Below are 54925 nucleotides of genomic sequence, written 5' to 3'. Positions count from 1 at the left end.
ATGCCCTCGAAGGCCGGCACCTCCTGCAGGAAGCGGCGCGTCTCCTCCGGCGTGCAGAAGCCCATGACCGGCTCGACGCCGGCGCGGTTGTACCAGGAGCGGTCGAAGAAGACGATCTCGCCCGCCGCCGGCAGCTCGGCGGCGTAGCGCTGGAAATACCATTGCCCGGCCTCGGCCTCGGTCGGCTTGCCGAGCGCGACGATCCGGGCCTGGCGCGGGTTGAGATGCTGGGTGAAGCGGTTGATCGTGCCGCCCTTGCCGGCGCCGTCGCGGCCCTCGAACAGCACGACGATGCGCTCGCCCCGCTTGCGGGCCCAGCTCAGCAGCTTCAGCAGTTCGATCTGCAGCGGCTCGAGCTCGCGCTCATAGGCCTTGCGCTTGTATTTCCGGCTGTAGGGGAAGCCGCCGCTGGCGAAGGCGGTCTCGTCGACGGCCTTGGGCAGTGCGGGCGCCTCGATATCGAAGCCGACATCGCCATGGTCGACCGGGCTGGCGCCCGGCTTCGCGCCGGCCTTGCTCTCCGCTTTGCCGTGGGGCTTGCCGTGGGATTTGCTGTCCCCCTTGCCATCCGCCTTGCCGGAGTGCTCCGCTTCCCTGGCCTTCTTCGTCATGAAACCGTGCTCCTGTTCGCGCAGGCAAAGCCTAGGACGCCGCCGCGCCGAAGGGAATTGCGCCCCGGGGCGGCGGCGGCCTATGACATCGCGCCAGCCTGACCATGGTTCCCCAGCACATGACCGAGACCGCAGACGCCCGGGCTGCCATCACCGCCACGCTGATCGAGGCGATCGGCGCGCCCGTCATCCTGATCGACGCGCAGGGCACCATCCGGGCGCTGAGCCCGGCGGCGCGCTCGCTGATCTCCGGCCTCGACACCGGCAAGCAGCTGGCGCTGGTCATGCGCGATCCCGACCTGATCGACGCGATCGACGACGTGGCGCAGCGCGGCGGGCGGCATGTCGTCGAGCTGGTCGAGCGCGTGCCGGTGGAGCGCACCTTCCGCATCCACATCGTGGCGCTGGAGGGCGATGGGCGCCGCCATGCCGCGATGCTGACCTTCGAAGACCTCAGCGAGCAGCGCATGACCGAGCGCATGCGCGTCGACTTCGTCGCCAATGCCAGCCACGAACTGCGCACGCCGCTCGCCTCGGTGCTCGGCTTCATCGAGACGCTGCAGGGCCCGGCCCGCAACGACGAGGCGGCGCGTGGGCGCTTCCTCGGCATCATGCGCGAGCAGGGGCTGCGCATGGCGCGGCTGGTCGACGACCTGCTCTCGCTGTCGCGGATCGAGCTGCGTGCCCATGTCACGCCGCAGACGCCGGTCGACCTCGCCGCCATCGCCCGCGAGATCGTCGACTCGCTGATGCTGCTGGCGCGCGGGCGCGAGGTCACCATCGCGCTCGACCTGCCGGCCCAGCCGCTGCGGGTGGCGGGCGATCGCGACGAGCTGCTGCGGCTGATGGAGAACCTGATCGAGAACGCGATCAAATACGGCCGGCGCGGCGGCCGGGTCGAGGTCACGCTCGCCAGCGCCGGCGGCGAGGCCAGCGTCGCGGTGCGCGACGACGGGCAGGGCATCGCGCCGGAGCACCTGCCGCGGCTGACCGAGCGCTTCTACCGCATCGACACCGCCCAGAGTCGCGAGACCGGCGGCACCGGGCTCGGCCTCGCCATCGTCAAGCACATCGTGCTGCGCCATCGCGGCCGGCTCACCATCGAGAGCGTGGTCGGGCAGGGCGCCACCTTCCGGGCCGTGCTGCCGGCCCTGCCGCAGACGCCGGGCTGAGCCGCGCCGCCGCTTCATGACGTGCTGTCATGCGGATGTCATACAGGCCGTGTTTGAGCAGGGCCGCCGCTCTCGCGTTCCGAAAGAGGACACCCCATGCGCAGACTTCTCATCGCCGCCGCCGCCGTGATCGGCCTGGCCGGTGCGTCCCAGGCCGCCGACATCACCGGCGCCGGCGCGACCTTCCCCTTCCCCATCTACGCCAAATGGGCCGAAGCCTATAAGAAGGAGACCAATATCGGTCTCAACTACCAGTCGATCGGCTCGGGCGGCGGCATCCGCCAGATCCGCGCCAAGACCGTCGCCTTCGGCGCCACCGACGCCCCGCTCAAGGGCGAGGACCTCGAGAAGGGCGGCTTCGTCCAGTTCCCGACCGTCATGGGCGGCGTCGTCCCGGCCGTGAACATCCCCGGCGTCGCGCCCGGCAAGCTGAAGCTCACCGGCCCGATCCTGGCCGAGATCTATCTCGGCACCATCAAGAAGTGGAACGACCCGAAGATCGCCAAGATCAACGAGGGTCTCGCCCTTCCCGACGCCAACATCTCGCCGGTCTACCGCTCGGACGGGTCGGGCACGACCTTCGTGTTCACCAACTACCTCTCGGCCGTCTCCGAGGAGTTCAAGGGCAAGCTCGGCAACAACACCTCGGTGCAGTGGCCGGTCGGCATCGGCGGCAAGGGCAATGAGGGCGTCGCCGCCTCGGTCAAGCAGGTCGCCAACTCGATCGGCTATGTCGAATACGCCTATGCCAAGCAGAACGGCCTGTCGCACGCCCTGATCCAGAACGCCGAGGGCAACTTCCCGCAGCCGGACGAGGCCTCGTTCCAGGCCGCCGCCGCCAATGCCGACTGGAAGGCCGCCCCGGGCTTCGGCATCTCGCTGACCAACCAGAAGGGTGCGCAGGCCTGGCCGATCACCGCCGCGACCTTCCTGCTGGTCTACGCCAAGCCGGACAAGCCGGAAGAGACCGCCGCCGCGCTGAAGTTCGTCGACTGGGCCTTCCAGAATGGCGACAAGATGGCCTCCGAGCTCGACTATGTCGCGCTGCCGGCCAATGTGAAGGCGCTGGTCCGCGACGCCTGGAAGGGCGTCACCGACAAGGACGGCAAGCCCGTCCTCTGAGATAATGACGCTGCGCGGGGCGGGCCGGACGGCCTGCCCCGCCGCACAACAGGACGGCCGCCCCCATTCCCGAGCAGCCTGTCGCGCACGGCGCGGGCGGGCTGCTCCGGAATGCGGGCCACGGGAACGCCCCGGCGGCCCCGCACCGACGACAACCGGAGCCCACGCGGATGACCGCAGCAACCGACCTGGCGAGCGTGCCCCCGGCGCGCCGCATCAGGAAGACCCCCAAGGCGACCTTCGACGTCGTCTTCCGCAACGCCAGCCTGGTCTCGGCGCTGCTGGTGCTGGCGCTGCTCGCCGGCATCATGGCCTCGATGGTGATCGGCGGCTGGCCGGCCTTCCGCGAATTCGGCCCGGGCTTCCTGACCTCCTCGTCCTGGGACACGATGAACGACCAGTACGGCGCCTGGCCGGCGATCGCGGGCACGTTGGTCACCGCGCTCATCGCTCTGGTCGTCGGCGTGCCGCTCTCGCTCGGCATCGCGGTGTTCCTGACCCAGCTCGCCCCGGCCTGGTTCAAGCGCCCGGTCTCGACCGCCGTCGAGCTGCTCGCCGCCGTGCCCTCGATCATCTACGGCATGTGGGGCCTGTTCGTCTTCGTGCCGCTCTTCGCCGCCTATGTGCAGGTGCCGCTCTCCAACATCGTCGAGGGCATGCCGATCGTCGGCACCATCCTGTATTCGCGCTCGCCCTCCGGGCTGGGCATCCTGACCGCCGGGCTGATCCTGGCGTTCATGATCATCCCCTTCATCGCCTCGATCACCCGCGACATGCTCGACCAGATCCCCTCGGTGCTGCGCGAGAGCGCCTATGGCATCGGGGCGACGACCTGGGAGGTGGTGCGCCATGTGCTGCTGCCGCAGGCCGGCGTCTCGATCATCGGCGCGGTGATGCTCGGCCTCGGCCGCGCGCTCGGCGAGACCATGGCGGTGACCTTCGTGGTCGGCAACGCCAACCGGCTCTCGGCCTCGATCATGGATCCGGGCTCGACCATCGCCTCGCGCATCGCCAACGAGTTCAACGAGGCGCTTGGCCTGCAGCTCAATGCGCTGATCGCGCTCGGCTGCATCCTGTTCTTCGTGACCTTCCTCGTCCTCGTCGCCGCGCGCATCCTCGTCTCGCGCGTCAAGAGCTACTGAGCCGGAGCGCCGTCCGATGTCGCAAGCCACTCCCGCCCCGCAGAGCCAGGCGCTGGCGCCCTGGGGCCGCGTGCGCCCGGCGCGCCGCCGCGCCGACCGCCTGATGAAGCTCGTCGCCACCGGCTTCACCCTGATGGCGATCTCGGTGCTGTTCTGGATCCTCGGCATGCTGATCGTGAAGGGCGTCGCCGGGCTCTCGCTCGACACCTTCACCAAGGTCACGCCCGGCCCCGGCACGGCAGGCGGCGGCCTCGCCAACGCGATCGTCGGCTCGCTGGTGCTGACGCTGATCGGCATCGCCATCGCTACCCCGATCGGCGTGCTCGCCGGCACCTATCTCGCCGAATACGGCAAGGGCTCGAAGCTCGCCGAGCTGATCCGCTTCATCAACGACATCCTGCTCTCGGCGCCGTCGATCCTGATCGGCCTGTTCGTCTATGTCGTGATGGTCGAGCCGATGGGCAGCTATTCCGGCTGGGCCGGCGGCATCGCGCTCGGCATCATCGCGATCCCGGTGATCGTGCGCACCACCGAGGACATGCTGCGGCTGGTGCCGGGCGGCCTGCGCGAGGCCGGCGCGGCGCTCGGCGCCCCGCCTTCGGTGGTGATCACCGCGATCACCTGGCAGGCGGCCAAGGCCGGCATGGTCACCGGCATCCTGCTGGCGCTCGCCCGCGTCGCCGGCGAGACCGCGCCGCTGATCTTCACCGCGCTCAACAACAATTTCTGGTTCTCGCCGAGCCTGATCGGCGGCGTCTCCAACCTGCCGGTGACGATCTATCAGTTCGCCTCGGCGCCTTACGAGAACTGGCAGCAGCTCGCCTGGGCCGGCTCGCTGATCATCACCTTCTCCATCCTGTTCCTGTCGCTCGCCGCCCGCCGTCTCGTGCGAGGCGCGAAATGACGCTCGCCACGCCCGTCCGAAAGGATAAGTCGATGCTCTCGACCATTGAAACCAGCCCGCAGGTCCTGGACGCCGCCGCGCCCGTGCGCATCGCGGTCCGCAACCTCGATTTCTACTACGGCGAGCACAAGGCGCTGAAGAACATCAACCTGGACTTCCGCGACCGCCACGTCACGGCGCTGATCGGCCCGTCGGGCTGCGGCAAGTCCACGCTGCTGCGCATCTTCAACCGCATCTACTCGCTCTATCCCGAGCAGCGCGCCACCGGCGAGATCATGCTCGACGGCCGCAACGTCATCAGCGGCGATGTCGACGTGAACGAACTGCGCTCGCGCGTCGGCATGGTCTTCCAGAAGCCGACGCCCTTCCCGATGTCGATCTACGACAACGTCGCCTTCGGCATCCGCCTCTACGAGAAGCCGCCGAAATCGGAGCTGGACGACCGCGTCGAGGGCGCGCTGCGCCGGGCCGCGCTGTGGGACGAGGTCAAGGACAAGCTCAAGGCCTCCGGCATGGGCCTCTCCGGCGGCCAGCAGCAGCGCCTGTGCATCGCCCGCACCATCGCCCAGAGGCCCGAGGTCATCCTGTTCGACGAGCCGACCTCGGCGCTCGACCCGATCTCGACCGGCAAGATCGAGGACCTGCTCGAGCAGCTGAAGAGCGATTTCACCATCGTGATCGTCACCCACAACATGCAGCAGGCGGCGCGCATCTCGCAGTACACCGCCTTCATGTATCTCGGCGAGGTGATCGAGTTCGACGCGACCAACACCATCTTCATGAACCCGAGCAAGAAGCAGACGCAGGACTACGTCACCGGCCGCTTCGGCTGAGATCGACACCGCCTTCGACGCTCGCGCCGCCACGACAGGATACGCGCCCCATGTCCGAACACATCGTCCGCTCCTACGACGCCGATCTCGAGGCGCTGCGTCGCAGCCTCGCCGAGATGGGCGGCATGTCCGAGCGCATGCTCGGCGACTCCACCGTCGCTCTGGTGCGCCGCGACACCGCGCTCGCCCAGAAGATCATCAGCGCGGACCAGCGCCTGGACAATCTCCAGCGCGACGTCGAGGAGAAGGCGGTGCTGACCATCGCCCGGCGCCAGCCCCTCGCCAACGACCTGCGCGAGCTGATCTCGGCGATCCGCATCGCCGCCGATATCGAGCGCGTCGGCGATCTCGCCAAGAACATCGCCAAGCGCGCCGTCGCGATCTCCGGCCAGTTCTCGCCGCCGACGCGGGCCGTGGTCGGGCTGGAGCATATGAGCCGCCTGGTCCAGGCCCAGCTCAAGGACGTGCTCGACGCCTATGCCGCCGGCAACGACCGCAAGGCGATGGAGGTCTGGCGCCGCGACGACGAGATCGACGCGCTCTACACCTCGCTGTTCCGCGAGCTCCTGACCTATATGATGGAGGATCCGCGCAACATCACCTTCTGCACGCATCTGCTGTTCTGCGCCAAGAACGTCGAGCGCATCGGCGACCACACCACCAACATCGCCGAGACCATCCACTACCTCGTCACCGGCCAGTCGATCGACGAGACCCGGCCGAAGCTCGACACCACCGACATCCCCGTCGAGCTGCCGGCTTCCGCCGCTTCCGGCGACGCCTGAAAGGGCCCGACATGGCCGCGCGCATCCTGATCGTCGAGGACGAGGAGCCGCTGACCCTGCTCCTGCGCTACAATCTCGAGGCCGAGGGCTTCGAGGTCGACAGCGTGGCGCGCGGCGACGACGCCGAGCTGCATCTGCGCGACAGCACGCCCGATCTCGTGCTGCTCGACTGGATGCTGCCCGGCCTCTCCGGCATCGAGCTCTGCCGGCGTCTCAGGGCCCGGCGCGACACCGAGCGCGTGCCGATCATCATGCTGACCGCCCGCGGCGAGGAGACCGAGCGCGTGCGCGGCCTCGCCACCGGCGCCGACGACTATGTGGTCAAGCCGTTCTCGCTGCCGGAGCTGATCGCGCGGGTGCAGGCGCTGCTGCGCCGGGCCAAGCCCGGCCATGTCGCCGGGCTGCTCACCGCCGGCGACCTCGAGCTCGACCGCACCACGCGGCGTGTGCGCCGGGCCGGCACCGAGCTGCATCTCGGCCCGACCGAGTTCCGTCTGCTCGAATTCCTGATGCAGGCGCCGGGCCGGGTCTATTCCCGGGCGCAGCTGCTCGACGCCGTCTGGGGCCGCGACGTCTATATCGACGAGCGCACCGTCGACGTGCATGTCGGGCGCCTGCGCAAGGCGATCACGCCCGGCAACGCCAAGGACCCGCTGCGCACGGTGCGCGGCGCCGGCTACGCCTTCGACGAGACCTTCGCCCGCGGAGGCTGAAGCGGGCAGGGCGTGACGCGGGCGATCCACCGTCGCTCCGGGGCCCCATGGCCAGTGTCGGTGGAAGATGCAGCGCGACCGCTGCCGCCCGAGCCGGTAGCCGCGCGGTCATGGGTTCCGGGCTCTTCGCTGCGCGAAGCCCCGGAATGACGGCGTGGAGCCGGAGCGCACCCAGCCCGTGCCGGGTTCGGCTTTTGGTCTGCACCAGACGCCGCAATGACGGCGTCGGTTATGCCGAAAGCGGGTCAGCGCGGGGCGGCGACGATTACGCTGGCGCCCGCCAGACACAGCGCCGCGCCGATCAGGTCGAAGCGGTCGGGCGCCACCTTCTCGACCAGCGCCATCCAGCCGAGCGAGGCGAGGATATAGACCCCGCCATAGGCGGCGAAGGTTCGCCCCGCCGCGGGGCTGTCGACCAGCGCCAGCAGCCAGGCGAAGCCGGCCAGCGCCAGCAGCCCCGGCACGAGCCACCAGACCGAGCGGTCGAGCTTCAGCCAGGCCCAGAAGGCGAAGCAGCCGGCGATCTCCGCCAGCGCCGCGCCCGCATAGATCGCGATGGTCGCCATCCTGCCCCTTCCCGCCCGGGATCGTGTTGGTCCGAGGCACTGCTACTCGAAGACCTGTCGTTCCAAGGCTTGCGGCCGGAAACCTGGCTCCCGGCACGATGGCGGGCATGAAAAAGCCGGCCACGGGGCCGGCTTCCTCGGATCGTTTCGCGGTCGCCTTGTCGCCCTCAGGCGCGGACGGCCTTGCGGTCGCGGCGGCGGTCGGCCGCCGGCTGGTAGGCGATGCGGGCATGGTAGCTGCAATAGGGCAGGCCGGTCGACGAGCGGGCGCCGCAGAAGCGGAACTCCGGCGTCGTCGGATCGCCCATCGGCCAGCGGCACATGTATTCGCGCAGATCCATGATGCTGACGCGCTCGGAGAACGGCACCACCACCTCCTCGGCCGGGGCCGGGGTGGCCGCCACCTGCGGCTCGGCCTCGGGTTCGGCCTCGAACTGTGGGGCGAGCGCGGTGTTGCCGCGGGTCAGGCCGGGGCCCGGCGCCGGCGGCGTCATCGGATGCGAGGGGGCGCGCGTCGCGGTCTTGCGCGGACGCGGCGTCGCCGAGCCCGGGGACTTGGCGCGTCCCGACAGGCCGAGGCGATGCACCTTGCCGATGACGGCGTTGCGGGTGACGCTGCCGAGCTCGCCGGCGATCTGGCTGGCGCTCAGCCCGTCGTTCCAGAGCTTCTTGAGCAGCTCGACGCGCTCTTCGGTCCAGGCTCCGGCTTCTGACATCGTTTTCACCTGTCTTCGTCATGCCGCGCCAAAGTCCGCGCGACATCGGGAAAGATCTTGGCGGAATCCGATACCGGCAGCGTCCGCTGTGTAAGCGGAAACCGTGACGCCCGGACCTGACGATACTGGAGACGCCGCACGAGATGTCGTATCCGACGAGACGGACCATACAAGATGCCCTGACTCGGCGACAAGAGTCGGCGAATCGCAAATCGTCTTTTCCCCAGCGAAAGCCTCCCGATTGCGCCGCGGTGAGTCCGATCGGCAACGCTGCCGCTACGGCGGCCGATTGACAGCGCGGAGGCGCTTTTGCATAGTCCGGGCAGAGAGCGGCCGCCCCATCGGGCGGCGCTTATGTTTTTGAGCGATCCGGACTTTTCATCGATGCGGTTCACGGCGCGACGAGACAGCGGGAACGGCCGGCGACGCTAGGCGTCGTCAGCGGGTCGCATGATGCCGGTGCACTGCCGCCGCTCGCCCGCACCGCCGTTCCCGGCCCAGCGTTCCGCACCCCCAGTCTCGTTCCGCCGCAAGGACTTCGCTCCATGAGCACCGCTTCCGACACCGCTTCCGTGCTGTTGCCGACCTATGCCCGCGCGCCGATCGCCTTCGAGCGCGGCGAGGGCGCCTGGGCGATCACGCCCGACGGCCGGCGCTTTCTCGATTTTGGCGCCGGCATCGCCGTCAACGCGCTCGGCCATGCCCATCCGCATCTGGTCGCGGCGCTGACCGAGCAGGCCCAGCGCATCTGGCACACCTCCAACCTCTACACGATGCCCGACGGCGAGAAGCTGGCGCGGCGGCTGTGCGAGGCGACCTTCGCCGATCGCGTCTTCTTCACCAATTCGGGCGCCGAGGCGAACGAGTGCGCCATCAAGATGGCGCGCAAGTACCACGCCGCGAAGGGCCATCCCGAGCGCTACCGCATCATCACCTTCGAGGGCGCCTTCCATGGGCGCACGCTGGCGACCATCGCCGCCGGCGGCCAGCAGAAATACATCGACGGCTTCGGCCCGAAGGTCGACGGCTTCGACCAGGTGCCCTTCGACGACGAGGCGGCGCTCGCCGCCGCGATCGGCCCGGAGACCGCCGCGCTGATGATCGAGCCGATCCAGGGCGAGGGCGGGCTGCGCTCGGTGCCGGCCCGCTTCCTCAAGCATCTGCGCGCGCTCTGCGACGAGCATGGCCTGATGCTGATCTTCGACGAGATCCAGACCGGCGTCGGCCGCACCGGCAAGTTCTTCGCCCATGAGATCGCCGGCGTGACGCCCGACATCATGGCGATCGCCAAGGGCATCGGCGGCGGCTTCCCGATGGGCGCCTGCCTCGCCACCGCCGAGGCGGCCGCCGGCATGACGCTCGGCACCCACGGCACCACCTTCGGCGGCAACCCGCTCGCCATGGCGGTCGGCAACGCCGTGCTCGACGTCATCCTGGCGCCGGGCTTCCTCGACGGCGTGGCGCAGACGGCGCTGCGGCTGCGGCAGTCGCTCGCCCGGCTCAAGGACGAGCACCCGCAGGTGATCGAGGAGATCCGCGGCGAGGGGCTGATGCTCGGCCTCAAGCTCAAGACGCCCAACACCGAATTCGTCGCCCAGGCCCGCGAGGCGGGGCTGCTGGTGGTCGGCGCCGGCGACAATGTCGTGCGCCTGCTGCCGCCGCTGGTAATCGGCGAGGCGGAGGTGGCCGAGGCCGTCTCCCGGCTCGACGCCGCCGCCAAGGCCGTGGAGGCCGGCCTCGCCCGGTCGGCGGCGGAATGAAGATGGAACCCCGGATGCGCCATTTCCTCGACCTGTCCGACTTCTCGGGCGACCAGCTGCGCGCCATCCTGCGCGCCGGCGGCGAGATCAAGTCCCGCCGCCGCACCGAGGCGGCCGCGAGCGACCGCGTGCTGGCCGGCAAGGTCGTCGCCATGATCTTCGAGCAGCCCTCGCTGCGGACCCGCGTCTCCTTCGACGTCGGCATCCGCGAGCTCGGCGGCTCGCCGATGATGGTGACCGGCCGCGAGATCGAGCTGGGCGAGCGCGAGACCATCGCCGACACCGCCAAGGTGCTGTCGCGCTATGTCGACGCCATCATGATCCGCATGCTCGACCACGACGCCGTGGTCGAGATGGCCCGCCACGCCACCGTGCCGGTGATCAACGGGCTGACCAAGCGCCAGCATCCCTGCCAGGTCATGGCCGACGTGATGACGCTCGAGGAGCGCGTCGGCCCGATCGCCGGCAAGCGCGTCGCCTGGACCGGCGACAGCAACAATGTGCTGACCTCCTGGATCCACGCCGCCGGCCGGCTCGACTTCGACCTGGCGGTGGCGACCCCGAAGGAGCTCGCCCCGCCGGACGCGCTGGTCGCCTGGGCCCGCGCGCAGGGCGCGCGCGTGCAGCTGACCGAGCGGGCCGAGGAAGCGGTCGAGGGCGCCGATTGCGTCATCACCGATTGCTGGGTCTCGATGGGCGACGAGGAAGGGGCGCGCCACAACCTGCTGCGGCCCTACCAGGTCGACGAGCGCCTGATGGCCCGCGCCGGCCGCGACGCGATCTTCATGCACTGCCTGCCGGCGACGCGCGGCGAGGAGGTCACCGACGCCGTGATGGACGGGCCGCAATCGGCGGTGTTCGACGAGGCCGAGAACCGGCTGCATGCCCAGAAGGGCATCCTGGCCTGGTGCTTCGGCGCGGTGCCGGCCTAATGGACGACATCTCGGCCGCGACCACGCGGGCACCCGACGACAGGGTCCTGCCCTATACGGTGCCGGCGCTCGACATCCGCGGGCGGGTGGTGCGCCTCGGCGCCTCGCTCGACGACATCCTCGGCCGGCATCACTACCCGGAGCCGGTGGCGCGCGTGCTCGCCGAGGCGGCGGCGCTGACCGTGATGCTCGGCTCGACGCTGAAGGGCGAGGGCCGCTTCCAGCTCCAGACCAAGAGCGACGGCGCCATCCCGATGCTGGTCGTCGACTTCAACGCGCCCGACAGCTACCGCGCCATGGCGCGCTACGACGCCGAGCGCCTGGCGCAGGCGATGGAGGCCGGCACGCTCTCGACCGGCGAGCTGCTCGGCAGCGGCCATCTGGCGATGACGGTCGACCAGGGCTCCGAGACGACGCGCTATCAGGGCATCGTCGCGCTGGAGGGCCAGAGCCTGGAGGAGGCCGGGCACCAGTATTTCCGCCAGTCGGAGCAGATCCCGACGCGCATCCGCCTCGGCGTCGGCAGCGTGCTGTCCGGCGGCGGGCTGGCCTGGCGCGCCGGCGGGCTGATCGCGCAGTTCATGCCGACCTCGCCGGACCGGCTGCGTGCCGCCGACCTCTCCCCCGGCGATGCGCCCGAAGGACACGCCATCCTTGCCGCCGCCGCCGACGACAATGACGGCATCAGCGACGACGCCTGGGCCGAGACGCGCTCGCTGCTCGGCACGATCGAGCATCACGAGCTGCTCGACCCGACCCTCGACAGCGAACGCCTGCTCTACCGGCTCTTCCACGAGCGCGGCGCCCATGTCTTCGAGCCGCTGGCGGTGCGCGACGCCTGCCGCTGCTCGCGCGAGCGGGTGATGGGCATGCTCAAGGGCTTCTCGCAGGACGACCGGCAGGCCATGGTCGCCGATGACGGCACGCTCGGCGTCACCTGCGAGTTCTGCTCGCGGCGCTATGATTTCAGCGCCGCCGAGGTCGAGGCCGAGCTCTCGGCACAGGATTGAGGCGGCGCGGCCGCCGCCCCGGCCGGGCGCTCAGGCCCGGCAGCTCTCCATCAGCCGGCGCATGAAGGCCTCGCCGGCCGCCAGCTGCTCCAGCGTGATGTACTCGTCCGGCTGGTGCGCCTGGTCGATCGAGCCCGGCCCGCAGACCACGGTCGGCAGGCCCGCCTGCTGGAAATGCCCGGCCTCGGTGGCATAGGCCACGGCGATCGTGCCGTTGCGCCCGGCCAGGCGCATCGCCAGGCGTTCCGCCTCCGAGCCCGGAGCGGGCGCCAGGCCGGGAACGTCCGAGTTCACCACCGTTTCGATCCGCGCGGACGGCGCGGTGCGGCGCATGCCGGCCAGAACCTGCGCCGAGAGGGCGGCGAAGCGCGCCTCGACCTCGGCCGGATCGGAATTCGGCAGCAGCCGGATCTCCCAGGCGATCTCGCAGTGGTCGGCCAGGATATTGCGGGCGATGCCGCCGTTGAACTTGCCGATATGCAGCGTGTCGTAGGGCGGGTCGAAGCGGCCGCTGGCGTCGCGGCGCGTCTCGCAGGCATCGGCCATCTCGACCAGCGCCGCCGCCAGCCGCGCCCCGGCATGCACGGCGCTGGCGCCGAGCTGCGGCTTGGAGGAATGCGCCGCGAAGCCGGTGATCGTGGTGGTGAAGGTACGGATGCCCTTATGGGCGTCGGCGATTTCCAGCGAGGTCGGCTCGCCGACGATGACGGCGCGCGGGCGCGGCAGGGTCACGCCCATGGCGGCGATGCCATCGACCACGCCGAGGCAGGAGACCTCCTCGTCATAGGAGAGGAAGAGATGGATCGGCGTCGTGAGCCCGGCGGCCAGGAAGTCCGGCACCAGCGCCAGGCCGAGCGCGACGAAGGCCTTCATGTCGACCGCGCCGCGGCCATGGGCCCGCCCCTCGGCGACATGCAGCGTGAAGGGATCGCGCGACCAGGGCTGGCCCTCGACCGGCACCACGTCGGTATGGCCGGAGAGCACGATACCGCCCTTGTCCTGCGGGCCGATGGTCGCGAACAGCGCCGCCTTGTCGCCCTCGGCATTGGGGAAGCGCAGGCTCGGCACGCCCCAGCCGGCGAGATACGCCTCGACGAACGCGATCAGCGGCAGGTTCGACTTGTGGCTCACCGTGTCGAAGGCGACGAGCCGGGCCAGCATCTCGAGCGGGGTGTAGCGGCGCCCGGCCGGAAGCGCGGAAGCGTTCAATGGAGGACCTTCTTCACATAAGGGGAATCGAGCGGGAAGAGCGGCACGTCGACATCGACGATCTCGCCGGCCTCGTCGACCATGGCATAGGAGCCGCGCATGCTGCCGTCCGGCGTCATCAGCGGGCAGCCGGAGGTGTAGCTGAAGCTCTCGCCCGGGCGCAGCACCGGCTGCTGGCCGACCACGCCCTCGCCGCGCACCTCGTGGACCTGGCCGCTTCCGTCGGTGATCTGCCAGTGGCGGGTCATCAGCCGCAGCGTGCGGGCGGAGCGGTTCTCGATCTCGATGGAGTAGGCCCAGAAATAGCGGCCCTGCTCCGGCATCGACTCGCTTTCCATGAAGCGCGGCGCGGCGGTGACGCGCACGCCGTGCGTTTCGGCCTGGTACATGATGGCGGCTCCTGCCCGTCGCGGCGCCGTCAGGCGCGCACCGGGAATGAAGGCTCCTTGTTATGGCCCGCCGGGCCGCGGGGTCAATGCCGGCCGCGCCCGGCGCGGGCGGCATGTTTGCGTGGACAACTGCCCGCGCCTGCCCGCGCGAGGCTGGCCTAAGCCGCCCGGGCGCGGCAGGAAGGACGATCATTCTCGCGGCCGCCCGCCGGGACGGCGAGCTGCCGCGCCGACAGGCGGCCGAGCGAACGCATCATGGCGACATCCTCCGAGATGACGGCCCCCGACGAGGCCCGAGGCGCTCTCTCCGCCCTTCCTGCCGGGCCGGCCGGCGTGCTGCCCCGCCAGGACATCCGCCGGCTGGTCGCCTGCGGCATGGTCCGCGCCGAGGGCGGCAGCTTCGCCGAGAGCCAGTTCCAGCCCGCCAGTCTCGACCTGCGCCTCGGCCGCAAGGCGCATCGCGTGCGCGCCTCCTTCCTGCCGGGTGCAGGCAAGAGCGTCGCGCAGATGCTGACCGACCTGACGCAGGACGAGATCGCCCTCGACGAGGGTGCGATCCTCGAGAAGAACTGCGTCTACGTCGTCGAGCTGATGGAGACGCTGCACGGCCTGCCCGCGACGATCTCGGCCTTCGCCAATCCCAAGAGCTCGACCGGACGGCTCGACGTCTTCACCCGGCTGATCGCCGACCACAGCGCCGCCTTCGACAGCGTCGCCGGCGGCTATAGCGGCAAGCTCTATGCCGAGATCTCGCCGTCGAGCTTCTCGATCAAGGTGCGCACCGGCAGCCGGCTCAACCAGCTGCGCTTCCGCCGCAGCGCGGCCGGCGACGAGGCGGAGGCCGAGGGCGTGCGCCTGTCCGACCGCGAGCTGCGCGACGTCCATGCCGCGACGCCGCTGGTCGACGGCGCGGCCCAGATCCGCAACGGGCTGATGTTCAGCATCCATCTCGGCGCCGACGAGGGCGAGATCATCGGCTACCAGGCGCAGCGCTTCACCGATGTGGTCGATGTCGACCGTGTCGCGGGCTACGCCATCGACGATTTCTGGATTCCGGTGCGGGCACGGCGCCAGCGCCTGATCCTCGACCCGCACCAGTTCTACATCCTCGCCTCGCGCGAGCGGCTGCACATCCCGCCGGGCTTCGCCGCCGAGATGGCGCCGATCGACCCGAGCATGGGCGAGTTCAGGGTGCATTACGCCGGCTTCTTCGATCCCGGCTTCGGCGCGGGGCCGGACGGGCTGCCGGGCAGCCGCGGCGTGCTCGAGGTGCGCAGCCACGAGGTGCCCTTCCTGCTCGAGGACGGGCAGATCGTCGGCCGCCTCGCCTTCGAGCGCATGGCGGCGGAGCCGGACGCGCTCTATGGCGCGATCGGCACCTCCAGCTACCAGGGCCAGGCGCTCAAGCTCTCGAAGCACTTCCGCGGCTGACGGGCGTCTCTGCGGGCGCATCGGCCGGGCTCTCGGCCGGCGCGGCGACATCCTCCTCCCGCAGCGCCTCGATCGCGGCCGCCAGCGAGGCCTGGGCGCTCTCGACCTGCGCCACCATGATGTCGACGGCGTCGCCGGTCTCGACCAGCCCCTGCAGGCTCTGCGCCTGCACGCTCAGCATCCGCGCCTGGGCGGCGATCAGGCTGCGCCAGAGCGCGGCGCCCAGCAGCATCGGCACCGGCAGGGCGAAGGCCTGCGTCTCCTGCGGCGTGACGGTCTTCATGGCGCGTCTCCTCCTGTCTCGTGCTGTGTCTGCCTCAACGTAAGGCGCCCTTGCGGCAGGGATTTGATCCGGCGCAAGCAGCACGGGAGACCAATCGTCGCGGGCGACGGGCGGCGTTAACCAGTTCCTGACCGGTGACGCCCGAGACTGCGGGAAGCGATTCGTGCAGTTCGTGAGAAGCGTAATGGGCCAGGTCCTCCAGTTCCGTCCTCTGAAGCAGCCGCTGGTCGAGAGCCATGGCGACGTGCTCGACCTGCTCTCGGCGGTCGACTTCGCCTTGCGGGACCTGCGCGACATCGCGCCCCATATCCTGCACGACGGCGCCCGCGAGCAGGCCCGCCAGTGCGAGGAGATGCTGCGCGAGGCCTATGACGCCGCGCTGATGGCCGGCTGATCCGCCGCGCCGCTCCCCCGCGGGAGCGCACGAGAACAAAGGCGCAGCGTCCATGCAGCCCGCCAGCCAATCGGCCTGGGCCGTCGGCCTGATGACCGGCACCGTCCTCGACGGCAATATCGACATCGCGGCGATCCGCACCGACGGGCAGGGCGTCGCCGCCTTCGGCCCGTGGCGGCTCTCGCCCTACCGGCCGGAAGTACGCGAGCTGCTCGCCCGCGCCGTCGCGGCCGCCCGCGACTGGCGCTTCGAGGGGCCGGAGCCGGCGCTCTTCGCCGAGGCCGAGCAGGCGCTGACCCTGGCGCAGGCCGAGGCGGTCGCCGCCTTCCTCGCCACTGAGGGCATCGCGCGCGAAGAGGTCGCGGCGATCGGCTTCCACGGCCAGACCGTGCTGCACCGCGCGCCCGCGCCGGGACGGCGCGGCGACACCCGCCAGCTCGGCGACGGCGCCCTGATGGCGCGGCATCTCGGCATCGACGTGGTCTACGACTTCCGCAGCGACGACGTCCGCGCCGGCGGGCAGGGCGCGCCGCTGGCGGCGAGCTATCACGCCGCGCTGCTCGCCGGGCTCGGCGGCGGCCCGGAGACGGCCGTGCTCAATCTCGGCGGCGTCGGCAATCTCAGCGCCTTCGACGCGCAGGGCCGCATCCTCGCCTTCGACACCGGCCCGGGCAACGCCCCGCTCAACGACTGGATCGGCCGGCACGGCCGCGGCGAGATGGATCGCGACGGCGCCTTCGCTCTGGCCGGCCGGGTCGACGAGGCGCGGCTGGCCCGCCTGCTCGACCATCCCTATCTCGCCGCCCCCTATCCGAAATCGCTCGACCGGCACGATTTCACCGCCGCCATGGCCGATGGGCTCTGCTTCGAGGACGGCGCTGCGACGCTGACCGCCTTCACTGCCGGCACGGTCGGGCGCGGGCTCGACCTGCTTCCGGTGCGTCCGCGCCGGCTGATCGTCTGCGGCGGCGGCCGGCGCAACCCGGCGATCATGGCGGCGCTCGCCGCCCGCAGCGGTGCCGAGGCGGTGCCGGCGGAGGCGGTGGGCTGGCGCGGCGACGCGATCGAGGCGGAGTGCTTCGCCTTCCTCGCCATGCGCCGGCTGGCCGGGCTGCCGATCAGCTTCCCCCTGACCACCGGCGTCCCGGCGCCGATGAGCGGCGGGCGTATCGCCCGCGCGCGGTAACGGCCCGCACCCGTTGACCGCCCGCCCCGTTGACGGCCGGCGCCCGGCCGGGCTTTGAAGGGGCATGAGCAAGTTCGCCTTCGAGCCCCTGTCGATCCCGGACGTCGTGCTGGTGCGCCCGCGCCGCTTCGGCGACGCGCGCGGCTACTTCATGGAGACCTGGAGCGAGGAGGCCTTCGCCGCCGCCGGCATCGCCGCCCGCTTCGTGCAGGACAACCAGTCGCTCTCGGCCGCGCCCGGCGTGGTGCGCGGCCTGCATTTCCAGCGCCCGCCGGCGGCGCAGGCCAAGCTGGTGCGCGTGCTGCGCGGCGCGGTCTACGATGTCGCGGTGGACCTGCGCGCCGGCTCGCCGAGCTATGGGCGCTGGTGCGCGGCGCGTCTCAGCGCCGACGGCGCCGAGCAGCTCTTCGTGCCGCGCGGCTTCGCCCACGGCTTCTGCACGCTCGAACCCGATACCGAGGTCGCCTACAAGGTCGACGGCCCCTATGCGCCCGATTGCGAGGGCGGCCTCGCCTGGGACGATCCGGCGCTGGCGATCGACTGGCCGGTGGCCCGCGACGCCGCACAGCTCTCGGAGAAGGACCGCGCCCTGCCGGGCCTCGCCGGCTTCCAGACGCCTTTCCGCGCCGGAGATCCCGCATGAGCCGGCGCTATCTGGTCACCGGCGGCGCCGGCTTCATCGGCTCGGCCGTGGTGCGCCATCTGATCGCGCAGACGCCGCACCGCGTGCTGGTGGTCGACAAGCTGACCTATGCCGGCAATCTGGACAATCTCGCGCCGGTCGACGGCGATCCGCGCTTTTCCTTCCTCCAGGCCGATATCGGAGACGCCGAGGCGATGCGCCGGGCCTTCGCCGCCTTCCGCCCCGACGTGGTGATGAACCTCGCCGCCGAGAGCCATGTCGACCGCTCGATCGACGGGCCGGCCGCCTTCATCGAGACCAATATCGGCGGCACCTTCGTGCTGCTGCAGGAGAGCCTGCGCCACTGGCGGGCGCTGCCGGAGGCGGAGCGGGCGGGCTTCCGCTTCCACCATGTCTCGACCGACGAGGTCTTCGGCTCGCTGGGGGCGCAGGGGCTCTTCACCGAGAGCTCGCCCTATCAGCCGACCTCGCCCTATTCGGCCTCGAAGGCGGCCTCTGACCATCTGGTCCGCGCATGGCACCACACCTACGGGCTGCCGGTGCTGCTCTCCAACTGCTCCAACAATTACGGGCCCTATCACTTCCCCGAGAAGCTGATCCCGCTGATGATCCTCAACGCGCTCGAGGGCGCGCCGCTGCCGGTCTATGGCGACGGGGCCAATGTGCGCGACTGGCTGCATGTCGAGGACCATGCCCGCGCGCTCGCGCTGATCGCCGAGCGCGGCCGCCCCGGCGAGAGCTACAATGTCGGCGGCCGGGCCGAGCGCAGCAATCTCGAGGTCGTCACCGCGATCTGCGCCCTGATGGACGAGCTCGCCCCCGACCCGGCGATCGGCCCGCGCACCGACCTGATCCGCTTCGTCGCCGACCGGCCGGGCCATGACCGGCGCTATGCGATCGACGCCTCGCATATCGAGCGGGAGCTCGGCTGGCGGCCGCAGGAGAGCTTCGAGAGCGGGCTGCGCCAGACGGTCGCCTGGTATCTCGCGCATCGCGACTGGTGGCAGCGCATCCGCAGCGGCGTCTATCGCGGCGAGCGGCTCGGGGCGGGCTGAGATGGCCGGCCGCCGCGCCCGCCCTCGCCGCGCCTGCGACCTCGCGCCGCTCTCACCGGCTTGTCACTGGCAAAGCGGGGCCGAAGGGCGCATGACACGGCCATGATCGCGCCCGCCGCCTCCCTCCGTCGCCTGCGCACCGCCCTGCGGGGCGTCGCGCTCGGCCTGTCGCTGCTGGTGCCCGGCCTCGCCGCCGCGGCGGAATCCGCCCCGGCCATGACGCCGCGCGTCACCGCCACCCTGATCGCCGACCGCGACGCGGTGGTGCCGGGCGAGCGCTTCCGCATGGCGCTGGTGCAGCGCCTCGCCCCGGGCTGGCACAGCTACTGGCGCAATCCCGGCGATTCCGGCGAGCCGACGCGGATCGACTGGGAGTTGCCGCCGGGCGTGACCGCCGGCCCGCTGCAATGGCCGGCGCCGGAGGCGATCCCCTTCCCGCCGCTGGTGAATTTCGGCTTCAAAGGCGAGGTCGTCCTGCCGGTCGAGATCAGCGTGCCCGCGAGCCTGCGCCCCGGCGAGACGCTGCGGATCCGGGCCAAGGCGAGCTGGCTGGTCTGCGAGACGATCTGCATTCCCGAGGAGGGCAGCTTCGCCCTGTCGCTGCCGGTCGAGAGCGCATCGGTGGTCGACGAGGCCGCCGCGACGCGCATCGCCGCCGCCGAGGCCGCCCTGCCGCGGCCGGCCGGCTTCACGGCCGCGCTCGCCGCGACCGGCGAGGACGGGCTGTCGCTCACCCTGCCCGGCCTGCCCGAAGGCGCGCGCGAGGTTTTCTTCTTCCCGCATACCGACACGCTGATCGACCATTCGGCGCCGCAGCTGCTGAACGGCGGCACGCTCGCCCTGAAGCGCTCGGACGCTTTCAAGCTCGACGGCGCGGAGCAGGAAGGCGTGCTGACCTTCACCCAGGACGGAACGCGCCGCGCGCTGCTGCTCGCCGCGACCGCGGAGCCGGCCCTGCTTGCCGCAGGCCCGCAGGCCAGGGCCCCGGCGGTCGCCACCCTGCCGCCCCCGCCGCCGGCCGAGACGCTGACGCTGTGGATCGCGCTGGGCTTCGCCTTCGCCGGCGGGCTGATCCTCAACCTGATGCCCTGTGTGCTGCCGGTGCTGTTCATCAAGGCGCTCGGCTTCGCCCAGATGGCGCAGGCGAGCCGCGCGACGCTGCGCCTGCACGGGCTGCTCTTCCTCGCCGGCGTGGTCGCGACCTTCCTGACGCTGGCCGGGCTCGTGGTGGCGCTCGGCGCCGGCTGGGGCTTCCAGCTGCAATCGCCGCCGCTGGTGATCGGGCTTGCGGTGCTGATGGTGCTGATCGGGCTGAACCTGCTCGGCGCCTTCGAGGTCGGCGGACGCATCCAGGGGCTGGGCGGCTCCGTCGCCACCGGCAACGGCCCGGCCGGCGCGTTGCTCACCGGGGCACTCGCGGTGGTGGTGGCGACGCCCTGCACCGCCCCCTTCATGGGCGCCGCGATGGGCTATGCCGTGACGCAGCCGCCCGCGCTCGCGCTCGCGGTCTTTCTGGCGCTGGCGCTCGGCTTCGCCGCTCCGGTGGTGGCGCTCTCCTTCGCGCCGGGGCTGCTGCGCCTGCTGCCGCGGCCCGGCCCGTGGATGCTGGTGCTGAAGCAGGCCTTCGCCTTCCCGATGTTCGCGACCGCGATCTGGCTGATCTGGGTCGCGACGGTGCAGGCCGGGGCCGGCGGCGCGCTGGCGGCGCTGGTCGCGATCCTGGTCGCCGGCTTCGCGGTCTGGCTGCTCGGCGTCACCCGCGCGCGCGGGCGCGGCCTGCGGCTCTCGGCGCTCGGGCTCGGCCTCGTGCTCGCCTTCGGCGTCGGCGCCTTCGTGCTCGATACGGCCGTGCCGGCCCCGGCCGCTGGCGCGCGCGGCGGCAGCGAGGCCTGGACGCCGCAGCGCGTCGCCGAATTGCAGGCGCAGGGCAAGCCGGTCTTCGTCAACTTCACCGCGGCCTGGTGCATCACCTGCCTCGCCAACGAGCGCGTGGCGCTGTCGCGGCAGGAGGTGAAGGACGCGTTCGCCCGGCTCGGCGTGGTTTATCTCAAGGCCGACTGGACCAATCGCGACGCGACCATCGCCGCGGCCCTGGGCGAGCACGGTCGCGCCGGCGTGCCGCTCTACCTCGCCTATCCGGGCCGGGCCGGCGCCCCGGCGGAGATCCTGCCGCAGCTGCTCACCGCCGACACGGTGGTCGCCGCCGCCGAGCGCGCGGCCGAAGGCAGGACGGCGCAGGCCGGGCGCTGAATCACCGCACACGAAAGGGCAGGTCCCTTTCCGGCCTCAGCCGATGCGACGCTGATGCGATGGATCGCCGCGCCGCGCCCTCTCGGGCGTGCGGCGATCCGGAAGACGTGGCGGGGGGCTCAGGCAGTCCTGCGCCCAGCGGGCGCAGCTGGCCTCAATCGTCCATCTTGAGGGCGGCGATGAAGGCTTCCTGCGGAATCTCGACGCGACCGAACTGCCGCATCTTCTTCTTGCCTTCCTTCTGCTTCTCCAGAAGCTTGCGCTTGCGGGTGGCGTCGCCGCCATAGCACTTGGCGGTCACGTCCTTGCGCAGGGCCCGGATGGTCTCGCGGGCGATGATCTTGCCGCCGATCGCCGCCTGGACCGGGATCTGGAACATGTGCGGCGGGATCAGCTCCTTGAGCTTCTCGCACATGGCGCGGCCGCGCGATTCGGCGCGGGTCCGGTGCACCAGCATGGAGAGCGCGTCGACCGGCTCGGCATTGACCAGGATCGACATGCGCACCAGGTCGCCTTCGCGATAATCGGTGATCTGGTAGTCGAAGGAGGCGTAGCCCTTCGAGATCGACTTCAGCCGGTCGTAGAAGTCGAACACCACCTCGTTGAGCGGCAGGTCGTAGACCACCTTGGCGCGCGCGCCGACATAGCCGAGATCGATCTGCAGGCCGCGGCGGTCCTGGCAGAGCTTCAGCACCGAGCCGAGATATTCGTCGGGCGTGAAGATGGTGGCGCGGATCCAGGGCTCCTCGATCGCCTCGATCTTCATCACGTCCGGCATGTCGGCCGGGTTGTGCAGCTCCAGCACCGAGCCGTCGCGCAGCTTGAGATGGTAGACGACCGAGGGGGCGGTCGAGATCAGGTCGAGGTTGAACTCGCGCTCCAGCCGCTCCTGGATGATCTCCAGATGCAGCAGGCCGAGGAAGCCGCAGCGGAAGCCGAAGCCGAGCGCGGCGCTCGTCTCCATCTCGTAGGAGAAGCTGGCATCGTTGAGGCGCAGCTTCGACATCGCGCCGCGCAGCAATTCGAAATCGGCGGCGTCGACCGGGAAGATGCCGCAGAACACCACCGGCTGCACCGGCTTGAAGCCCGGCAGCGGCTCGGCGACGGGGCGCTTGTCGTCGGTGATGGTATCGCCGACGGCGGTGTCCGCCACCTCCTTGATCGAGGCGGTGAAGAAGCCGACCTCGCCGGGACCGAGCTCCTTGACCTCGGTCATCTTCGGCTTGAACACGCCGACGCGGTCGATGCCGTAGCTGGCGTTCGCCCGCATCATGCGGATGGTCATGCCCTTCTTCATCACGCCGTCGATGATGCGCACCAGCACGACGACGCCGAGATAGGCGTCGTACCAGCTGTCGACCAGCATCGCCTTCAGCGGCGCGTCGGGATCGCCCTTCGGCGCGGGCAGCTTGGCGACGATCGCCTCGAGCACGCCCTCGATGTTGAGGCCGGTCTTGGCCGAGATCGCCACCGCTTCCGAGGCGTCGAGGCCGATCACGTCCTCGATCTGCTCCTTGATCCGCTCCGGATCCGCGGCCGGCAGGTCGACCTTGTTGAGGACGGTGACGATCTCGTGGTTGGCGTCGAGCGCCTGGTAGACGTTGGCGAGCGTCTGCGCCTCGACGCCCTGCGAGGCGTCGACCACCAGCAGCGAGCCCTCGCAGGCCGCCAGCGACCGCGAGACCTCATAGGCGAAGTCGACATGGCCGGGCGTGTCCATCAGGTTGAGGACGTAGCTCTTGCCGTCCTTGGCGAGATAGTCCAGCCGGACCGTCTGCGCCTTGATGGTGATGCCGCGCTCCTTCTCGATGTCCATCGAGTCGAGGATCTGGTCGCTCATGTCGCGGGCCGCGACGGTGCCGGTCAGCTGGATCAGCCGGTCGGCGAGCGTCGACTTGCCGTGGTCGATATGGGCCACGATCGAGAAGTTGCGGATGTTGTCGAAGCTGCGGGTGCTCATGGGCGGGCCATAGCAGTGCCCGCGTGTGCCGCCAAGGGCTTGCGCGCGACGGCGCGCGGCGCAGGCGGGCGCAAGCGGCGGAAATCCGGCGCTGCGGCGGCTTTGTCCCGCTTGACTCCATCATGGCAGAAAATAATCTCTTATAGTGGATAATCCGACGATGGAAGGCGCAGCGCATGGACGGGATCGCCATCACCAGGCTGGACGCCGCGGACGCGCAGGCCGCCAGGCCGGCGCTGACGCGGCTCCTCGCCGACGCGGTCGCCGGCGGGGCCTCGGTCGGATTCATGAGCTGGAGCGAGCCCGCCGATCTGGCGCGATTCTGGGACGCGGTCGCCGCCGAGGTCGCGGCCGGGCGCACCCTGCTGTTCGCGGCGCATGATGCCGGCGGCGTGATGGTCGGCACGGCGCAATTGCAGCTGATCGCCCGCGCCAACCAGCGCCATCGCGCCGAGGTCGCCAAGGTGCTGGTGCACTCCGCGGCGCGCGGGCAGGGCATCGGCGCGGCGCTGATGCGGACGGTGGAGGCGGCGGCCGCGCCGCTGGGGCGCGACCTGCTGGTGCTCGACACCGACGAGGCTTCGCCGGCCCGCGCCTTCTACAACCGGCTGGGCTGGCACGAGGCCGGCACGATCCCGCGCTACGCCCTGATGCCGGACGGGCGGGACTGCGGCTCGACCTTCTTCTACAAGGACCTGCGCGCGGCGGGCTGAGCCGGCCGCGCGCCCGCCTAGCCTTACTCGGCCTTGCCGCGGATATAGGGCTCGACCGTGCCCTTGAGCTTGACCGTCATCGGGTTGCCGTGGCGGTCCTTGGCGTTGCCGGCGGTCAGGCGGACCCAGCCCTCGCTGACGCAGTATTCCTCGACATTGGTCTTGTCGACGCCCTTGAAGCGCACGCCGATGTCCCTGGCGAGGACCTCCTCGTCGTAGAAGGGGCTGTTCGGGTTGACCGAGAGCCGGTCGGGCAGGGTGTCGCTCATGGATGTCGCTCGGATCTGGCGGAGGGAAACGTGCCGGGCGGCACATGCCCGGCTCAATACCGCCAGACGGCCGCAGCGCCAAATCCGGCGGGCCGACCCGCGCTAGCGCGCCGCCTCCCTTGCCCGCGCCAGATGCGGGCGGATGATGGTCAGCATGCGCTCCGCCGCGGTACCGGGCGGGAAGAAGCCGAGATAGCGGCCCTGCGGATCGATCAGGTAGACATAGGCCGAATGGTCGACCGTGTAGTCGCCGCCGCCGGTCTCGACCCTGCGGTAATAGACCTTGTAGGCGTCGGCGACGGCGCGGATGCGCTCGGCCGGGCCGCTCAGCCCGACGAGCCGCGGATGGAACAGCGGCAGGTACTCCGCCAGATGCGCCGGCGTGTCGCGCTCCGGGTCGAGGGTGACAAAGAGCGGCTGGATCACCTCGCCCTCGGGCCCGAGGGCGTCGAGCGCCCGGCCGATCTGGAACAGGTCGGTCGGGCAGATGTCGGGGCAGTAGCTGAAGCCGAAATAGACCAGCAGGAAGCGGCCGGCATAGTCGGCCTCGGTGCGCGGCGTGCCGGTCTGGTCGGTCAGCGCGAACGGGCCGCCGACCGGCTCGCGATCCCACATCAGCACGTCCATCAACTCGGCCGCCGAGCGCCGCGGCGCCTCGCCGCGCGAGGGCGGGGCGAGCACCACGGCAAACAGCAGCAGGAAGGCGGCCGCGAGCAGCAGCCGTGCCAGCCCGCCATGGCGGGCGGCGGGCAGCCCGTATCCGGTGCGCGGCGCGGCCATGCTCAGGCTCCGAAGACCAGGCGGCTGCCGGTGGTCGGCACGATGACGTTCTCGGGATATTGCGCCTGCGCCTCGAGGGCGAAGTTCAGGCCGGAGCAGTGCATCGGGATGACGACGTCGGGCTTCAGCCGGCCGATCTCGGCGACGACCTCCCGCAAATAGTCCTTCGGCGCCGGGCCGAGATGGAAGCCGCCGACGATGGCGTGGACCTTCTCGATCCCGGAGACCTCCTGCGCCTGCAGCACCGAATTGACGATGCCGACATGGCCGCAGGAGCTGATCACCACCAGCCCCTTGCCCTTCACGGCGAAGCAGGTGGCGTGCTCGTGGACATGCTCGTCGGGAACGATCTTTCCCTGCAGCTCGGCCGCGCTGTAATGGGTGGCGTCGCAGCCGAGCCCGTCCTTGATGCCGCGCTCGACGAAGGTGTTGGGCAGCATCCGCTCCAGCGAGCGGCGCTTGATCTGGCCGGTGGTGAAGGCGTGGCCGGCGACGACGGTCGGCGTCTCGCACAGCACCGTCTTGACCTTGTGGGCGGCGAGCTCACGCCGGTCGAGCTGGCCGAAATCGGTGAACTGGCCCTGTACCGGCGTCGGGCTGACGCGATGGCAGAAATTGTCCTCGCCGCCGGCATAGAGCCGCAGCTCCGGCGAGAGCCGCTCGCGATACTTGGCCAGGAAGCCGGTCAGCCCGCCGTAATGGTCGTGATGGCCGTGGCTCACGATCAGCGCGTCGATGCGCGCCGCGTCGACTTTGAGGATGTCGATATTGTTGAGCAGCGCGTCGGGGCTGTAGCCGAAATCGAGCAGGATGGCGCGCTCCTCCTCCGCCCGCTTCGTCTGCAGGAAGAGCGACAGCCCCCATTGGTTGTGCAGCACCTGCCGGTAGTCGGCGCCGCGGCCGGAGCCCGGCGGCAGATGGCGCACGCCCTGCACGGTCGCGGGCTTGAGGAACTGGTCATGGGCGGAATCGATCAGCACGCGCATGTCGAGCCGGTCGACGGTCGGCACCGTGATCGGCGCCGCGCTGGCGATCTCGACGCAGGCGAACCCTGTCGCCGCGCTGGCCGCCAGGGCGGCCGTCCCCGTCAGAAACCCGCGACGGGCGATGTCCTTCGCCATCTCGTCCACACTCCCCATGCCCGCGGCCTCAGGCGCCGCGAAAGCCATGGTAGCGGAGAGGGCGGTCGGGGTTTTTCTTTATATCGCAGGGCCTTGAGAAGGATCGGCCTGCGCGGCGCCGGCAGCGGGGACGAAGTCCGCTGCCGGCGGCGTCTCAGATGTCGACCGTCGCGTTGAGGGCGTTGGTCTGGATGAACTCGCGGCGCGGCTCGACCACGTCGCCCATCAGCTTGACGAAGAGATCGTCCGCCTCCTGGTTCTGGTCGACGCGCACGCGCAGCAGCGAGCGCACGTCGCGGTCGAGCGTGGTCTCCCAGAGCTGCTCCGGGTTCATCTCACCCAGCCCCTTGTAGCGCTGCAGCGCCACGCCCTTCTTGCCGATGGCGTTGACCGCCTCGAACAGGTCGCTCGGGCCGTTGACGGCATGGTCGTCGCCCTTGCGGCTGAGCGTGCCCGGCCGGGCATAGGCCTCGTGCAGCGAGCCGGCGGCGGCCTGGAGTTTGCGCGCCTCGGCGCTGGCGAGCAGGCCGGCGTCGAGCGTCGCCACCTGCTTCACGCCGCGCACCATGCGCGAGAACAGGAAGCCGCCCTCGGCGGCGCGGCCTTCCCAGCCGCGCTCCAGCTCGTCGGAGATCGCGTCGAGGCGCGCGGCCACGCGCGCCGCGGCGGCGTTGGCCTCGGCCTCGGGCAGATCGTCGAGCGGCTTCAGCGCGCCGGCGATCGCCATCTGCTCGACCACGCGCCGGTCGTAGCGCGAATGCAGCTGCGCCAGCGTCAGGCGGACATTGCGCGCCTCCTCGATCAGCGTGCGCAGATCGGCCCCGGCGCGCTCGACGCCGTCGCTGGTGCGGAACACCGCGCCGTCGACCGCGCTCTCGACCAGATAGTCCTCGAGCGCGCGCTCGTCCTTGAGATAGGTCTGCGACTTGCCGCGCGTCGCCTTGTAGAGCGGCGGCTGGGCGATGAAGAGGTGGCCGGCCTCGATCAGCTCCGGCATCTGCCGGAAGAAGAAGGTCAGCAGCAGGGTGCGGATATGGGCGCCGTCGACGTCGGCGTCCGTCATGATGATGATCTTGTGGTAGCGCAGCTTGGCGAGGTTGAAGCCGCCCTGCTCGGCCTCGGCCCGGCCGATGCCGGCGCCCAGCGCCGTGATCAGCGTGCCGACCTGGTCGGAGGACAGCATCTTGTCGAAGCGCGCGCGCTCGACGTTGAGGATCTTGCCGCGCAGCGGCAGCACCGCCTGGTATTCGCGGGCGCGACCCTGCTTGGCCGAGCCGCCGGCCGAGTCACCCTCGACGATGAAGAGTTCGGACTTGGCCGGGTCGCGCTCCTGGCAGTCGGCCAGCTTGCCGGGCAGGGAGGCGATGTCGAGCGCGCCCTTGCGGCGGGTCAGGTCGCGCGCCTTGCGGGCGGCCTCGCGGGCGGCGGCGGCTTCCGCCACCTTGCCGACGATGGTCTTGGCCTCGCCGGGATGCTCCTCCAGCCAGATCGACAGCGCCTGGTTGACGATGTTCTCGACCACCGGGCGCACCTCGGAGGAGACCAGCTTGTCCTTGGTCTGCGAGGAGAACTTCGGATCGGGCACCTTGACCGAGACGATCGCGGTCAGCCCCTCGCGGCAATCGTCGCCGGTGAGCGAGACCTTCTCCTTCTTGGCGATGCCGGAGCTCTCGGCATAGCCGGTGATCTGCCGGGTCAGCGCCGCGCGGAAGCCGGCGAGATGGGTGCCGCCGTCGCGCTGCGGGATGTTGTTGGTAAAGCACAGCACGTTCTCGTGGTAGCTGTCGTTCCACCACAGCGCGACGTCGACGGTGATGCCGTCCTTCTCCGCGGTCAGCGTGATCGGCTGCTGCACCACCGGGGTCTTGGCGCGGTCAATATAGCGCACGAAGGCCTCGACGCCGCCCTCGTACATCAGTTCCTCGCGCACCACCTCTGCATGGCGGGCGTCGGTCAGGACGATGCGCACGCCCGAATTGAGGAAGGCGAGCTCGCGCAGGCGCCGCTCCAGCGTCTTGAAGTCGAACTCCACCATGGTGAAGGTCTCGGTCGACGGCAGGAAGGTCACCTCCGTGCCGCGCCTGTCGCCGGCCGGGCCGACCACGGCCAGCGGCGCTACGGCCTCGCCATGGCGGAACTCGATGAAGTGCTCCTTGCCGGCGCGCCAGATGCGCAGCTTCAGCGAGACCGAGAGCGCGTTCACCACCGAGACGCCGACGCCGTGCAGGCCGCCCGAGACCTTGTAGGAGTTCTGGTCGAACTTACCGCCGGCATGGAGCTGGGTCATGATGACCTCGGCCGCCGAGATGCCTTCCTCGCTGTGGATATCGGTCGGGATGCCGCGGCCGTTGTCGGACACCGTCACCGAGCCGTCGGCGTTCAGCGTCACCGTGACGATGTCGGCATGGCCGGCCAGCGCCTCGTCGATCGCGTTGTCGACGACCTCGTAGACCATGTGGTGCAGGCCGGACCCGTCGTCGGTGTCGCCGATATACATGCCGGGACGCTTGCGCACCGCATCCAGGCCCTTGAGAACCTTGATGGAATCGGCGCCGTAGTCCTCGGCGGCGGTATTGCGGGCGGCTTCGCTCATGAACGGGTCCTTCGGCGGGCGAGCACGCGCCCGCGATGATCTTGATTCGCCTGCGGAATATAGGCCTTCGGTGTGGCTTTTTCACGTGCGCACGCACGCGTACGCGGGGAGGGGCGGCGCAGTTCCCGATCCTACCCCGCGAAGCTCGCGATCGCGTCGAGGAAGGCCTCGCCGTACTGGCTGAGCTTGCGCTCGCCGACGCCCTCGATCGCCCGCATCTCCTCCAGCGCCGCCGGCCGTTCGCGCGCCATGGCGATCAGCGTGCGGTCGGTGAAGATGATGTAGGCGGCGACGCCCTCCTCGCGGGCGATGGAGAGGCGCAGCTGGCGCAGATGCTCGAACAGGGCGGCGGTCTCGCCGTCGAGCCCGTCGGCACGGGCCGCCTCGCGCTGGCCGCGGCGGCCGCGCCGTTCCGCCAGCGGGTCGACCCGCAGCGCGATCGGCTCGCGGCCGAACAGGATGTCCTCGCCCTTCGGCGTCAAACGGAAGCCGCCATGCTCGCTGCTGGCCTCGGCGAGGGCGCCGGCGGCGAAGAGCTTGCGGGCGAGCGCCGTCCAGGCGCCCTTGGACTTGTCGGAGCCGACGCCGAAGGTCTTCAGCCCGTCATGGTTCTGGCGGCGGATCGCCTCGGTCGCCGAACCGGTGAGGATGTCGGCGAGATGGCCGGCGCCGTAGCGCTCGCCGGAGCGGATCACGGCCGAGAGCAGCTTGCGGGCGTCGAGCGTCGCGTCGACCAGCTCCGGCGCGGCCGGCCCGCAGAGATCGCAGCGGAACGGCGCCTGGCCGTGGCGGCAGGGCGGCACGTCCTCGCCGAAATAGGCCAGCAGGGCCGAGCGGCGGCACAGCGCCGATTCGCACAGGTCGATCATGGCGTTGAGGCGCCGGTGCTCGATGCGCCGGCGCTCGTCGTCGATCGCCTTCTCGTCGATCTGCCGCCGGCGCAGCGCCATGTCCTCGACGCCGTAGAGCGTCAGCGTGTCGGCCGGCAGCCCGTCGCGCCCGGCGCGGCCGATCTCCTGGTAGTAGCCCTCGATCGAGCCCGGCATGTCGGCATGCACGACGAAGCGGACATCGGGCTTGTTGATGCCCATGCCGAAGGCGATCGTGGCGCAGACCACCACCCCGTCCTCCTGCAGGAAGATGTCCTGGTTGCGGTTGCGCTCCTCCTGCTCCAGCCCGGCATGGTAGGCATAGGCCTTCCAGCCCTTCTCGCGTAGTGCCTCGGCGAGCCGCTCGGTCTTGCTGCGCGAGGAGCAGTAGACGATCCCTGAGCCGCCGCGGTGCATCTTCAGGAAGTCGTCGATCTGGCGGCGCGGCTGGTCCTTGGGCGCGAAGGCGAGCTTGAGGTTCGGCCGGTCGAAGGAATGCACCACCATCTGCGGCGGCTGCGGGAACAGCTGCTGGACGATGTCGTCGCGGGTCTGGCGGTCGGCGGTGGCGGTCAGCGCGGTGACGGGCACGTCGCCCAGCGCCTCGCGCACCCGCGATAGCAGCCGGTATTCCGGGCGGAAATCATGGCCCCATTGCGAGACGCAGTGCGCCTCGTCGATGGCGAGGCGGGAGACGCCGAGCCGGCGCAGCCGCGCCACCAGCCCCTCGCCGGCCAGGCGTTCGGGCGAGACGAAGAGCAGGCGCAGGTTGCCGGCGTTGAGCAGGTCCCAGGCGCGGGCGGCCTCCTCCTCGCTGTTCATCGAGTTGAGCGAGGCGGCCGGGATGCCGGCGCGCAGCAGCTGGCCGACCTGGTCGCGCATCAGCGCGATCAGCGGCGAGACCACCAGAGTCAGCCCGCCCGCGGCCAGCGCCGGCAGCTGGTAGCACATCGACTTGCCGGAGCCGGTCGGCATCACCGCGAACACGTCGCGGCCGGCGAGCGCGGCCTCGATCACCTCCCATTGCCCGGGGCGGAAATCGTCATAGCCGAAGGCGGACTTCAGCAGCGCGCGGGCTTGTGATTCGCTGGGCGTCGGCATGGCCCCGGATGTGCCGCATCCGGCCCGCGAAGGCCAGAGCGGGCGCTCTCAGGGGGCGAGGCCCGCGACCTTGACCAGCCGCGCCACCAGCCGGTCGCGCATGCCGGCGATCCGCTTGTCGGCCAGGTCGCCATCGGCGCCATAGCCCTTGTCGGCGCCGCTGACCGCGAGCATTTCGGGGATGACCAGCGCGCCGAAGCCGAGCTCCAGCACGGTGCGCAGCTGCGTCAGGCAGCGATAGGTGCCGAGGCTGCCGGCGGAAGCGCCGCCGATCGCCACCACCTTGTCGCGCAGCGCCGGGCCGCCCTTGCGCGCGATGCTGACCCAGTCGAGCGCATTCTTCAGCGCCGGCGGATAGCCGGCGTTGTATTCGGGGCTGGCGATGAACAGCGCGTCATGCGCCACGACCAGCTCAGCGAGCTTGCGGGCTTCCTCGGGCGGCTCGCTCTCATAGGCGCGCGCGTCGATCAGCGGCAGCGGATAGTCGCCGAGCGAGATCTGCGTCACCTGCGCGCCGGCCGCCTCGAGATTGCCGGCGATCAGCGTGGCGAGGCGGGTGTTCATCGAGCCGGGCCGCCAGGATCCGGCGAAGACGAGGATGCTGGGCATGGCGATGGCTCCGGGCGGATGGAGGGACGGTCGGGGCCGGGCGTTCAGGCCGCCGGGCGGCGATAGACCCAGACGCGGGCCGGCGGGATGTTGCGCAGAACCCAGTCGGAGACCTGCGACTTCAGCCCCGATCCCTTGCGCGGGATCGGCGAGATCATCGCATAGGTGAACTGGATGAAGGGCCCGCCGGGCGTCAGCACGTTGTCGAAGGCGTCGCGCACCAGCCGCAGCCGCTCCGGCGGCGGGCGGTTGAACAGGGGCAACGAGGAGACGACAGCGGCGGCGCGGCCCTCGAGCCGGTCGGCGAGCGTGCGCGACAGCGCATAGGCGTCGCCCTCGATCACCGTGGCGCGCGGAAAGCGGTTGCGCAGCAACTCGCAGAATTCCGGGCTGAACTCGACCAGAACCAGCCGCTCCTCGGCGACGCCGCGGGCGATCAGCGCTTCGGTCACAGGGCCGGTGCCGGGGCCGATCTCGACCACGGGGCCGGGCACCTGAGGATCGACGAAGGAGGCCATCCGCCGCGCCAGGAACGGGCTCGACGGCGCGACGGCGCCGGTGCGGCCGGGGGAATCGATCCAGGATTTCAGGAAGCGCGCATCGTCGCCGAGCTTCGCCTTGGCCTCGTCGGCCGCCTTGCGCACCCGCGATTTCAGCTTGTCGGCGGTGTTGCGGACCTCGTCCACCACCTTGTAGCGCGTCGCCGAGACCTTGAGCTTCGCCTCCGCCACGCTGTCGGCCAGCCCGGCCGCCGTCAGCCTGACCTCGTCCTCGAGCCGCGAGGCCATCGAGGAGGAGCCGAGGCGGGCGGCGAGGGAGGCGGCGCGCGGCCGCCGGCCGGGAGTGGATTGGACCATGGAACCTCGGCTGCGTCGTCGATCGTCGGTCCCGCCACGGCTGGAATGACGAAACCGTGACGTTACGCCGCTGCCATATGAGGTCAAGGCGCGGGCGAATCCAGTTTTTTCTGGCCCGGCGCCGCGCGGAGCTGCCCGTCGCCCGGCGCGGGCCCGGCCATTTTCACGCCTCCGGCGATTCCGCGGCAGATCGGAACAAGCACCTCGCGACGGCGTTGACCCACCGAACCGCCATGAGGGAGAGCATGATGTCCACCGCCAGCCTTGCCCCCATCAAGCGTGCAGCGACCTTCTTCGGAGCCATGGGGCTCCTCGTCGCCGCGCTGACCACCGGCGCCGCTTTCCAGGGCGCGGGCGACCAGAGCTCGACCGCCGTGGCCCAGGCGAAGCTGCGCGAGGGCGTCGCCGTGACCTCCACGGTCGCCGCGAGCCGTGTCGCCCCTGCCAAGCCGCGTGACGACGCCCGCATCGAGGCCCGGATCCCCGGCGCGACCGTGCTGCGCTGATCCCGACGCTGCGGGGCGCGATACCGGCCCGCACGCCGACATGACCGGGTGAAAGACCGAGCCGCCGCGAGGCGGCTCTTTGCATGAGGTCGATCGCGCCAGGGCGACCTGCGCGGCCGCCTCGACGGGGGACGCCATGTATCTGCGCATTCGTCACGCGACGACCTACACCTATGCGGTGCCGGTGACCTTCGGCCCGCATCGGCTGATGCTGCGCCCGCGCGATTCCTTCGACCTGCGCGTGCTCGACACCGCGATCACGCTCTCGCCGCCGGCGAGCCTCCGCTGGATGCACGACGCCTATGGCAACTCGGTCGCAATGGCGAGCTTCGCCCGGGAGGCGGATACGCTCGATATCGTCAGCGAGCTTCTGGTGCAGCGCTTCGGCCCGGCCCTGCCGCATACCCCCATCGGCCCGGACCTGCTCGGCGGCCCTGTGATCTACTCGCCCGGCGAGCTTGCGGTGCTGCGGCCCTATCTCGACCATGCCGCCGCCGATCCCGACGGCGCGCTCGACGCCTGGCTGCGCGCTTTCGGCGAGCGGCCCCATGGCGGCCATCTGCTGCGCGCGCTGGCGCACGAGATCTATGCCGAGCTGAGCTATGCGGTGCGCTATGACGAGGGCACGCAGCATCCGGTCGACACGCTGCGGCTCGCGAGCGGCTCCTGCCGCGACTATGCTTGGCTGTTCATCGAGCTGGCGCGCCGGCTCGGCTTCGCCGCCCGCTTCGTCACCGGCTACATCCACGAGCGCTCGGGCGGGGCGGAGCTGACCTCGGTGGTCGGCCTGACCCATGCCTGGGCGGAGGTCTTCATTCCCGGTGATGGCTGGATCGAGTTCGACCCGACCAACGACCTCGTCGCCGACCGGCAATTGCTGCGCGTCGCCGTGGCGCGCGTGCCCGAGGACGCCTCGCCGGTCTCGGGCAGCTATGTCGGGCCGACCGGCTCGTTCGTCGGCTTGAGCGTCGGCGTCACCATCACCCCGGCCTCGCCGCCCGGGCCCGCGGCGCGCTGAACCCGCGCCGGCGCCTCCGGGGCGTTGTGGCGGATGTGCCAGACGCCGAGCGTGCGCCGGTCCGCCTCATAGGGGATGGCCACCGCCTCGACCTGGGTCAGCAGGCCGGCGAACAGCCGCGGCAGCACCACAGGGTCGCTGTCGCGGTCGGCGCGGATCGCCACCTCGATGGTCGCGGCGTCGACATCGCTGATGGAGATCGCGATCGCCGCATCGCCGCCGCCGCGCAGCCGGCTCGAGACCACGTCGACGATCATGAAGCCGAGCGGGATGATCCGGTCGATCGGCAGGGAAGCCTGGCTGTCCAGCGTCGCCGAGACGTCCTGCGCCCCGGTGCGGATCAGGCTGCCGATCATCGCGACCACGTCGTCGAGGAAGAGATCGACCCGGACCGGCTGCATCTCGCCATCGGCGAGGGTGAAGCGATAGGCGGCCGAGAGCACGTGCACCCGGCATTCGGCGTCGGCCAGCACGGCGCGCGCCTCGCCGCGATGCTGGCGCTTGGTCAGGCCGAGATAGCTCTGCACCACCTGCAGGCTGTTCTTCACCCGGTGGTGCAGCTCGCGCACCAGGAAGCGGTTGTCGTCGAGCGCGGTCTGCAGCCGGCGCTGCCGCACGCCCTGCTCGTCGACCATGGTGTTGAACGCCTCCGCCACGCTGCGGATGTCGTTGGGCATCGTGTCGGAGATCGGCGCCTGGGTGCGCGGGCCCTGCACCCGCGAGCGGGCGGCGGCCTCGATGCCGCGCAGCCAGCGCACGCAATGCTGGTCGATCGCCCGGACATAGACCAGGCAGAGCAGCATCAGCATCAGCAACGGCACCAGCAGCAGCGCGTAGAACTGCACCACGGCGGCACGCTCCGCGGTGCGGTCGAAGCTCGCCACCACGTAGAAATCCGGCTCTGCCACCATGCGGGCGACATAGGTGCGCTGGTCGCCGTCGCGGCTCGGCGCGCTCCAGCGTTCGATGGTCGCGGGCACATGTTCCTCGCGCGGCAGCCAGCCTCCGCCGTCAGGGCCGCCGCTGCGCAGGATGGCGGCGTCCTTGCCGCGGCTGACGAGCGCGACCGCCAGCGTCGGGTCGGCGCCGCCGAGATCGAAGACATTGGCGAGGATCTGCGGATCGACCAGCAGGATGCCGGTCTCGCGCCGGCCGCCGACATCGCGCTTCGACAGCACCGCCAGATGGCTGCGGCCGCGGATCTCGACCTCGCCATAGCGGGATTCGGCGATGTCCTTGCCGGCCCAGGGCGAGATGACCGGCATGGGCAGCAGGGTCTTGGTCAGCCCCTCCACCTCCGCGCGCGTCGCGACCTCGTCGATGGTGGCGAAGCAGGCCGGCTGGCCCTCGATATGGAGATAGACGGCCGAATAGCCGGAGACGCCGCGCAGGATCGGGCCCAGCGACGGGCAGCCGGCGGCCCGGTCGGCCGGGGAGGCCTGCTCGTAGACGCCGGCGGCCAGCAGCAGCGAGCGCAGCGCGCCGCGATACCAGACGCGCGAACGCACGGCGAAATCCTCCGCCGTGCGCATCTGCGACACGCTGATCGCGTCGAGCAGGGTGCGATAGGTCGAGAAGGCGGCGGCCGCCGTCAGCGCCGCGATCGGCAGGGCGATCGCGATCATCAGCGCCAGGAGGCGCCCTCGGACTGTCGTGAAACGCGCCAGTCCCATGATCAGCCGTTGACGATTTCCGGTCCCGCACGTTGCACCGCCGCCGCGATGCGACGGTCGGGCCCGAGGTCGTCGGCGCCTCCGATCGACAGAAGCTCCGCCAGGCGCGAGCGCGCCCGGTTGACGCGGCTCTTGATCGTGCCGATCGCCACGCCGCAGATCTCGGCGGTCTCCTCATAGGAAAGGCCGGTCGCGCCGACCATGATCAGCACCTCGCGCTGCTCCTCGGGGAGCTTGGCCAGCGCCTTGCGGAAATCCGCGAGATCGAGATGGCTTTCCTGGTTGCCATGCGTCGCCAGCCGGTCGGCATAGGTGCCGTCGCTGTCCTGCACCTCGCGCCCGCGCTTGCGGTAGAGCGAGTAATAGGTGTTGCGCAGGATGGTGAAGAGCCAGGCGCGCAGGCTGGTGCCGGGCTGGAACTTCTCGGCGTTGCCCCAGGCCTTCAGCAGCGTGTCCTGCACCAGGTCGTCGGCGAGCTGCATCGAGCCGGACAGCGAGGCCGCAAAGGCGCGCAGGTTCGGAATCTCGGCGACGAGCCCGTTCTTGAAGTCATCCGCGCTCATCGGCTGCGTCCTTGGCCGGAAGGCGCTGCTCGGTCGCTTCGAGCTGGGCGAGAAGGACGAGGAACTTGTCCGGGACGGGCGCGCTGACGAGGTCGTCGTAATGGGCCTTGAGCGAGCGGCCGATCGATTCCTGAACCCTGGGGTCGAGCACGATCTCGGCCTCGTCCCCGGCGTCCGCCCCCGATCGGGCTTCATTCGCATTACGCATGTCGTTCTCGCTCCAAAGGCGTCCCGCCCGCACGGCTGTCGCGGGTCAGGTGGCCCCGTCCAGATGCGCACCTGCCGGCCCGCACTACCCTGCGTCACCGGCGCCGATGTCCGGCGGCCATCAGGCCCGCACAGACACCAATCCGGCCTAACAACGGCCGGGAATCGAAAAGGTTCCCGTTTGCGGCGAAAATAATTATCTTGTCAAAACAGTATCTTGGGTGCTCTCTTGCCGCAAGTTCAAAGGGGTCAGTCCATGTCCATCGCGAAGGAAATCGCGCCGCATCTTCCCTATCTGCGGCGCTTCGCCCGCGCACTCAGCGGGACGCAGGTCAGCGGCGACGCCTATGTCGTCGCGACGCTCGAAGCGCTCGTCGAGGATCCCGCCTCCTTCCCGCGCGATGTCGATGCCCGCATCGGCCTGTATCGCGTCTTCTTGCAGCTCTGGTCCTCGATCGGCGTGAACGCCCAGTCGAGCGCGGCTCAGGCGAGCGCGCCGAGCCTGGAGCGTCCCGCGGCCGAGCGCAATCTCGACGCGCTGACGCCGCGCCCGCGCCAGGCCTTCCTGCTGCGCACCGTCGAAGGCTTCAGCATCGACGAGGTCGCCGCGATCATGGCGGTTTCGGCGAAGGAGGCGTCCGAGCTGGTCCAGTCGGCCGGCCAGGAGATCGCCGAGCAGGTCGCCACCGACGTGCTGATCATCGAGGACGAGCCGATCATCGCGCTCGACATCGAGACCATGGTCGAGGAGCTCGGCCACCGTCCGACCGGGGTCGCCCGCACCCATCGAGAGGCGATCGAGCTGGTAGCGAAGAAGCGGCCCGGCCTCGTGCTGGCCGACATCCAGCTCGCCGACGGCAGCTCCGGCCTCGACGCGGTCAACGAGATCCTCGAATCGATCGACGTGCCGGTGATCTTCATCACCGCCTATCCCGAGCGCCTGCTCACCGGCGACCGGCCCGAGCCCGCCTTCCTGATCACCAAGCCCTTCCAGCCCGAGGCGGTGAAGGCGGCGATCAGCCAGGCGTTGTTCTTCGACCGCCGGGCCAGCCGCAAGGCGGCCTGAGCCTCGCTTCGCGCCGGGCGGGGGAACCCGCCCGCGCGCCGTCGCGTTCCTTTCCGCCCCGCGGCGGTTGAGGAGACGCGCCATGAGACCGGTCCTGCCCGGAAGCCTGCTCGTAATGGCGCTCGCGCTGGCGACGCCTGCAGGCGCGCAGCCGGCCGGAACGGAGCGCACCGTCACCGCGCCGCTGCCGCCGAAGCGCCCGGCCAGCGCCGCGCCGAGGCCTGCTCCGCCCGAGCGCTCCCCATCCAAACCATCCGTATCCAGGCCAGTCCCGCCCGAAACGCCGCAGCCTGAATCCGCGCCGGCGCCCGCTGCGACGAAGCCCGAGGCGGCGCCCCCCGCTTCCCCTGCGAAACCTGCCGAGCCGGCCGCGGCGAGCGACGGCCCGGCGCTATCCGAGTGCCTGCGTCGGCTCACTGCCGAGGGCCATCGTCTCCAGCCCGTCGCGGCCAAGGACCTCGCGGCGTCGGCCGGCGATTGCCGCGTCGAGGAGCCGGTCCGGGTCGAGCGGCTCGCGGTGCGGCGTCCGGACGGGCCGGGCACGCTGGTGCTGGAGCCGCCGCCGCTGGTCGCCTGCGAGATGGCGCGCGCCATGGCGCATTGGGCCGACACCGCCCTGGTGCCGCTGGCGCGCGGCGCGATGAACCAAGAGCTGATCGCCTTGCGCGTCGGCGGCGGTCACGAATGCCGGCGCCGCAACCGCCAGGCCCGCACGCCGATGAGCGAGCATGCCACCGGCCGGGCGCTCGACATCTTCGCCTTCCGCTTCGCCGGCGAGGGGGCGGGCAGCGAGATCATGGTGGCGAAGCCGGGCGGGCTGGTGCAGGAGCGTTTTCTGGCCGGGGCCAGGCAGGCGGCCTGCGGCGCGTTCTCGACCGTGCTGGGGCCGGGCTCCGACGCCGCCCATGCCGATCACCTGCATCTCGACATCCAGCGCCGCGGCAGCGGCCGCTCGCGCTTCTGTCAGTAGCGAGAAAGCAGCGGGACGGATCGCCGCCGCGAAGGATGCGCTTAAGGTGTGAGGCTGGCGCGCTGGCGCGCACGACACTGTGATCGCGGAGCAGGTGCCAAGCCTTCGCCCGGTTCGGCGCGGCGGCGCGAAAGCTCCTGCAAGGCATCATCCAGCGCAAAACCCGACGAGAGCAGTTGTTCCAGCTCCCAGAATGGCGGACAATCGCGCTGCGCGAGCAGCAACGGAATGGCTGTCGACCGAGAGGTCTTGCCCTGTGGCGACATAAGCGCGGTCCCTGTTGTGTCCCCGTCAACGCATAGGTCCGGATTGCGGTTCCGGTGCGGCGGGAACTATGAGGGGCTTGGCGCGTTTTGACGGGGTTTCGGAGTGGAGAGAGGCAGCATGGGCCGGTCGTTCGGAGCTTTCGCAGTGCTCGCCATGCTGGCGGGCCTGACCTTGCCGGTGCAGCCGGCGGCGGCCCAGAGCCGTACGCCGTCCGGCACCCTGACCTGCAGCATCGGCACCGGCCTCGTCGCCGCCGTGACGACGCAGCGGGCGCTGACCTGCCGCTTCCGGCCGCGTCGCGGCCCGATGCAGATCTATACCGGGGCGATCCGCAGCTTCGCGCTCGACCCCAAGGCCGTCGGCCGCAGCCTCGCCTCCTGGCGGGTCTATGGCGTCTATGCCCGCGCCCCGCTCGGCGCGCTGAACGGGCGCTATGCCCGTCCGGCCACGGGCGGCGCCTCGCTGGTCGCCGGCAACACGCGGGTGCGGCTCGAGCCGCGCGCCCTGCCGCTGCGCCGCGGCGCCAATGTCGCGATCGGGGTCACGGCCTTCGATCTGCGTCTGGTGCGGGCCGGGCGGCCGCGCTGAGGGATCGGCCTTGCGATTACCGTTTGCTAACCTTCGCGCCTCAAAATTGAGTCAAATGCAGCAGGTTTCGTGGCCGTTGCGTGCCTGGCCGGAACAAGACGTTCGGCGTGGACGTTGTTCGGTACCAAAAGCAGGAGAAACAACGGAGCCTGATGGTGTCGCTGGAAGGTAGCGCTGGTATGTCGGATATTCGAATTCTCATCGTCGAGGACGATCCGTTCATCGCGATGGACATCGAGGCCGCCGTGTCCGAGTCGCTCGGAGACGGAGCCGAAACCATCATCGTCGAGTCGCTGTCGCGGGCTCAGGAGGTCGTGTCTCTGCCGATCGCCTGCGCCTTGCTCGACATCGACGTGATCGGGGGCAAGACCTTCGGTGTCGCGGCCGCGCTGCGCGCCAAGGGCACGCCGCTCGCCTTCGTCTCCGGCTCGGCGCCGGGCGAGGTCCCCAGCGAGCTTCGCGACGTGCGCTTCGTGCGCAAGCCGTTCTCGACCCGCGAGCTGGTGAGCTTCGTCAACGCCGCAGTCGCGCCACGCTGACACGTCGCCCGGCGGCCGCGACCGCCCGGCCCGAGTTCTATCGAGCGCTCCGCCTCCCGCCGCAGGCCGGCCCCGCAGCGCCCTCTCCCCCCCGACCTCATCGCCAGACCACACGCCGCGGCGTTCCGCCCGGGCCTTGCGCGCATCGCGCAGAGCCTGACGGGCACGGCGCCGAGACGAGGCGCGCGCCGATCGCCAAGCCTTGGATCGCCAGGCCCTGGATCGCCAAGCCCCGAGTGATGATTCTGGCGGTTGTCGAAGCATGGCCGCGATGACGTGACGGCCGTGGCGGGATGCGTGACGGGGCCGCCGGTCAGGCGCTCGCCTGGCCGTCTTCCTGCTGCGGTGCCCGCTTCGGGATGCGCAGCGCGATGCAGGTGCCGGGCCGCGCGCTGCCTGCGGCCGGCGCTGTGGTTTCCATCGTCGCGCGCATGCTGCGCAGCAGATTGCGGATCACCGACTGGCCGAGGCCCTCGACCGCCTTCTCGGCGGGCATGCCGACGCCGTCATCCTCGACCGAGAGCAGCAGCGTCGCTTCCGCCGGATCCTCCGCCAGCCGGATGGTGATGCAGCCGGCCATGCCGTCCGGGAAGGCGTGCTTGATCGCGTTGGTGACGAGCTCGTTGAGCAGCACGACGAAGGAGACCGCGTCGCGCCCGGCGAGACGGATCGGCTCCATCTCCAGCGCAACCGTGATCGGGCGGCCCTCGACCTGCTTGCCGATCTCGGCCAGCAGGTCCTCGATATAGGGGCGGGCCTCGATCTCGTCGGCCTCGATGTCGAGGCGCAGCCGGCGCTGGCCGGCGGCGATCGCCTGGATGCGCGACTGCGCCTGGCCGAGCGCCTCCTTCACCGCCGGATCGCGCGACTGGCGGCTCTGGACGCTGAGCAGGGCCGAGACCATGGAGAGGTTGTTGCCGACGCGGTGATTGACGTCGCGCAGCAGGGATTCGATGCGCAGCCTTTCGTTCTCCAGCTGCGCGGTGCGCTCGGCGACGCGCTGCTCCAGCTCGCTGTTGGAGGTCGAGAGCAGCACATTGCGCCGGCTGCGCAGGCGGATCTGGCGCCAGGCGATGAAGCTCAGGCCCGCAAGCGCGATCAGGATGCCGATGCTGGCCTTGATGCGCCGGCGCGATTCCAGCCGGTTGCGCTCCTCGATCAGCCGGCTCTCTTCCTCCTGCAGCGCGCTGACCACGTCGCGCAGCTCGTCCATGGTGTTGCGGCCGACGCCCTGGCGCACCAGCGCCACCGCCTCGTCGCGCCGGTTCGCGCGCATCAGCCTGGCGGTCTCGTCGAGTTCCTGCAGCTTGCGGTCGGCGAGCTGGCGCAGCCTTTCGACCCGCGCGCGCTGCTCGGCATTGCCCTCGACCAGGCTCTGGATATTGGCGAGATCGGGCAGGGCGTTGGCGCGGCCGCGCTCATAGGGCTCGAGATAGCGGTCGTCGCCGGTCAAGAGGAAGCCGCGCTGGCCGGTCTCGGCATCGAGCATGCTGACCAGGAAGCGCTCGGCGCGCTCGCGGATGTCGACCGAGCGCACCGCCTGACGGCCGGCCTCCTCGGCCTGGATGTTGATCCAGGCCGCGACGATCATGGCGATGCCGACGACGCCGACGGCGACGACGGTCAGCGAGACCGATCTCAGCCTGCCGACGAGCTGGCTCCATAGGCCGGCCTGCTCCCTTCCGGTGCGGTGGACCGAAGCGCTCATGCGAACCTGCCTGGGGAGAGCGGCGGACGACGCGGCGTCCCGTGGCACGACCACGCGCCGCCGGGGCGCCGCGCTCGCGAAAGGGCAAAAGCCCGCATGGACGCAGACGCTGCGTTCACGGCGGGGAGGACGGACCTCCGCCCTGTCGGGCGCAGGTCGACCTCTCTCCTTGCCGTGTCGGCAGACTTGGACGGCGCTCGCTCATCGCGTCGTGCCGGATTGCGCTAGGCCTCGTCGGCATCGTCGCCTTTCGCGAGTTGCCGGCCGAGGATCAGGCCGAGCATGACGACGCCGCCGACGATCCCGGCCTTCCAGCCGATCTTGCCGCTGCCGACCAGCCGCGCCGCCGCCGGGGCGGCGGCCGCCGCCATGGCGAGTTTCGGCACGGGCTGGCGCCGGTTCTTCACCACCGCGGCGGCGATCACGCAGATCAGCGCGGCGACCAGCAGGCCGCCGCCGATCCACAGGCTGGCCGCGATGGCGCCGTAATGGAAGGTCAGCACGATGTGGAGGGCGTTCAGCCCGTAGCCGACCGCAGCCGCGACCAGCAGGAATGCGAGCAGATAGAGCGCGAGCACGGTCACGTTGCGGCGCACGATGCCGCCGACCTCGCCCGCGATCAGAGCCGATAGCCCCCCGAGCATGACGTCAGCGTGCCGAGAGGAAGCCGACGAACAGGCCGACCGCGGCGGCGAGGCCGAGCGCGCGCAGCGGCCGCTCCTGGATCTCGCGGGCGATCAGGTCCTGCAGGTCGCTGGCCTGCTCGCGGGCGATGTCCGCCATCTTGTCGGTGTCGACGCCGACGGCACGCAGCCTGTTGCTGACGGTCGCCGCCAGATCCTCGGCGCCGCGGGTCAGGCTGGTCTCGAGCTCGTCAACCTCCTCGCGCACGCGGCGTCCGCCGGCCTTGGCGCGCTCGGCGACGTCCTCGACGGTGCGCTCGGCCTCGGCCTTGGCACGCCGGGCGGAAGACGCGGCCTGACGCTTGGCGGTGGTGGTGGATGCGGCCATCGGACGGCTCCCTCGCTTGACCTTGATCATAACGTCCGGCGTTCTGCCCGGACGGGGCGTGCAACCTCAACGCGCCAGCTGCGCAACGGTTCCGGCCGTCGTCGCGCCCGCGCTCTCGGCGCCCTCCGCCTCCTGGGCCGCCTCACGGTACTTCACGAATTCCTCGCGCGCCACCATGGCGACGAGCAGGATCGGTGTGGACAGAACCGCACCGATCGGCCCCCAGAGCCAGAGCCAGAAGATGAAGGAGATGAACACCAGGAAGGGCGAGATCGTCAGCCGGCGCCCGACGAAGACCGGCGTCACCGCATTGCCCTCGATCAGGTGGACGACGAAATAGGCCGCCGCAGGGGCACTCGCCACCAGCAGCGAGGGCGAGGACAGCAGCCCCGCCGCGAAGAAGGCGACGGTGACGATGATCGGGCCGATGAAGGCGAGATAGTTGAGGAAGAAGGCGAGCGCCCCCCAGAACACCGGATAGGGCAGGCCGGCCCACCAGGCGATCGCCATGCTGATCAGGCCCATGCCGAGATTGATGATCGTCACCAGGCCGAAATAGCGGGCGGTGCGGGTCTCGATCTCCTCGAAGAAGCTGCCGGCCGAGCGGCGCGCATCGCGCCCGAAGCACAGCCGCAGCACCCGCGCCTTGAGATGGCGGCGCGTCGCCAGCCAGAAATAGACGGTAGCGACGAAGACCAAGAGCCCGCCGGCGACCGTTGTCGAGGACAGCGCGATCGTGACCAGCGGGTTGCCGTCCGAGACGCTGATCTTGGCACCCTCATCGCCGGCCAGCCCGGCGGCGAAGCGCTTGAACTCCTCCATGACGTTGAGGACGCTGACGAGGCGCAGCTTCAGCGCCGTGACCATGGCCGGCACCTGGTCGCTCCAGGCGGCGATCGGCACGGTCAGCGTGGCGACCAGCATCAGCAGCACGAAGACGCCGGCGAGCACCACGATCGCCGCCGCCAGGTGCTGCGGCACGCCGCGGCGCACCATCCCATCGACCGGCGGGCCGAGCACCAGCCCGAAGATCACGCCGGCGGTGACGGGCAGCGAGATGACGCGGGTGAGATAGAGCGCCACCGTCGCCAGGATCACGAAGATGCCGACGATGGCATAGCGCAGCACCAGATCGTGCTCCTGCGGCGAGAGCTCGCGCGACGGCGCGGCGTCCTCCGGCTCGGCATCCTCCGGCCGGTAGCGCGGGAACGGCCTCCAGGCGGTGGCTTTCAGCATGATGGCTCGATCCCGCACCCGCGTGCCCCGCACGGGCACGCCAACGCCGGTCAACGCGCGGGGCCCGGCCGCGGTTCCGGCCGGGGCATACGGGTCTCGCGCCTCAGTGCGCCTCGTCCCAGTTGCCGGCGGCGCGCGCCTCGACCACCAGCGGCACCTTGAGCGCCACCGCCGGCAGCGGCGCGCTCTCCATCACCGCGCGGATCACCGGCAGCGAGGCCTCGACCTGCGCGTCCGGCACCTCGAAGACCAGTTCGTCATGGACCTGGAGCAGCATGCGCGCCTCGAGCCCGGCCTCGGCCAGCGCGCCCTCCATGCGGATCATGGCGCGGCGGATGATGTCGGAGGCCGAGCCCTGGATCGGCGCGTTGATCGCCTGGCGCTCGACGAAGGCGCGTTCCGACGGGTTCTTCGAGTTTACCGCCGGATAATGGCAGACGCGGCCGAAGATCGTCTCGACATGGCCCTTGGCCCGCACCTCGGTCTTCATCGCGTCCATATAGTCGCGGATGCCGGGGAAGCGCTCGAAATACTTGCGGATATAGGCCGAGGCCTCCTCCCGGCCGATGCCGAGCTGGTTGGCGAGGCCGAAGGCCGAGATGCCGTAGATGATGCCGAAATTGATCGCCTTGGCGCGGCGGCGCACCTCGGGCGGCATGCCGGCCACCGGCACGCCAAACATCTCGGAGGCGGTCATGGCGTGGATGTCGACGCCGTCGGCGAAGGCCTGCCGCAGCTGCGGGATGTCGGCCATATGGGCGAGGATGCGCAGTTCGATCTGGCTGTAGTCGGCCGAGATCAACTTGTGGCCCGCTTCGGCGACGAAGGCGGTGCGGATCTTGCGGCCGGCCTCGGTGCGGATCGGGATGTTCTGCAGGTTCGGCTCGGAGGAGGAGAGCCGGCCCGTCGTCGTCGCCGCCAGCGCGAAGGAGGTGTGCACCCGGCCCGTCTGCGGGTTCACATAGCCCGGCAGCGAATCGGTATAGGTCGATTTCAGCTTGGCGAGCTGGCGCCAGTCGAGGATGCGGGCCGGCAATTCGTGGCCCTGCTCGGCGAGTTCCTCCAGCACGCCGGCGCCGGTCGCCCATTGCCCGGTCGCGGTCTTCTTGGCGCCGGGCAGGCCCATCTTGCCGAACAGGATGTCGCCGAGCTGCTTGGGGCTGCCGATGGTGAAGGGCTCGCCGGCCAGCCCGTGGATCTCGGCCTCCAGCCGGGCCAGCGACTGGGCGAAATCGCCCGAGAGCCGCGACAGGATCTGCCGGTCGATCGCGATGCCGCGCGCCTCCATGCGGGCGAGCACCGGCACCAGCGGCCGCTCCAGCGTCTCGTAGACCGTGCTGCGCCGCTCCGCCGCCAGCCGCGGCTTCAGCACGCGCCAGAGCCGGAGCGTCACATCGGCGTCCTCGGCCGCATAGGCGGTCGCCTTGTCGAGCGGCACCTTGTCGAAGGTGATCTGGTTCTTGCCGGTGCCGGCGACCTCGGCATAGGCGATCGGCTTGTGGCCGAGATGCAACTCGCTGAGCCGGTCCATGCCGTGGCCGCCCTGGCCGGCATCGAGCGCGTAGGAGATCAGCATCGTGTCGTCGATGCCCGAGAGGTCGAGCCCGTGGCGGCCGAGCACGGCGAGGTCGTATTTCAGGTTCTGGCCGATCTTGAGCACGCCGGGATCGGCGAGCAGCGGCTTCAGCGCCGCCAGCGCCGCGCCGAGCGGGATCTGCTCGGGCAGAAGGCCCTCGTCGAACAGGCCGCCATCGCCGCCGCCGCGATGCTGCAGCGGTATGTAGCAGGCCCGGCCCGGCGCCACCGCCAGCGAGACGCCGACGAGGTCGGCCTGCTGGGCGTCGAGCGAATTCGTCTCGGTGTCGATGGCGACGAGCCCGGCCTCGCGCGCCTGCGCGATCCAGTCCTCCAGCTCGGGCAGGGTGCGCAGGCAGGCATAGGCCGCATGGTCGACCTTGAGCGCCAGTGCCTCGTCCTTTCGCGCGGCGACGAGGTCGGCCGGGCGCAGCCAGCCTTCGGCCGGGGCGGGGCCCTCGGGGGCGGCGGGCGCGGCGCTGGCCGCGGTGCCGGACGGCGCCGCAACCTCCTGCTCGGCGTAGAGCGCCTTCAGCTCGGCGGCGCGCGCGCCGCCCGGTGCCAGCGTCGGATCGGCGTCGATCGCGCCGACATCGGCCTCGTAGGTCTCTGCCGCCCGCTTGGTGATGGTGGTGAACTCCATCGCCTTGAGGAAGGCGATCAGCCGCGCCGGATCGGGCTGCGGCAGCGAGAGGTCGGCCAGCGGCGTCTCGACCGCGACGTCGTCGACCAGCGTCACCAGCCTGTGCGAGATCCGCACCTTCTCGACGATCTCGGGATTGGTCAGGGTCTCGCGGCGCTTGGGCTGCTTGATCTCGCCGGCCCGCGCCAGCAGCGTCTCGAGGTCGCCATACTCGCCGATCAGCTGGGCCGCCGTCTTGATGCCGATGCCGGGCGCGCCGGGCACGTTGTCGGTGGCATCGCCGGCCAGCGCCTGCACGGCGGTGACCTTGTCCGGGGTCACGCCGAAATAGTCGACCACCTCGGGCTCGCCGATGCGGCGCTCGGCGCGGAAGCCGGCGCCCTTCTTGGCGTCGCCGGAGGCGGGGTCGTACATGGCGACCCCCGGCCCCACCAGTTGCATCAGGTCCTTGTCGGCCGAGACGATCAGCACGTCGGCGCCGGCCTCCCGCGCCTGCCTGGCATAGGTCGCGATCAGGTCGTCGGCCTCGTAGACGTCCTGCTCGACCGGGATCAGCCCGAAGGCGCGCACCGCCTCGCGCATCAGCGGGAATTGCGGGATCAGGTCCGGCGGCGGGTCGGAGCGGTTGCCCTTGTAGGCCGGGTAGATCTCCTTGCGGAAGGAGTTCTCGCTCTTGTCGAAGACGATGGCGAGATGGGTCGGCCTGACGCCGAGCACGCCCTCGCGCACGAACTGGAACAGCTTGGTGGCGAAGAGCCGCACCGCCCCGGTCGGTAGCCCGTCGGAGCGCGCATTGTACTTCCGGTCCTGGTTGATGGACTGGAAATAGGCGCGGAAGATGAAGTTCGAGCCGTCGACCAGGAAGAGATGGTCGCCGGGCTTGAGCGGGGGGGCCGGGTTCGTCATGGGCGGGACCATAGGCGTGCGCCCGCGGGCGGTCCATGCTTTGTGAGGCGCGCCGGCGCAAGAAGCTGTCAGCAGGGCTGCGGCCGCCCGCCTCCGTCATGCTCGCCCTTGTGGCGAGCATCCACGTCTTGAAACCGGCCTTGCCCGATGAAGACGTGGATGGTCGGGACAAGCCCGGCCATGACGGTCTCGGCGATTGCAGGCCGGCGCTAGCCCGGCCCGGCACCCTGCGTCGCGGTGTAGACCGCATAGATCGACTGGCTGGCGGCCATGAACAGGCGATTGCGCTTCGGGCCGCCGAAGCAGATGTTGCCGCAGACCTCCGGCAGGCGGATGCGGCCGATCAGCTTGCCCTCGGGGTTGAAGCAGAGCACGCCGTTGTAGCCGACCGAGCGGCCGGCATTCGAGGCCGACCAGAGATTGCCCTGCACGTCGCAGCGCAGCCCGTCCGGCCCGCATTTCACCCCGTCGACCATGCAGTCCGAGAACAGCCGGCCATTGGAGAGCTTGTTGTCGGCGCCGATGTCGAAGACGTGTATGTCGCCCTTGCCGCCGGGGCCGGTATCGCCCGGTCCCTTTCCGGTCGAGGCGATGTAGAGCTTCTTGAAGTCCGGCGAGAAGCACAGCCCGTTGGGATCGGGCACCTGCGCCTCGGTGACGACGAGGTCGATGCGCCCGCTCGGGTCGATGCGGTAGCAGTTGGTCGGCAGCTCGCGCTTGTAGAAGCCGATCTCCGGCGGCTGGCCGAGGCGGGGATTGAGCTTGCCGGCGGCGTTGCTCGGCCCGCCGGCGGCGTCGGGCGCGCCCTCGTAGAGCTGGCCGCCATAGGGCGGATCGGTGAACCAGTAGCTGCCGTCGGGATGGGCGACGATGTCGTTGGGCGAGTTCAGCCGCTTGCCCTCGAATTTGTCGGCCAGGATCGTCACCGAGCCGTCGAGCTCGTAGCGCACCACGCGGCGGTTGAGATGCTCGCAGGAGAGCTGCCGGCCCTGATAGTCGAAGCTGTTGCCGTTGCTGTTGCCGGTCGGCGTGCGGAAGACCGCGACATGCCCGTCATCCTCGATCCAGCGCATCTGGCGGTTGTTCGGGATGTCGCTCCACAGCAGGTAGCGCCCCTGGGCGTTCCAGGCCGGGCCTTCCGCCCAGAGCGCGCCGGTCCACAGCCGCTGGATCGCGGCATTGGGCTGGGCCAGCCCCTCGAAGGATGGGTCGAGCGCCAGCACGTCTGGATCCCAGAAATAGGTGGTCGGCGCCCCGCCCGGCGCGAAGTCGCGCGGCGGGGTGGTGATCGTGGTCGGCGGGGCGACCGGGCCGGGCTTGGTTTGCGCGAAGGCGCTGCCGGCCGCGGCGGCGAGCGCGCCGGTGCCGGCGACCTGCAACACGCGGCGGCGCGACAGCGCCGGCTGCGAGCGATCGGTTCTGCTCTGCTGCATCCTATCCTCCCTGAGCGCCGGACTGTTCCGTCCGTGCGAGGGCATCGGGGGCGCAGATTGCGGCGGAGGCGTGGCAGCGGCCGGCGGGCGGCGTCATGGCGGCAGGGCGCCAAAGCCCTTTCCAGCGCGCTTCAATCGGTTAAACAATGGGATTCGTGCCTGCTGCCGGCGGCGCGGCTCAGGCGGCGAGATCGGCGACCAGTGCGTCGAGCAGCAGGGCGCCTTCCGGCGTCGCGGCCAGACGCCCGTCCGGCCGGCGCAGCAGGAAGCCCTCGGCCACCAGCGCGCCGATGCGGTTGCCGTTGAGCTTGCGCCCGGCCAGCCCCTCGAACACCGCCGGGTCGATGCCCTCGACCAGGCGCAGCCCCATCAGCAGGTATTCGTCGCCCTGCGCCTCGGCGGAGAGGCGCTCGTCCTCGACCAGCGCGTCGCCGCCGGCCTCGATCCGCGCCAGCCAGGCCTCCGGGCTCTTCTCGGTCGACTGGGCCCGGCGACCGTCGGGCCCGACCAGCCGGCCATGGGCGCCGGGGCCGACGCCGGCATATTCGCCATAGTGCCAGTAGACCAGATTGTGCCGGCATTCGGCGCCCGGGCGGGCATGGTTCGAGATCTCGTAGACCGGCAGCCCGTGCTTCGCCGTGACCTCCTGCGTCACCTCGTAGAGGGCGGCGCCGGCCTCGGGATCGGGAATGGCGAGCTTGCCGGCGCGGAACAGTCGCTCGAAGGCGGTGCCGCTCTCGATGGTGAGCTGGTAGAGCGAGAGATGCTCCGCCGCATGGCTGATCGCCAGCTCCAGCTCGGCGCGCCACAGCGCCGGCGTCTGCTCGGGCGCGCGGGCGTAGATCAGGTCGAAGGAATAGCGCTCGAAATGCCGGCGCGCGATGGCGACCGCCGCGAGCGCCTCCTCGGCGCTGTGCATCCGCCCCAGCGCCTTGAGGTCGGCGTCGTTCAGCGCCTGCACGCCGAGCGAGACGCGGTTGACGCCCGCCGCGCGGAAGTCGCGGAAGCGGCCGGCCTCGACACTGGTCGGGTTGGCCTCGAGCGAGACCTCGCAATCGGGCGCGATCGCCCAATGCGCCGCGATGGCGTCGAGGATGGCGCCGACCGTCGCCCCCTCCATCAGCGAGGGCGTACCGCCGCCGAAGAAGATCGAGGAGACTGTGCGCCCGGGCGCCAGCGCCGCGCGCTGGGCGATCTCGCGGCGGAAGGCGGCGACGAAGCGGGCCTGGTCCGGCGGGCTGTGCCGGACATGGGAGTTGAAGTCGCAATAGGGGCACTTCGCCAGGCAGAACGGCCAGTGCACATAGACGGCGAAGCCCGCCCCCGCCGTCGGGTGCGCAGGCCCGCCCGCGCCCGCGGGCGACGGCACGGCGAGGGCGGCCCCGCCGCTCAATCGCGCGATCCGTCCGGCGCGCGCAGGCAGGCGGCGGCGAGCAGGTGGAAGGCGCGGGCGCGGTGCGACAGGCCGGGCGAGCCGTCCGCCGGGATGCCGTGCTTCTCGACGCTGGTCATCTCGCCGAAGGTCTTGTCGTGGCCGGCCGGGCGGAACAGCGGATCGTAGCCGAAGCCGGCAAGCCCGCGCGGGGCGTCGAGGATCTCGCCGAAGACGCGGCCCTCGAACAGCTCCTGATGCCCGTCCGGCCAGGCGATCACCAGCGCCGAGACGAAATGCGCCTTGCGGCGCTCCGGCGTGGTGGCGCCGCGCCGGGCGAGCTCGGCCAGCACGCGGGCCATGGCCGGGGCGAAATCCTTGCCCGGCCCGGCCCAGTTCGCCGAGAACAGGCCGGGCGCGCCGTCGAGCGCGTCGATGCAGATGCCGGAATCGTCGGCAAGCGCCGGCAGGCCGGAGGCGTTCGCCGCCGCCACCGCCTTGATCGCGGCGTTCTCGGCGAACATGTAGCCGTCCTCGACCGGCTCGGGCAGGCCGAGCTCGCCGGCCGAGACCAGCTCGATGCCATAGGGCGCCATCAGCTCGCGCATCTCGCGCAGCTTGCCCTGGTTGTGGGTCGCGATCACGACCTTGCCGGTCAGGGGGCGGGGGGCGGTCTCGCGCGCCGTCATTCCGGGGCGCTCCGCAGGAGCGAGCCCGGAACCCATGACCACAGGTTCTGGTCGTCAGGCCTCGTCATCGCAATTCCTTCGTTGCGGACTGTCCGCTTGCCTCGTGTTCATGGATTCCAGGCTCTTCGCGGCGCGAAGCCCCGGAAAGACGGAGAGGTTCAGCTCACCGCCGCCTTCTGCAGCGCCACCAGATCGGCGACGCCGGCCTTGGCGAGCCGCAGCAGCGCCATCAGCTCGTCCTCGGAGAAGGGCGCGCCCTCGGCGGTGCCCTGCACCTCGACCAGCCCGCCCGCGCCGGTGATGACGAAATTCGCGTCGGTCTGCGCGCCGGAATCCTCGACATAGTCGAGATCGATTACCGGGTTGCCGGCGACGATGCCGCAGGAGATCGCCGCGACATGGTCCTTGAGGGGGTTGGCGCCCTTGAGCAGGCCGCGCCCGCCCATCCATTTCAGCGCGTCGTGCAGCGCGACCCAGGCGCCGGTGATCGAGGCGGTGCGGGTGCCGCCATCGGCCTGCAGCACGTCGCAGTCGACGACGATCTGGCGCTCGCCGATCGCGGTGAGGTCGACGACGGCGCGCAAGGACCGCCCGATCAGGCGCTGGATTTCCTGGGTGCGGCCCGACGGCTTGCCCGAGGTGACCTCGCGGCGGGTGCGCTCATGGGTGGCGCGCGGCAACATGGAGTATTCCGCGGTGACCCAGCCCTTGCCGGTGCCGCGCAGCCACGGCGGCCCCTTTTCCTCGACGGAGGCGGCGCAGAGCACCTTGGTCTCGCCGAAGGTGACCATGCAGGACCCTTCCGCGTACCGGACCACGCCGCGTTCGAGCGTGACCTTGCGCATCTCGTCGGCGGCGCGCTTCGAGGGTCTCATGAGCTTGTCCCGATCTGTCCTTGGAGTTGCCGGCTTGTAGGCGCTGCGGCGAACGGCTTCAAGCGCGGGCGCGGCGGCGGTCGCGGCGCAGCAGCGGATAGGTCAGCGCGGCCGAGAGCAGGTAGATCAGCCCGAAGACCAGGTTCATCCAGATCGCCCAGGCCTCGTCGGCGCCGTGGCGGGCCATCACCCAGCTCATCAGCCCGGCCTTCAGCGCCGCGATGGCGCAGAGCAGCAGGATGCGCGTGCCGGTGCGCTCGCGGGCATAGAGCAGCTCGGCATGGTATTCGACGAGGTTGCGGAAAGCCGGCACCAGCAGCATCGGCAGGAAGAGATAGGCGGCCTGCGCGACATTGCCGCCGAGCGCGCGCGGGAACAGCGCCAGCAGCACGAGGATCGCGACCAGGCCGGCGACCGAGACCGTGGCGATGGCGATCTCGATCAGCGCGCGCCGGCCGATGCCGGCGGCGATGCCGCGATCGGCCATGATCTTCTGGACGAACATCTGGTTGAAGCTGCGCACCGGCATGGCGGTGAGGTCGATCACCCGCATGGCGATGGCATAGAGTCCGGCGACGCGCTCGCCCGCGAGCGCCAGCATCAGCAGCTTGTCGAGCTCGGCCTGGACGTAGAACAGGATGTCGGCGGCGCCCGCCGTCACCGCATCCGCCATGCGGCGCGGATAGAGCGCGGTGCGCAGGCGCAGCCGCACGCGGGGCAGGTAGGCGAGGAGGGCGATCGCCGCCGAGAGCAGCGTCGCGCCGAGATAGGCCAGCGCCCAGCTCTCCAGCGTCGCCTGCCCGTGCAGCCAGAAGCCGATCGCCGCCAGCGTGCGCAGGCCCGAGCCGAGGATGACCAGCTGCGCGGCGCGGCCGAAGCGGCGCATGCCGTTGTTGACGATCGCCACCAGCTCGACGAGGCGCCAGCCGATCACCTCGGCCAGCACGATCAGCGCGAAGGGCAGCGGCGCGACCTTGCCGGCGAAGAGCAGGGCGTAGACCGCCCAGCCCGCCAGCGCGATCAGCGGCAGCGAGGCGAACGAGAGCGCGGCGAAGCCGGCGAGATAGCTGCCGAGCAGGCGCGGCTTGACGGTCGCGACCCGGTAGACCGGCGAGACGAAGCCGAAGGCCAGCAGCCGCGAGAGGATGACCCCGGTGGCGGATGCCGTGGCGAAGATGCCGAAGGCCCCGAGGGTCAACGTATTCGCAACGATGAGGAAGTAGACAAGCGAGATGACGAGCCGGCCGGCGGAGCCGCTCAGGATGGTGAGGTAGGCAGTGATGGTGGCGCGGTCGGGCGACATGCGGTCCGTTTCGGCGGAAGACCGGCCCTCGTTCCCCATGGCGCGGGGGGCGGGCCACCGCCTGCATAACCCGAACGCCTTTCGCGAGGCTAAACGCCGCGCTGCGCCGGGCCGCGCCCGTCGCGGGGCGCCATGCTGAAGCGCCCGACCCGCAGGCAGGCGCTCGCCGGGGCGGCCGCGCTCGCAGCCCTGCCCGGTGGGGCGCTGGCGTCGCGCGCGCCGGTGCCGCTCGGCTCGGCCGCCGAGATCGGTGCCTTCCGGAGCGATCCGCGCTCTCGCGCCGCGCTGCTGCGCTATTGCGACGTGATCGTGCCGATGAACGCCCTGAAATGGGAGGCGCTGCGCCATGACCGCGCGCGCTTCGACTTTGCGGCAGCCGACGAGCTGGTCGACTTCGCCACCGCCAACGGCAAGGCCCTGCGCGGCCACACCCTGCTCTGGGGCATGGCACTGCCGCCCTGGGCCAAGGCGATGACCGGCCGCGCCGAGGCCGAGCGCGAGCTGGTCCGCCATATCGAGACGGTGGTCGACCGCTATCGCGGCCGCATCGCCAGCTGGGACGTGGTCAACGAGGTCATCGCCTACGATCCCCGCGCGGCCGGGCCGTGGCGCGACACGCTCTGGCAGCGCCTGCTCGGCCCGGAGCATGTCGACATCGCCTTCCGCACCGCCGCCCGCGTCGATCCTGCCGCGCGGCTGGTGATCAACGACTTCCATTTCGAGGAGCCGGGCGAGATCGTCGCGGCGCGCCGGCGCTGCGCGCTCGACCTGGTGCGGCGCCTCACGGATGCCGGCATTCCCGTGCACGGGCTCGGCATGCAGGCCCATCTCTATGCCGACAAGTCGCTCGATCGCGACGGGCTCGCCCGCTTCGTCGCCGATCTCGCGGCGCTCGGCGTCGGGGTCGAGGTGACCGAGCTCGACGTGATCGACTGGAAGCTGCCGCCCGACGAAGCGGCGCGCGACGCCGCTTGCGCCCGCCTCGTCGCCGACTATCTGGAGACCGTGGTCGCGGCCGGCCCGCCCAAGGCGATCGTCACCTGGGGGCTCAGCGACCGCCATAGCTGGGTCCACGAGACCTTCCCGCGCAAGGACGCCGCCAGGGCGCGGCCGCTGCCGCTCGACGACGATTATCGCCCCAAGCCGATGATGGACGTGCTGACGCGCTACCGGCGCGGCGGCTGAGACAGGACCAGTGGCGGATGCGGCGCCGACGCCGCCCGCCGGAACCGACGACAGAGAGTGAAGCCCAGCCCGATGTTCACCACGGAGACAGTGCCGGATGAGGCCGACCGCAGCGCGGCCGGGCAAGCGCGTCCGGCCGGGGGCGGCCCGCCGTTCTCCCTGCTGGCGGACCCGGCCTGGCTGGTCGCCACGCTCTGGCGCCGCAAGGGGCTGGTGCTGCTCTGCGGCCTGCTCGGCGCGCTGTTCGCCGCCGGGGCGAGCCTGCTGCTGCCGGCCCGCTACGTCTCGACGGCGCAACTGCTGATCGATCCGCGCGACCTGCGCGTGCTCCAGACCGAGGTGGCGCCCAATGCGCTCGGCGGCGACGCCAGCGCCATCACCGCCTATCTCGAGAGCCAGGCGCGGGTCATCGCATCCGACAGCATCAAGGCGAGGGTGGCCGAGCAGGAGAAGCTCGACCGCGATCCGGAGTTCGGCGGCGACAGCGGGCCGGGCCTGTTCGGCGGGCTCTTCGGCGGCGATGCGGCCGGCCGTTCCCGCGAGGCGAGGCTCTACACGCTCGCCCAGCTCGACAAGGCGGTGCAGGTGCGCCGCGGCGAGCGCACCTTCGTCATCGACATCGCGGTGACCACGCGCGATCCCGCCAAGTCCGCCCGCATAGCCAACGCCCTCGCCAACGCCTATCTCGAGGATCAGGCGGCGGTGCGCGACGCCGCGGCGCGGCGCGCCACCGACGCGCTGACCGGCCGGCTCGAGGAGCTGCGCGGGCGCCTGCGCGGCGCCGAGGACAAGGTCGAGCGCTTCAAGGAGGCCAACCGGCTGATCGGCGCCGGCGGCAAGCCGGTCGGCGAGGAGCAGCTCAGCCTCAGCAATGCCCAGCTCGTCGCGGCGCAGGCCCGCGTCGCCGAGACGAAAGCGCGCGTCGACGAGATCACCCGCACCCGCGCCTCGTCGCTCGAAGCGGGCGCGATCCCGGAGGCGGTCGCCTCCAACACCATGACCGCGCTGCGCGCCCAGCTCGGCGCGGCGCTGAGCCGCGAGGCCGATCTCTCGGCGTCCCTCGGCGCCCGCCATCCGGCGCTGGCCGCCGCGCAGGCCCAGGTCCGCGATGCGCGCCGCCAGATCGCCGACGAGCTCGCCCGCATCGCGCGTGCCGCCCGCAGCGACTATGACCGCGCCCGCGACGCCGAGCGCCAGCTCTCCGGCAGCGTCACCCGCCTCACCGACGGACAGGTCGCCGCCAGCCGCGCCTCGGTCGAGCTGCGCGAGCTGGAGCGCGAGGTCGAATCCTCGCGCAGCGTCTATGAGGGCTTCCTGCGCCGCGCCCGCGAGACCGGCGAGCTTGCCGGCATCGACACCACCAATGCCCGCGTGATCTCGCAGGCCATGCCGGCCCTGCAGCGCTCCGGTACCTCGCGGCGCACCCTCGTGCTCGCCGGCGGCGTCGTCGGGCTCGGGCTCGGCGGGGCGCTCGCGCTGGCCCTCGGCCTCGCCGCCGCCGCCCGCCCCGCCCGGCGCGACGAAGAGCGGCCCGAGGCCGAAGACACGGTCGCCGAAGCCGCGACGCCGCCCATGCCGGCCGCGCCCGTCGCTGCTCCCGCCGCTGCCGATGTG

The 54925-nt window shown here is 70.8% G+C and carries 52 protein-coding genes (1 of these 52 cut by a window edge); 25 read left to right on the top strand and 27 right to left on the bottom strand.

The annotated features are described in order from the left end of the window. On the bottom strand, nt 1–611 hold the 5' portion of the coding sequence (ppk2, locus tag ABE438_RS17110; protein ID WP_346503870.1) for a polyphosphate kinase 2. Its footprint begins 373 nt before the window's first position; 611 of the gene's 984 nt are visible here — the first part of the coding sequence; its start codon is at nt 609–611; the stop codon falls past the left edge of the window. Nucleotides 612–730: 119 nt separating this feature from the next. On the opposite strand from ppk2, the gene ABE438_RS17105 reads away from it, so the two are divergent. The 7 genes from ABE438_RS17105 (at nt 731) to phoB (ending at nt 7282) form a co-directional block, all read left to right on the top strand. Then, nucleotides 731–1783 carry an ATP-binding protein gene (locus tag ABE438_RS17105; protein WP_346503869.1) on the top strand — a complete coding sequence of 351 codons (1053 nt, stop codon included), beginning with the start codon at nt 731–733 and terminating at the stop codon, nt 1781–1783. A gap of 96 nt (nt 1784–1879) precedes the next feature. Further along, on the top strand, nt 1880–2905 hold the full coding sequence (gene pstS, locus ABE438_RS17100; protein WP_346503868.1) for a phosphate ABC transporter substrate-binding protein PstS: 1026 nt from the start codon (nt 1880–1882) through the stop codon (nt 2903–2905). 170 nt (nt 2906–3075) lie between these two features. Then, the gene (pstC, locus tag ABE438_RS17095) at nt 3076–4047 is read left to right on the top strand and encodes a phosphate ABC transporter permease subunit PstC (protein ID WP_346503867.1); all 972 of its coding nucleotides are present in this window, start codon (nt 3076–3078) and stop codon (nt 4045–4047) included. Between the two features lie 16 nt (nt 4048–4063). After that, nucleotides 4064–4951: a phosphate ABC transporter permease PstA gene (pstA, locus tag ABE438_RS17090; RefSeq protein WP_346503866.1), complete on the top strand. Its 888-nt coding sequence runs from the start codon at nt 4064–4066 to the stop codon at nt 4949–4951. 32 nt (nt 4952–4983) lie between these two features. Next, nucleotides 4984–5784 (top strand): phosphate ABC transporter ATP-binding protein PstB, encoded by an 801-nt coding sequence (gene pstB, locus ABE438_RS17085; RefSeq protein ID WP_346503865.1) that lies wholly within the window; start codon nt 4984–4986, stop codon nt 5782–5784. Nucleotides 5785–5834: 50 nt separating this feature from the next. After that, complete coding sequence (gene phoU, locus ABE438_RS17080; protein ID WP_346503864.1) at nt 5835–6569, top strand: phosphate signaling complex protein PhoU; 735 nt, start codon at nt 5835–5837, stop codon at nt 6567–6569. Between the two features lie 11 nt (nt 6570–6580). Further along, nucleotides 6581–7282, top strand: a complete 702-nt coding sequence (gene phoB / locus ABE438_RS17075) for a phosphate regulon transcriptional regulator PhoB (RefSeq protein WP_346503863.1) — start codon at nt 6581–6583, stop codon at nt 7280–7282. Between the two features lie 245 nt (nt 7283–7527). Here phoB and ABE438_RS17070 read toward each other — a convergent pair whose 3' ends face one another. Together ABE438_RS17070 and ABE438_RS17065 are read right to left on the bottom strand one after the other, a co-directional pair. Continuing rightward, complete coding sequence (locus ABE438_RS17070) at nt 7528–7848, bottom strand: YnfA family protein (protein ID WP_346503862.1); 321 nt, start codon at nt 7846–7848, stop codon at nt 7528–7530. Nucleotides 7849–8015: 167 nt separating this feature from the next. Next, a complete protein-coding gene (locus ABE438_RS17065; protein WP_346503861.1) occupies nt 8016–8564 on the bottom strand; it encodes a GcrA family cell cycle regulator in 549 nt (182 codons plus the stop codon). Between the two features lie 545 nt (nt 8565–9109). Between ABE438_RS17065 and ABE438_RS17060 the strand changes: the two genes are divergently transcribed. From ABE438_RS17060 to ABE438_RS17050, 3 genes are read left to right on the top strand one after another with little or no spacing between them, the layout of a single operon-like run. Next, entirely contained in the window at nt 9110–10324 is a 1215-nt protein-coding gene (locus ABE438_RS17060) for an aspartate aminotransferase family protein (RefSeq protein ID WP_346503860.1), read from the top strand. Nucleotides 10325–10326: 2 nt separating this feature from the next. Beyond that, a complete protein-coding gene (gene argF, locus ABE438_RS17055; RefSeq protein WP_346503859.1) occupies nt 10327–11256 on the top strand; it encodes an ornithine carbamoyltransferase in 930 nt (309 codons plus the stop codon). Further along, nucleotides 11256–12266: an Hsp33 family molecular chaperone gene (locus ABE438_RS17050; RefSeq protein WP_346503858.1), complete on the top strand. Its 1011-nt coding sequence runs from the start codon at nt 11256–11258 to the stop codon at nt 12264–12266. Before argF ends, ABE438_RS17050 begins: the two co-directional genes overlap by 1 nt. Before the next feature lie 30 nt (nt 12267–12296). Here ABE438_RS17050 and argE read toward each other — a convergent pair whose 3' ends face one another. Together argE and apaG are read right to left on the bottom strand one after the other, a co-directional pair. Then, entirely contained in the window at nt 12297–13427 is a 1131-nt protein-coding gene (argE, locus tag ABE438_RS17045) for an acetylornithine deacetylase (protein ID WP_346503889.1), read from the bottom strand. A gap of 44 nt (nt 13428–13471) precedes the next feature. After that, nucleotides 13472–13864 (bottom strand): Co2+/Mg2+ efflux protein ApaG, encoded by a 393-nt coding sequence (apaG, locus tag ABE438_RS17040; protein WP_346503857.1) that lies wholly within the window; start codon nt 13862–13864, stop codon nt 13472–13474. A gap of 255 nt (nt 13865–14119) precedes the next feature. Here apaG and ABE438_RS17035 point away from each other — a divergent pair, with 255 nt between their 5' ends. Further along, nucleotides 14120–15295, top strand: a complete 1176-nt coding sequence (locus tag ABE438_RS17035) for a 2'-deoxycytidine 5'-triphosphate deaminase (protein ID WP_346503856.1) — start codon at nt 14120–14122, stop codon at nt 15293–15295. Here the strand turns inward: ABE438_RS17035 and ABE438_RS17030 are convergent. Further along, the gene (locus ABE438_RS17030) at nt 15267–15578 is read right to left on the bottom strand and encodes a hypothetical protein (RefSeq protein WP_346503855.1); all 312 of its coding nucleotides are present in this window, start codon (nt 15576–15578) and stop codon (nt 15267–15269) included. The two genes, ABE438_RS17035 and ABE438_RS17030, sit on opposite strands and share 29 nt — an antisense overlap. Nucleotides 15579–15762: 184 nt before the next feature. Here ABE438_RS17030 and ABE438_RS17025 point away from each other — a divergent pair, with 184 nt between their 5' ends. The 5 genes from ABE438_RS17025 to ABE438_RS17005 all read left to right on the top strand — a co-directional run bounded on the left by ABE438_RS17025 (nt 15763) and on the right by ABE438_RS17005 (nt 21106). Beyond that, a complete protein-coding gene (locus tag ABE438_RS17025) occupies nt 15763–15972 on the top strand; it encodes a hypothetical protein (RefSeq protein WP_346503854.1) in 210 nt (69 codons plus the stop codon). Nucleotides 15973–16024: 52 nt separating this feature from the next. Next, nucleotides 16025–17158: an anhydro-N-acetylmuramic acid kinase gene (locus ABE438_RS17020; protein ID WP_346503853.1), complete on the top strand. Its 1134-nt coding sequence runs from the start codon at nt 16025–16027 to the stop codon at nt 17156–17158. Between the two features lie 64 nt (nt 17159–17222). Beyond that, nucleotides 17223–17801 (top strand): dTDP-4-dehydrorhamnose 3,5-epimerase, encoded by a 579-nt coding sequence (gene rfbC, locus ABE438_RS17015; protein WP_346503852.1) that lies wholly within the window; start codon nt 17223–17225, stop codon nt 17799–17801. Further along, complete coding sequence (gene rfbB / locus ABE438_RS17010; RefSeq protein ID WP_346503851.1) at nt 17798–18856, top strand: dTDP-glucose 4,6-dehydratase; 1059 nt, start codon at nt 17798–17800, stop codon at nt 18854–18856. Before rfbC ends, rfbB begins: the two co-directional genes overlap by 4 nt. 102 nt (nt 18857–18958) lie before the next feature. Then, a complete protein-coding gene (locus ABE438_RS17005; RefSeq protein ID WP_346503850.1) occupies nt 18959–21106 on the top strand; it encodes a protein-disulfide reductase DsbD family protein in 2148 nt (715 codons plus the stop codon). A 154-nt stretch (nt 21107–21260) separates the two neighbouring features. Here ABE438_RS17005 and lepA read toward each other — a convergent pair whose 3' ends face one another. Beyond that, nucleotides 21261–23066, bottom strand: coding sequence for a translation elongation factor 4 (lepA, locus tag ABE438_RS17000; protein WP_346503849.1), 1806 nt, complete (start codon nt 23064–23066; stop codon nt 21261–21263). A 176-nt stretch (nt 23067–23242) separates the two neighbouring features. Between lepA and ABE438_RS16995 the strand changes: the two genes are divergently transcribed. Next, a complete protein-coding gene (locus tag ABE438_RS16995; RefSeq protein ID WP_346503848.1) occupies nt 23243–23779 on the top strand; it encodes a GNAT family N-acetyltransferase in 537 nt (178 codons plus the stop codon). Between the two features lie 23 nt (nt 23780–23802). On the opposite strand, the gene ABE438_RS16990 is transcribed toward ABE438_RS16995, so the two are convergent. The 7 genes from ABE438_RS16990 to ABE438_RS16960 all read right to left on the bottom strand — a co-directional run bounded on the left by ABE438_RS16990 (nt 23803) and on the right by ABE438_RS16960 (nt 31978). Next, nucleotides 23803–24048, bottom strand: coding sequence for a DUF3297 family protein (locus ABE438_RS16990; protein ID WP_346503847.1), 246 nt, complete (start codon nt 24046–24048; stop codon nt 23803–23805). A gap of 102 nt (nt 24049–24150) precedes the next feature. Continuing rightward, the gene (locus ABE438_RS16985) at nt 24151–24828 is read right to left on the bottom strand and encodes an SCO family protein (protein ID WP_346503846.1); all 678 of its coding nucleotides are present in this window, start codon (nt 24826–24828) and stop codon (nt 24151–24153) included. Nucleotides 24829–24830: 2 nt separating this feature from the next. Further along, nucleotides 24831–25949, bottom strand: coding sequence for an MBL fold metallo-hydrolase (locus ABE438_RS16980; protein ID WP_346503845.1), 1119 nt, complete (start codon nt 25947–25949; stop codon nt 24831–24833). A 154-nt stretch (nt 25950–26103) separates the two neighbouring features. Further along, on the bottom strand, nt 26104–28542 hold the full coding sequence (gyrB, locus tag ABE438_RS16975) for a DNA topoisomerase (ATP-hydrolyzing) subunit B (RefSeq protein ID WP_346503844.1): 2439 nt from the start codon (nt 28540–28542) through the stop codon (nt 26104–26106). Between the two features lie 131 nt (nt 28543–28673). Beyond that, nucleotides 28674–30512 (bottom strand): DNA helicase RecQ, encoded by a 1839-nt coding sequence (gene recQ / locus ABE438_RS16970; protein ID WP_346503843.1) that lies wholly within the window; start codon nt 30510–30512, stop codon nt 28674–28676. Nucleotides 30513–30560: 48 nt separating this feature from the next. Next, entirely contained in the window at nt 30561–31121 is a 561-nt protein-coding gene (locus tag ABE438_RS16965) for an NADPH-dependent FMN reductase (protein ID WP_346503842.1), read from the bottom strand. Nucleotides 31122–31165: 44 nt separating this feature from the next. After that, nucleotides 31166–31978, bottom strand: coding sequence for a class I SAM-dependent methyltransferase (locus tag ABE438_RS16960; protein WP_346503841.1), 813 nt, complete (start codon nt 31976–31978; stop codon nt 31166–31168). Nucleotides 31979–32223: 245 nt separating this feature from the next. Here ABE438_RS16960 and ABE438_RS16955 point away from each other — a divergent pair, with 245 nt between their 5' ends. Beyond that, on the top strand, nt 32224–32484 hold the full coding sequence (locus ABE438_RS16955; protein ID WP_346503840.1) for a hypothetical protein: 261 nt from the start codon (nt 32224–32226) through the stop codon (nt 32482–32484). A gap of 136 nt (nt 32485–32620) precedes the next feature. After that, complete coding sequence (locus ABE438_RS16950) at nt 32621–33502, top strand: transglutaminase family protein (protein ID WP_346503839.1); 882 nt, start codon at nt 32621–32623, stop codon at nt 33500–33502. Here the strand turns inward: ABE438_RS16950 and ABE438_RS16945 are convergent. From ABE438_RS16945 to ABE438_RS16935, 3 genes are read right to left on the bottom strand one after another with little or no spacing between them, the layout of a single operon-like run. After that, the gene (locus tag ABE438_RS16945) at nt 33415–35127 is read right to left on the bottom strand and encodes a sensor histidine kinase (protein WP_346503838.1); all 1713 of its coding nucleotides are present in this window, start codon (nt 35125–35127) and stop codon (nt 33415–33417) included. The genes ABE438_RS16950 and ABE438_RS16945 overlap by 88 nt on opposite strands. A gap of 50 nt (nt 35128–35177) precedes the next feature. Next, nucleotides 35178–35738, bottom strand: a complete 561-nt coding sequence (locus tag ABE438_RS16940; RefSeq protein ID WP_346503837.1) for a sigma-70 family RNA polymerase sigma factor — start codon at nt 35736–35738, stop codon at nt 35178–35180. Beyond that, nucleotides 35725–35946: a NepR family anti-sigma factor gene (locus ABE438_RS16935; RefSeq protein WP_346503836.1), complete on the bottom strand. Its 222-nt coding sequence runs from the start codon at nt 35944–35946 to the stop codon at nt 35725–35727. The genes ABE438_RS16940 and ABE438_RS16935 overlap by 14 nt, the downstream gene beginning before the upstream one ends. Nucleotides 35947–36201: 255 nt before the next feature. Between ABE438_RS16935 and ABE438_RS16930 the strand changes: the two genes are divergently transcribed. The 4 genes from ABE438_RS16930 (at nt 36202) to ABE438_RS16915 (ending at nt 39375) form a co-directional block, all read left to right on the top strand. After that, nucleotides 36202–37011 (top strand): response regulator, encoded by an 810-nt coding sequence (locus tag ABE438_RS16930; protein ID WP_346503835.1) that lies wholly within the window; start codon nt 36202–36204, stop codon nt 37009–37011. A gap of 82 nt (nt 37012–37093) precedes the next feature. Further along, nucleotides 37094–37981, top strand: coding sequence for an extensin-like domain-containing protein (locus ABE438_RS16925; protein WP_346503834.1), 888 nt, complete (start codon nt 37094–37096; stop codon nt 37979–37981). 384 nt (nt 37982–38365) lie between these two features. Continuing rightward, complete coding sequence (locus ABE438_RS16920) at nt 38366–38836, top strand: DUF992 domain-containing protein (RefSeq protein WP_346503833.1); 471 nt, start codon at nt 38366–38368, stop codon at nt 38834–38836. Nucleotides 38837–38988: 152 nt separating this feature from the next. Next, a complete protein-coding gene (locus ABE438_RS16915; protein ID WP_346503832.1) occupies nt 38989–39375 on the top strand; it encodes a response regulator in 387 nt (128 codons plus the stop codon). Between the two features lie 313 nt (nt 39376–39688). Here ABE438_RS16915 and ABE438_RS16910 read toward each other — a convergent pair whose 3' ends face one another. The 10 genes from ABE438_RS16910 to ABE438_RS16865 form a co-directional block, all read right to left on the bottom strand. Then, entirely contained in the window at nt 39689–41083 is a 1395-nt protein-coding gene (locus ABE438_RS16910) for a sensor histidine kinase (RefSeq protein ID WP_346503831.1), read from the bottom strand. 224 nt (nt 41084–41307) lie between these two features. Further along, nucleotides 41308–41727: a hypothetical protein gene (locus tag ABE438_RS16905; protein WP_346503830.1), complete on the bottom strand. Its 420-nt coding sequence runs from the start codon at nt 41725–41727 to the stop codon at nt 41308–41310. 4 nt (nt 41728–41731) lie between these two features. Then, complete coding sequence (locus ABE438_RS16900; RefSeq protein ID WP_346503828.1) at nt 41732–42094, bottom strand: DUF883 C-terminal domain-containing protein; 363 nt, start codon at nt 42092–42094, stop codon at nt 41732–41734. A gap of 66 nt (nt 42095–42160) precedes the next feature. After that, nucleotides 42161–43330, bottom strand: coding sequence for an AI-2E family transporter (locus ABE438_RS16895; protein WP_346503827.1), 1170 nt, complete (start codon nt 43328–43330; stop codon nt 42161–42163). Nucleotides 43331–43433: 103 nt separating this feature from the next. After that, nucleotides 43434–46454: a DNA polymerase I gene (gene polA, locus ABE438_RS16890; protein WP_346503826.1), complete on the bottom strand. Its 3021-nt coding sequence runs from the start codon at nt 46452–46454 to the stop codon at nt 43434–43436. A gap of 209 nt (nt 46455–46663) precedes the next feature. Continuing rightward, nucleotides 46664–47887 (bottom strand): SMP-30/gluconolactonase/LRE family protein, encoded by a 1224-nt coding sequence (locus ABE438_RS16885; RefSeq protein ID WP_346503825.1) that lies wholly within the window; start codon nt 47885–47887, stop codon nt 46664–46666. Between the two features lie 178 nt (nt 47888–48065). Then, nucleotides 48066–49280 (bottom strand): radical SAM family heme chaperone HemW, encoded by a 1215-nt coding sequence (gene hemW / locus ABE438_RS16880; protein WP_346503824.1) that lies wholly within the window; start codon nt 49278–49280, stop codon nt 48066–48068. Then, complete coding sequence (gene rdgB / locus ABE438_RS16875; protein ID WP_346503823.1) at nt 49277–49948, bottom strand: RdgB/HAM1 family non-canonical purine NTP pyrophosphatase; 672 nt, start codon at nt 49946–49948, stop codon at nt 49277–49279. Before rdgB ends, hemW begins: the two co-directional genes overlap by 4 nt. A gap of 158 nt (nt 49949–50106) precedes the next feature. Continuing rightward, a complete protein-coding gene (rph, locus tag ABE438_RS16870) occupies nt 50107–50823 on the bottom strand; it encodes a ribonuclease PH (RefSeq protein ID WP_346503822.1) in 717 nt (238 codons plus the stop codon). A gap of 58 nt (nt 50824–50881) precedes the next feature. After that, nucleotides 50882–52126, bottom strand: coding sequence for a lipopolysaccharide biosynthesis protein (locus tag ABE438_RS16865; RefSeq protein ID WP_346503821.1), 1245 nt, complete (start codon nt 52124–52126; stop codon nt 50882–50884). Between the two features lie 132 nt (nt 52127–52258). Here ABE438_RS16865 and ABE438_RS16860 point away from each other — a divergent pair, with 132 nt between their 5' ends. Together ABE438_RS16860 and ABE438_RS16855 are read left to right on the top strand one after the other, a co-directional pair. Next, a complete protein-coding gene (locus ABE438_RS16860; RefSeq protein WP_346503820.1) occupies nt 52259–53311 on the top strand; it encodes an endo-1,4-beta-xylanase in 1053 nt (350 codons plus the stop codon). 72 nt (nt 53312–53383) lie between these two features. Next, nucleotides 53384–54925, top strand: a 1542-nt coding sequence (locus tag ABE438_RS16855) for a GumC family protein (protein WP_346503819.1), incomplete at its 3' end; no start/stop codon positions are given.

Source organism: Allobosea sp. TWI1241 (assembly GCF_039673065.1).
Classification (GTDB): domain Bacteria; phylum Pseudomonadota; class Alphaproteobacteria; order Rhizobiales; family Beijerinckiaceae; genus Allobosea.
This window is presented reverse-complemented; position numbering and strand designations above follow the sequence as displayed.

Bases quoted from the DNA above. Each gene is read 5' to 3' on its own strand.
- ABE438_RS16910 (WP_346503831.1), bottom strand. From the start codon at position 41,083: ATGAGCGCTTCGGTCCACCGCACCGGAAGGGAGCAGGCCGGCCTATGG.
- ABE438_RS16955 (WP_346503840.1), top strand. From the start codon at position 32,224: ATGATGTCCACCGCCAGCCTTGCCCCCATCAAGCGTGCAGCGACCTTC.
- ABE438_RS16905 (WP_346503830.1), bottom strand. From the start codon at position 41,727: ATGCTCGGGGGGCTATCGGCTCTGATCGCGGGCGAGGTCGGCGGCATC.
- ABE438_RS16950 (WP_346503839.1), top strand. From the start codon at position 32,621: ATGTATCTGCGCATTCGTCACGCGACGACCTACACCTATGCGGTGCCG.
- ABE438_RS16985 (WP_346503846.1), bottom strand. From the start codon at position 24,828: ATGGCCGCGCCGCGCACCGGATACGGGCTGCCCGCCGCCCGCCATGGC.
- pstC (WP_346503867.1), top strand. From the start codon at position 3,076: ATGACCGCAGCAACCGACCTGGCGAGCGTGCCCCCGGCGCGCCGCATC.
- ABE438_RS16960 (WP_346503841.1), bottom strand. From the start codon at position 31,978: ATGGTCCAATCCACTCCCGGCCGGCGGCCGCGCGCCGCCTCCCTCGCC.
- phoB (WP_346503863.1), top strand. From the start codon at position 6,581: ATGGCCGCGCGCATCCTGATCGTCGAGGACGAGGAGCCGCTGACCCTG.
- ABE438_RS17060 (WP_346503860.1), top strand. From the start codon at position 9,110: ATGAGCACCGCTTCCGACACCGCTTCCGTGCTGTTGCCGACCTATGCC.
- rfbC (WP_346503852.1), top strand. From the start codon at position 17,223: ATGAGCAAGTTCGCCTTCGAGCCCCTGTCGATCCCGGACGTCGTGCTG.
- ABE438_RS17030 (WP_346503855.1), bottom strand. From the start codon at position 15,578: ATGAAGACCGTCACGCCGCAGGAGACGCAGGCCTTCGCCCTGCCGGTG.
- ABE438_RS16915 (WP_346503832.1), top strand. From the start codon at position 38,989: ATGGTGTCGCTGGAAGGTAGCGCTGGTATGTCGGATATTCGAATTCTC.
- rdgB (WP_346503823.1), bottom strand. From the start codon at position 49,948: ATGACGGCGCGCGAGACCGCCCCCCGCCCCCTGACCGGCAAGGTCGTG.
- ABE438_RS16920 (WP_346503833.1), top strand. From the start codon at position 38,366: ATGGGCCGGTCGTTCGGAGCTTTCGCAGTGCTCGCCATGCTGGCGGGC.
- pstB (WP_346503865.1), top strand. From the start codon at position 4,984: ATGCTCTCGACCATTGAAACCAGCCCGCAGGTCCTGGACGCCGCCGCG.
- ABE438_RS17050 (WP_346503858.1), top strand. From the start codon at position 11,256: ATGGACGACATCTCGGCCGCGACCACGCGGGCACCCGACGACAGGGTC.
- gyrB (WP_346503844.1), bottom strand. From the start codon at position 28,542: ATGAGCGAAGCCGCCCGCAATACCGCCGCCGAGGACTACGGCGCCGAT.
- argE (WP_346503889.1), bottom strand. From the start codon at position 13,427: ATGCTGGCCCGGCTCGTCGCCTTCGACACGGTGAGCCACAAGTCGAAC.
- ABE438_RS16995 (WP_346503848.1), top strand. From the start codon at position 23,243: ATGGACGGGATCGCCATCACCAGGCTGGACGCCGCGGACGCGCAGGCC.
- ABE438_RS16965 (WP_346503842.1), bottom strand. From the start codon at position 31,121: ATGCCCAGCATCCTCGTCTTCGCCGGATCCTGGCGGCCCGGCTCGATG.
- recQ (WP_346503843.1), bottom strand. From the start codon at position 30,512: ATGCCGACGCCCAGCGAATCACAAGCCCGCGCGCTGCTGAAGTCCGCC.
- ABE438_RS17005 (WP_346503850.1), top strand. From the start codon at position 18,959: ATGATCGCGCCCGCCGCCTCCCTCCGTCGCCTGCGCACCGCCCTGCGG.
- ABE438_RS16860 (WP_346503820.1), top strand. From the start codon at position 52,259: ATGCTGAAGCGCCCGACCCGCAGGCAGGCGCTCGCCGGGGCGGCCGCG.
- ABE438_RS17020 (WP_346503853.1), top strand. From the start codon at position 16,025: ATGCAGCCCGCCAGCCAATCGGCCTGGGCCGTCGGCCTGATGACCGGC.
- ABE438_RS16940 (WP_346503837.1), bottom strand. From the start codon at position 35,738: ATGAGCGCGGATGACTTCAAGAACGGGCTCGTCGCCGAGATTCCGAAC.
- pstS (WP_346503868.1), top strand. From the start codon at position 1,880: ATGCGCAGACTTCTCATCGCCGCCGCCGCCGTGATCGGCCTGGCCGGT.
- ABE438_RS16980 (WP_346503845.1), bottom strand. From the start codon at position 25,949: ATGGCGAAGGACATCGCCCGTCGCGGGTTTCTGACGGGGACGGCCGCC.
- ABE438_RS16930 (WP_346503835.1), top strand. From the start codon at position 36,202: ATGTCCATCGCGAAGGAAATCGCGCCGCATCTTCCCTATCTGCGGCGC.
- apaG (WP_346503857.1), bottom strand. From the start codon at position 13,864: ATGTACCAGGCCGAAACGCACGGCGTGCGCGTCACCGCCGCGCCGCGC.
- phoU (WP_346503864.1), top strand. From the start codon at position 5,835: ATGTCCGAACACATCGTCCGCTCCTACGACGCCGATCTCGAGGCGCTG.
- ABE438_RS16885 (WP_346503825.1), bottom strand. From the start codon at position 47,887: ATGCAGCAGAGCAGAACCGATCGCTCGCAGCCGGCGCTGTCGCGCCGC.
- ABE438_RS16865 (WP_346503821.1), bottom strand. From the start codon at position 52,126: ATGTCGCCCGACCGCGCCACCATCACTGCCTACCTCACCATCCTGAGC.
- pstA (WP_346503866.1), top strand. From the start codon at position 4,064: ATGTCGCAAGCCACTCCCGCCCCGCAGAGCCAGGCGCTGGCGCCCTGG.
- lepA (WP_346503849.1), bottom strand. From the start codon at position 23,066: ATGAGCACCCGCAGCTTCGACAACATCCGCAACTTCTCGATCGTGGCC.
- polA (WP_346503826.1), bottom strand. From the start codon at position 46,454: ATGACGAACCCGGCCCCCCCGCTCAAGCCCGGCGACCATCTCTTCCTG.
- ABE438_RS16990 (WP_346503847.1), bottom strand. From the start codon at position 24,048: ATGAGCGACACCCTGCCCGACCGGCTCTCGGTCAACCCGAACAGCCCC.
- ABE438_RS16900 (WP_346503828.1), bottom strand. From the start codon at position 42,094: ATGGCCGCATCCACCACCACCGCCAAGCGTCAGGCCGCGTCTTCCGCC.
- ABE438_RS17025 (WP_346503854.1), top strand. From the start codon at position 15,763: ATGGGCCAGGTCCTCCAGTTCCGTCCTCTGAAGCAGCCGCTGGTCGAG.
- ABE438_RS17035 (WP_346503856.1), top strand. From the start codon at position 14,120: ATGGCGACATCCTCCGAGATGACGGCCCCCGACGAGGCCCGAGGCGCT.
- rph (WP_346503822.1), bottom strand. From the start codon at position 50,823: ATGAGACCCTCGAAGCGCGCCGCCGACGAGATGCGCAAGGTCACGCTC.
- ABE438_RS17070 (WP_346503862.1), bottom strand. From the start codon at position 7,848: ATGGCGACCATCGCGATCTATGCGGGCGCGGCGCTGGCGGAGATCGCC.
- ABE438_RS16895 (WP_346503827.1), bottom strand. From the start codon at position 43,330: ATGCTGAAAGCCACCGCCTGGAGGCCGTTCCCGCGCTACCGGCCGGAG.
- rfbB (WP_346503851.1), top strand. From the start codon at position 17,798: ATGAGCCGGCGCTATCTGGTCACCGGCGGCGCCGGCTTCATCGGCTCG.
- argF (WP_346503859.1), top strand. From the start codon at position 10,327: ATGGAACCCCGGATGCGCCATTTCCTCGACCTGTCCGACTTCTCGGGC.
- ABE438_RS17065 (WP_346503861.1), bottom strand. From the start codon at position 8,564: ATGTCAGAAGCCGGAGCCTGGACCGAAGAGCGCGTCGAGCTGCTCAAG.
- ABE438_RS17105 (WP_346503869.1), top strand. From the start codon at position 731: ATGACCGAGACCGCAGACGCCCGGGCTGCCATCACCGCCACGCTGATC.
- ABE438_RS16925 (WP_346503834.1), top strand. From the start codon at position 37,094: ATGAGACCGGTCCTGCCCGGAAGCCTGCTCGTAATGGCGCTCGCGCTG.
- ABE438_RS16935 (WP_346503836.1), bottom strand. From the start codon at position 35,946: ATGCGTAATGCGAATGAAGCCCGATCGGGGGCGGACGCCGGGGACGAG.
- ABE438_RS16945 (WP_346503838.1), bottom strand. From the start codon at position 35,127: ATGATCGCGATCGCCCTGCCGATCGCGGCGCTGACGGCGGCCGCCGCC.